At 69.3% G+C, this 54543-nt stretch carries 59 protein-coding genes; 32 read left to right on the top strand and 27 right to left on the bottom strand.

Features of this window, described 5'->3' with window-relative positions; all coding sequences use genetic code 11:
* Window positions 1-55: 55 nt before the first annotated feature.
* The 3 genes from IEZ09_RS37315 to IEZ09_RS37305 all read left to right on the top strand — a co-directional run bounded on the left by IEZ09_RS37315 (window position 56) and on the right by IEZ09_RS37305 (window position 1968).
* On the top strand, window positions 56-931 hold the full coding sequence (locus tag IEZ09_RS37315) for an SDR family oxidoreductase (RefSeq protein ID WP_189258548.1): 876 nt from the start codon (window positions 56-58) through the stop codon (window positions 929-931).
* A 72-nt stretch (window positions 932-1003) separates the two neighbouring features.
* Window positions 1004-1525 carry a hypothetical protein gene (locus IEZ09_RS37310; RefSeq protein ID WP_189258547.1) on the top strand — a complete coding sequence of 174 codons (522 nt, stop codon included), beginning with the start codon at window positions 1004-1006 and terminating at the stop codon, window positions 1523-1525.
* Complete coding sequence (locus IEZ09_RS37305) at window positions 1507-1968, top strand: DUF2147 domain-containing protein (protein WP_189258546.1); 462 nt, start codon at window positions 1507-1509, stop codon at window positions 1966-1968. Before IEZ09_RS37310 ends, IEZ09_RS37305 begins: the two co-directional genes overlap by 19 nt.
* Before the next feature lie 54 nt (window positions 1969-2022).
* Here IEZ09_RS37305 and IEZ09_RS37300 read toward each other — a convergent pair whose 3' ends face one another.
* The 3 genes from IEZ09_RS37300 to IEZ09_RS37290 are packed head-to-tail and all read right to left on the bottom strand — an operon-like array spanning window position 2023 to window position 4323.
* Entirely contained in the window at window positions 2023-2586 is a 564-nt protein-coding gene (locus IEZ09_RS37300; protein WP_189258545.1) for a dTDP-4-dehydrorhamnose 3,5-epimerase family protein, read from the bottom strand.
* Window positions 2586-3803 (bottom strand): cytochrome P450, encoded by a 1218-nt coding sequence (locus IEZ09_RS37295; RefSeq protein ID WP_189258544.1) that lies wholly within the window; start codon window positions 3801-3803, stop codon window positions 2586-2588. Before IEZ09_RS37295 ends, IEZ09_RS37300 begins: the two co-directional genes overlap by 1 nt.
* Before the next feature lie 13 nt (window positions 3804-3816).
* Window positions 3817-4323 carry a nuclear transport factor 2 family protein gene (locus tag IEZ09_RS37290; RefSeq protein WP_189258543.1) on the bottom strand — a complete coding sequence of 169 codons (507 nt, stop codon included), beginning with the start codon at window positions 4321-4323 and terminating at the stop codon, window positions 3817-3819.
* A gap of 144 nt (window positions 4324-4467) precedes the next feature.
* Between IEZ09_RS37290 and IEZ09_RS37285 the strand changes: the two genes are divergently transcribed.
* Entirely contained in the window at window positions 4468-5883 is a 1416-nt protein-coding gene (locus tag IEZ09_RS37285; protein WP_189258542.1) for an NDP-hexose 2,3-dehydratase family protein, read from the top strand.
* On the opposite strand, the gene IEZ09_RS37280 is transcribed toward IEZ09_RS37285, so the two are convergent.
* Window positions 5867-6832, bottom strand: a complete 966-nt coding sequence (locus tag IEZ09_RS37280) for a helix-turn-helix transcriptional regulator (RefSeq protein WP_189258541.1) — start codon at window positions 6830-6832, stop codon at window positions 5867-5869. The two genes, IEZ09_RS37285 and IEZ09_RS37280, sit on opposite strands and share 17 nt — an antisense overlap.
* 74 nt (window positions 6833-6906) lie before the next feature.
* Here IEZ09_RS37280 and IEZ09_RS37275 point away from each other — a divergent pair, with 74 nt between their 5' ends.
* The 6 genes from IEZ09_RS37275 to IEZ09_RS37250 all read left to right on the top strand — a co-directional run bounded on the left by IEZ09_RS37275 (window position 6907) and on the right by IEZ09_RS37250 (window position 12094).
* Window positions 6907-7854, top strand: a complete 948-nt coding sequence (locus IEZ09_RS37275; RefSeq protein ID WP_189258560.1) for an ATP-binding cassette domain-containing protein — start codon at window positions 6907-6909, stop codon at window positions 7852-7854.
* Window positions 7851-8579 (top strand): ABC transporter permease, encoded by a 729-nt coding sequence (locus IEZ09_RS37270; RefSeq protein WP_189258540.1) that lies wholly within the window; start codon window positions 7851-7853, stop codon window positions 8577-8579. The genes IEZ09_RS37275 and IEZ09_RS37270 overlap by 4 nt, the downstream gene beginning before the upstream one ends.
* 79 nt (window positions 8580-8658) lie before the next feature.
* Window positions 8659-9885 carry a cytochrome P450 gene (locus IEZ09_RS37265; protein ID WP_189258539.1) on the top strand — a complete coding sequence of 409 codons (1227 nt, stop codon included), beginning with the start codon at window positions 8659-8661 and terminating at the stop codon, window positions 9883-9885.
* A gap of 1 nt (window position 9886) precedes the next feature.
* A complete protein-coding gene (locus IEZ09_RS37260) occupies window positions 9887-10210 on the top strand; it encodes a 2Fe-2S iron-sulfur cluster-binding protein (RefSeq protein WP_189258538.1) in 324 nt (107 codons plus the stop codon).
* Window positions 10211-10220: 10 nt separating this feature from the next.
* Window positions 10221-10988, top strand: coding sequence for an SDR family NAD(P)-dependent oxidoreductase (locus IEZ09_RS37255; RefSeq protein ID WP_189258537.1), 768 nt, complete (start codon window positions 10221-10223; stop codon window positions 10986-10988).
* Window positions 10988-12094 (top strand): NAD(P)/FAD-dependent oxidoreductase, encoded by a 1107-nt coding sequence (locus IEZ09_RS37250; protein ID WP_189258536.1) that lies wholly within the window; start codon window positions 10988-10990, stop codon window positions 12092-12094. The genes IEZ09_RS37255 and IEZ09_RS37250 overlap by 1 nt, the downstream gene beginning before the upstream one ends.
* A gap of 40 nt (window positions 12095-12134) precedes the next feature.
* On the opposite strand, the gene IEZ09_RS37245 is transcribed toward IEZ09_RS37250, so the two are convergent.
* A complete protein-coding gene (locus IEZ09_RS37245) occupies window positions 12135-13169 on the bottom strand; it encodes a ketoacyl-ACP synthase III family protein (protein WP_189258535.1) in 1035 nt (344 codons plus the stop codon).
* Between the two features lie 105 nt (window positions 13170-13274).
* Here IEZ09_RS37245 and IEZ09_RS37240 point away from each other — a divergent pair, with 105 nt between their 5' ends.
* Window positions 13275-13880, top strand: a complete 606-nt coding sequence (locus IEZ09_RS37240) for a response regulator transcription factor (protein ID WP_189258534.1) — start codon at window positions 13275-13277, stop codon at window positions 13878-13880.
* Window positions 13881-14315: 435 nt separating this feature from the next.
* Here IEZ09_RS37240 and IEZ09_RS37235 read toward each other — a convergent pair whose 3' ends face one another.
* The 4 genes from IEZ09_RS37235 to IEZ09_RS37220 form a co-directional block, all read right to left on the bottom strand.
* Window positions 14316-16568 carry a sensor histidine kinase gene (locus IEZ09_RS37235; RefSeq protein ID WP_189258533.1) on the bottom strand — a complete coding sequence of 751 codons (2253 nt, stop codon included), beginning with the start codon at window positions 16566-16568 and terminating at the stop codon, window positions 14316-14318.
* Between the two features lie 84 nt (window positions 16569-16652).
* Window positions 16653-17327, bottom strand: a complete 675-nt coding sequence (locus IEZ09_RS37230; protein WP_189258532.1) for a hypothetical protein — start codon at window positions 17325-17327, stop codon at window positions 16653-16655.
* A 14-nt stretch (window positions 17328-17341) separates the two neighbouring features.
* The gene (locus tag IEZ09_RS37225) at window positions 17342-19600 is read right to left on the bottom strand and encodes a TOMM precursor leader peptide-binding protein (RefSeq protein ID WP_189258531.1); all 2259 of its coding nucleotides are present in this window, start codon (window positions 19598-19600) and stop codon (window positions 17342-17344) included.
* Window positions 19597-19779: a hypothetical protein gene (locus IEZ09_RS37220; RefSeq protein ID WP_189258530.1), complete on the bottom strand. Its 183-nt coding sequence runs from the start codon at window positions 19777-19779 to the stop codon at window positions 19597-19599. The genes IEZ09_RS37225 and IEZ09_RS37220 overlap by 4 nt, the downstream gene beginning before the upstream one ends.
* 204 nt (window positions 19780-19983) lie before the next feature.
* Here IEZ09_RS37220 and IEZ09_RS37215 point away from each other — a divergent pair, with 204 nt between their 5' ends.
* The 8 genes from IEZ09_RS37215 (at window position 19984) to IEZ09_RS37180 (ending at window position 27573) form a co-directional block, all read left to right on the top strand.
* Window positions 19984-20781 carry an AfsR/SARP family transcriptional regulator gene (locus IEZ09_RS37215; RefSeq protein WP_189258529.1) on the top strand — a complete coding sequence of 266 codons (798 nt, stop codon included), beginning with the start codon at window positions 19984-19986 and terminating at the stop codon, window positions 20779-20781.
* 149 nt (window positions 20782-20930) lie between these two features.
* Entirely contained in the window at window positions 20931-21203 is a 273-nt protein-coding gene (locus IEZ09_RS37210; RefSeq protein WP_229813296.1) for an acyl carrier protein, read from the top strand.
* Window positions 21204-21215: 12 nt separating this feature from the next.
* Window positions 21216-22139 (top strand): aromatase/cyclase, encoded by a 924-nt coding sequence (locus IEZ09_RS37205; protein WP_189258528.1) that lies wholly within the window; start codon window positions 21216-21218, stop codon window positions 22137-22139.
* 76 nt (window positions 22140-22215) lie between these two features.
* Window positions 22216-22407 carry a hypothetical protein gene (locus IEZ09_RS37200; protein ID WP_189258527.1) on the top strand — a complete coding sequence of 64 codons (192 nt, stop codon included), beginning with the start codon at window positions 22216-22218 and terminating at the stop codon, window positions 22405-22407.
* A gap of 24 nt (window positions 22408-22431) precedes the next feature.
* Complete coding sequence (gene cimA / locus IEZ09_RS37195) at window positions 22432-24066, top strand: citramalate synthase (protein WP_189258526.1); 1635 nt, start codon at window positions 22432-22434, stop codon at window positions 24064-24066.
* Window positions 24067-24084: 18 nt separating this feature from the next.
* Entirely contained in the window at window positions 24085-25353 is a 1269-nt protein-coding gene (locus IEZ09_RS37190) for a beta-ketoacyl-[acyl-carrier-protein] synthase family protein (protein ID WP_189258525.1), read from the top strand.
* Window positions 25350-26564 (top strand): ketosynthase chain-length factor, encoded by a 1215-nt coding sequence (locus IEZ09_RS37185; RefSeq protein ID WP_189258524.1) that lies wholly within the window; start codon window positions 25350-25352, stop codon window positions 26562-26564. The genes IEZ09_RS37190 and IEZ09_RS37185 overlap by 4 nt, the downstream gene beginning before the upstream one ends.
* Window positions 26565-26634: 70 nt before the next feature.
* The gene (locus IEZ09_RS37180; RefSeq protein ID WP_229813295.1) at window positions 26635-27573 is read left to right on the top strand and encodes an acyltransferase domain-containing protein; all 939 of its coding nucleotides are present in this window, start codon (window positions 26635-26637) and stop codon (window positions 27571-27573) included.
* Between the two features lie 175 nt (window positions 27574-27748).
* Here IEZ09_RS37180 and IEZ09_RS37175 read toward each other — a convergent pair whose 3' ends face one another.
* Window positions 27749-28519 carry a cyclase family protein gene (locus tag IEZ09_RS37175; RefSeq protein ID WP_189258523.1) on the bottom strand — a complete coding sequence of 257 codons (771 nt, stop codon included), beginning with the start codon at window positions 28517-28519 and terminating at the stop codon, window positions 27749-27751.
* A 62-nt stretch (window positions 28520-28581) separates the two neighbouring features.
* Here IEZ09_RS37175 and IEZ09_RS37170 point away from each other — a divergent pair, with 62 nt between their 5' ends.
* Genes IEZ09_RS37170 through IEZ09_RS37160 form a run of 3 tightly spaced genes read left to right on the top strand, consistent with a single transcriptional unit; the run spans window position 28582 to window position 30818 of the window.
* Complete coding sequence (locus IEZ09_RS37170; protein WP_189258522.1) at window positions 28582-28878, top strand: antibiotic biosynthesis monooxygenase family protein; 297 nt, start codon at window positions 28582-28584, stop codon at window positions 28876-28878.
* Complete coding sequence (locus tag IEZ09_RS37165; RefSeq protein ID WP_189258521.1) at window positions 28878-29879, top strand: CaiB/BaiF CoA transferase family protein; 1002 nt, start codon at window positions 28878-28880, stop codon at window positions 29877-29879. The genes IEZ09_RS37170 and IEZ09_RS37165 overlap by 1 nt, the downstream gene beginning before the upstream one ends.
* A gap of 6 nt (window positions 29880-29885) precedes the next feature.
* The gene (locus IEZ09_RS37160; RefSeq protein WP_189258520.1) at window positions 29886-30818 is read left to right on the top strand and encodes an LLM class F420-dependent oxidoreductase; all 933 of its coding nucleotides are present in this window, start codon (window positions 29886-29888) and stop codon (window positions 30816-30818) included.
* Here the strand turns inward: IEZ09_RS37160 and IEZ09_RS37155 are convergent.
* The 6 genes from IEZ09_RS37155 to lpdA form a co-directional block, all read right to left on the bottom strand.
* Window positions 30802-31278: a hypothetical protein gene (locus tag IEZ09_RS37155; protein ID WP_189258519.1), complete on the bottom strand. Its 477-nt coding sequence runs from the start codon at window positions 31276-31278 to the stop codon at window positions 30802-30804. The genes IEZ09_RS37160 and IEZ09_RS37155 overlap by 17 nt on opposite strands.
* A complete protein-coding gene (gene lipB / locus IEZ09_RS37150; RefSeq protein WP_189258518.1) occupies window positions 31278-32006 on the bottom strand; it encodes a lipoyl(octanoyl) transferase LipB in 729 nt (242 codons plus the stop codon). The genes IEZ09_RS37155 and lipB overlap by 1 nt, the downstream gene beginning before the upstream one ends.
* Entirely contained in the window at window positions 31963-32541 is a 579-nt protein-coding gene (locus IEZ09_RS37145; protein ID WP_189258517.1) for a phosphatase PAP2 family protein, read from the bottom strand. The genes lipB and IEZ09_RS37145 overlap by 44 nt, the downstream gene beginning before the upstream one ends.
* Window positions 32538-33428 carry a TIGR01777 family oxidoreductase gene (locus IEZ09_RS37140; RefSeq protein WP_189258516.1) on the bottom strand — a complete coding sequence of 297 codons (891 nt, stop codon included), beginning with the start codon at window positions 33426-33428 and terminating at the stop codon, window positions 32538-32540. The genes IEZ09_RS37145 and IEZ09_RS37140 overlap by 4 nt, the downstream gene beginning before the upstream one ends.
* A gap of 109 nt (window positions 33429-33537) precedes the next feature.
* Window positions 33538-35292 carry a 2-oxoglutarate dehydrogenase, E2 component, dihydrolipoamide succinyltransferase gene (sucB, locus tag IEZ09_RS37135; RefSeq protein WP_189258515.1) on the bottom strand — a complete coding sequence of 585 codons (1755 nt, stop codon included), beginning with the start codon at window positions 35290-35292 and terminating at the stop codon, window positions 33538-33540.
* 50 nt (window positions 35293-35342) lie between these two features.
* The gene (lpdA, locus tag IEZ09_RS37130) at window positions 35343-36731 is read right to left on the bottom strand and encodes a dihydrolipoyl dehydrogenase (RefSeq protein ID WP_229813294.1); all 1389 of its coding nucleotides are present in this window, start codon (window positions 36729-36731) and stop codon (window positions 35343-35345) included.
* A 180-nt stretch (window positions 36732-36911) separates the two neighbouring features.
* Between lpdA and IEZ09_RS37125 the strand changes: the two genes are divergently transcribed.
* A complete protein-coding gene (locus IEZ09_RS37125) occupies window positions 36912-37238 on the top strand; it encodes an oxidoreductase (protein ID WP_189258514.1) in 327 nt (108 codons plus the stop codon).
* Here IEZ09_RS37125 and IEZ09_RS37120 read toward each other — a convergent pair.
* On the bottom strand, window positions 37235-37699 hold the full coding sequence (locus IEZ09_RS37120) for an OsmC family protein (protein ID WP_189258513.1): 465 nt from the start codon (window positions 37697-37699) through the stop codon (window positions 37235-37237). The genes IEZ09_RS37125 and IEZ09_RS37120 overlap by 4 nt on opposite strands.
* A gap of 339 nt (window positions 37700-38038) precedes the next feature.
* Window positions 38039-39511 carry a leucyl aminopeptidase gene (locus IEZ09_RS37115; RefSeq protein WP_189258512.1) on the bottom strand — a complete coding sequence of 491 codons (1473 nt, stop codon included), beginning with the start codon at window positions 39509-39511 and terminating at the stop codon, window positions 38039-38041.
* Window positions 39512-39714: 203 nt separating this feature from the next.
* On the opposite strand from IEZ09_RS37115, the gene IEZ09_RS37110 reads away from it, so the two are divergent.
* A complete protein-coding gene (locus IEZ09_RS37110) occupies window positions 39715-40947 on the top strand; it encodes an APC family permease (protein WP_189258511.1) in 1233 nt (410 codons plus the stop codon).
* On the opposite strand, the gene IEZ09_RS37105 is transcribed toward IEZ09_RS37110, so the two are convergent.
* A complete protein-coding gene (locus IEZ09_RS37105; RefSeq protein ID WP_189258510.1) occupies window positions 40877-41155 on the bottom strand; it encodes a hypothetical protein in 279 nt (92 codons plus the stop codon). The genes IEZ09_RS37110 and IEZ09_RS37105 overlap by 71 nt on opposite strands.
* 92 nt (window positions 41156-41247) lie before the next feature.
* Here IEZ09_RS37105 and IEZ09_RS37100 point away from each other — a divergent pair, with 92 nt between their 5' ends.
* Window positions 41248-42339, top strand: a complete 1092-nt coding sequence (locus IEZ09_RS37100; protein ID WP_189258509.1) for a branched-chain amino acid aminotransferase — start codon at window positions 41248-41250, stop codon at window positions 42337-42339.
* Between the two features lie 10 nt (window positions 42340-42349).
* Here IEZ09_RS37100 and cobS read toward each other — a convergent pair whose 3' ends face one another.
* From cobS to cobU, 3 genes are read right to left on the bottom strand one after another with little or no spacing between them, the layout of a single operon-like run.
* Complete coding sequence (gene cobS / locus IEZ09_RS37095; protein WP_189258508.1) at window positions 42350-43051, bottom strand: adenosylcobinamide-GDP ribazoletransferase; 702 nt, start codon at window positions 43049-43051, stop codon at window positions 42350-42352.
* Window positions 43048-44091, bottom strand: coding sequence for a nicotinate-nucleotide--dimethylbenzimidazole phosphoribosyltransferase (cobT, locus tag IEZ09_RS37090; RefSeq protein WP_189258507.1), 1044 nt, complete (start codon window positions 44089-44091; stop codon window positions 43048-43050). The genes cobS and cobT overlap by 4 nt, the downstream gene beginning before the upstream one ends.
* A gap of 11 nt (window positions 44092-44102) precedes the next feature.
* Window positions 44103-44642: a bifunctional adenosylcobinamide kinase/adenosylcobinamide-phosphate guanylyltransferase gene (cobU, locus tag IEZ09_RS37085; RefSeq protein ID WP_189258506.1), complete on the bottom strand. Its 540-nt coding sequence runs from the start codon at window positions 44640-44642 to the stop codon at window positions 44103-44105.
* Window positions 44643-44658: 16 nt separating this feature from the next.
* On the opposite strand from cobU, the gene IEZ09_RS37080 reads away from it, so the two are divergent.
* On the top strand, window positions 44659-44859 hold the full coding sequence (locus tag IEZ09_RS37080) for a hypothetical protein (RefSeq protein WP_167979274.1): 201 nt from the start codon (window positions 44659-44661) through the stop codon (window positions 44857-44859).
* Between the two features lies 1 nt (window position 44860).
* On the opposite strand, the gene IEZ09_RS37075 is transcribed toward IEZ09_RS37080, so the two are convergent.
* The 3 genes from IEZ09_RS37075 to IEZ09_RS37065 are packed head-to-tail and all read right to left on the bottom strand — an operon-like array spanning window position 44861 to window position 47158.
* Window positions 44861-45847 (bottom strand): aldo/keto reductase family protein, encoded by a 987-nt coding sequence (locus IEZ09_RS37075; RefSeq protein ID WP_189258505.1) that lies wholly within the window; start codon window positions 45845-45847, stop codon window positions 44861-44863.
* Between the two features lie 33 nt (window positions 45848-45880).
* Window positions 45881-46513, bottom strand: a complete 633-nt coding sequence (locus IEZ09_RS37070) for a class I SAM-dependent methyltransferase (protein WP_189258504.1) — start codon at window positions 46511-46513, stop codon at window positions 45881-45883.
* Between the two features lie 12 nt (window positions 46514-46525).
* A complete protein-coding gene (locus IEZ09_RS37065; RefSeq protein ID WP_189258503.1) occupies window positions 46526-47158 on the bottom strand; it encodes a DUF3043 domain-containing protein in 633 nt (210 codons plus the stop codon).
* Window positions 47159-47200: 42 nt separating this feature from the next.
* On the opposite strand from IEZ09_RS37065, the gene IEZ09_RS37060 reads away from it, so the two are divergent.
* Both IEZ09_RS37060 and IEZ09_RS37055 read left to right on the top strand, forming a co-directional pair.
* Window positions 47201-48235, top strand: a complete 1035-nt coding sequence (locus tag IEZ09_RS37060; RefSeq protein ID WP_189258502.1) for a glycerate kinase family protein — start codon at window positions 47201-47203, stop codon at window positions 48233-48235.
* A gap of 171 nt (window positions 48236-48406) precedes the next feature.
* Window positions 48407-48775: a HesB/IscA family protein gene (locus IEZ09_RS37055; protein ID WP_189258501.1), complete on the top strand. Its 369-nt coding sequence runs from the start codon at window positions 48407-48409 to the stop codon at window positions 48773-48775.
* A gap of 119 nt (window positions 48776-48894) precedes the next feature.
* Here IEZ09_RS37055 and IEZ09_RS37050 read toward each other — a convergent pair whose 3' ends face one another.
* Window positions 48895-49068, bottom strand: coding sequence for a hypothetical protein (locus IEZ09_RS37050; RefSeq protein ID WP_189258561.1), 174 nt, complete (start codon window positions 49066-49068; stop codon window positions 48895-48897).
* Between the two features lie 158 nt (window positions 49069-49226).
* Here IEZ09_RS37050 and IEZ09_RS37045 point away from each other — a divergent pair, with 158 nt between their 5' ends.
* Together IEZ09_RS37045 and IEZ09_RS37040 are read left to right on the top strand one after the other, a co-directional pair.
* On the top strand, window positions 49227-50159 hold the full coding sequence (locus IEZ09_RS37045) for a carbohydrate kinase family protein (protein ID WP_189258556.1): 933 nt from the start codon (window positions 49227-49229) through the stop codon (window positions 50157-50159).
* A 7-nt stretch (window positions 50160-50166) separates the two neighbouring features.
* Window positions 50167-50931 (top strand): class I SAM-dependent methyltransferase, encoded by a 765-nt coding sequence (locus tag IEZ09_RS37040; RefSeq protein WP_189258500.1) that lies wholly within the window; start codon window positions 50167-50169, stop codon window positions 50929-50931.
* A gap of 34 nt (window positions 50932-50965) precedes the next feature.
* Here the strand turns inward: IEZ09_RS37040 and asnB are convergent, their stop codons facing one another.
* On the bottom strand, window positions 50966-52894 hold the full coding sequence (gene asnB, locus IEZ09_RS37035; RefSeq protein ID WP_189258499.1) for an asparagine synthase (glutamine-hydrolyzing): 1929 nt from the start codon (window positions 52892-52894) through the stop codon (window positions 50966-50968).
* A gap of 180 nt (window positions 52895-53074) precedes the next feature.
* Between asnB and ctaC the strand changes: the two genes are divergently transcribed.
* Together ctaC and IEZ09_RS37025 are read left to right on the top strand one after the other, a co-directional pair.
* The gene (ctaC, locus tag IEZ09_RS37030; protein WP_189258498.1) at window positions 53075-54007 is read left to right on the top strand and encodes an aa3-type cytochrome oxidase subunit II; all 933 of its coding nucleotides are present in this window, start codon (window positions 53075-53077) and stop codon (window positions 54005-54007) included.
* A 14-nt stretch (window positions 54008-54021) separates the two neighbouring features.
* Entirely contained in the window at window positions 54022-54438 is a 417-nt protein-coding gene (locus IEZ09_RS37025; protein ID WP_189258497.1) for a cytochrome c oxidase subunit 4, read from the top strand.
* The last annotated feature ends 105 nt before the right edge of the window (window positions 54439-54543 follow it).

The following is a 54543-nucleotide window of genomic DNA, read 5'->3' as shown; positions in this document are numbered from 1 at the left end:
CCTAAATACGGTCTACGTTGAGTTGACCAGCACAAAAAGGCGAGGAGCATCAGTCATGACGATCTTGGTAACCGGTGCGACGGGTCTGGTCGGACGGCACGTCGTCGACCAGCTCGTGCAGGCGGGCGAGTCGGTCCGGGCGCTGACCCGCAACCCGGCCAAGGCCGGATTGCCCGAGGGCGTCGAGGTCGTCCAGGGTGACCTCCTGCAGCCCGCGTCGCTCGGGCCCGCCCTCGACGGCGTGGAGAAGCTCTTCCTGTTCCCGCAGCCGGAAACGGCGGCCGAGGTCGTCGACCTCGCGAAGCAGGCGGGCGTGCGGCGCATCGTCGTGCTGTCCGGCGCGGCCGTGACGCTCGGCTTCGACACCGACTACCACGCCCGCGTCGAGCGCGCGGTCGAGGAGTCCGGGCTCGAGTGGACCCACGTGCGGCCCGGCGAGTTCATGACGAACATGCTGCCGATCTGGGGTCCGATGATCAAGGAGTCGCGGACCGTGCGGTACCCGTTCGGCGACGACCTCGGTGGCGCCCCGATCCACGAGGCGGACATCGCAGAGGTCGCCGTGGTGGCGCTGCTGGAGGACAAGCACGTCGGCCAGGCGTACACGCTGAGCGGCCCCGAGCAGCTGACCGTGCGCGGTCAGGTCGAGGCGATCGCGGACGCACTCGGCGAAGAGGTGCGCTACGAGGAGGTCTCGCGCGAGGAGGCGCGGGAGATCCTCAAGGGGATGGGCGGTTTCGCCGCCGAGAGCGCGGACCTGTTGCTCGGGTTCGTCGACTACGACGGTGGCGCCGGCTCCGGCGACGAGGGTTACTCCGACCAGGACTACTCGGAACTCATGAAGCCGCTGCCCGGTTTCGGCCTGGCGACCGGGAAGCCCGGCCGCACCTACGCTGAGTGGGCGCGCGATCACGTGGAGGACTTCCGCTGACGTTCGACCTGCTGTCGAGGTCGCCGGGCGACCCTCTCACCGAATCCTGTTTGGCCACAGAGGACGGTGAGCATGTCGAGAAACTGGCGTACCAAGACAGCGGCGCTCTTATCCGCGGTCGGGCTCGTGTTCGTGCCGGTCGGCGTCGCGTCGGCGGGCATGAGCACGAACCCGGTGGGAGGAGCGCAGGAAACCACTGTTCGCAACACACTTCCGGTCGGCGTGTGGAAGACCACGATCGACTTCGGTGGCGGGCAGATGGTCAACGTGACGCACTCCTACACGTCGAAGCACGAGCTCTGCCACCGTGCGAAGTCCGACAACGGCTACCTGGGCTACGGCAAGGGTTCGTGGAAGCCCGCCGGCACCAACAAGTTCTCCTACGCGGTGGTCGAGATCTTCTACGACCTCGACGGGAACTTCAACGGGCATGCCGAGATGCGCGGCGACGCGACCATCACGGGGACCACGTTCAAGTCGCTGCACTACTCGAAGGCGTTCGACAAGAACGGCAACGTCCTCGGCGAGGGGACGGACTACCTGACCTTCACCCTGGTCTCCCGGCAGGACCCGCCGTGCCCGGCCAAGCCGTGAAGCGGGTCGCGGCGCTGCTCGCGGGCGTCCTGCTCGTGGCGCCGGTGGGCACGGCATCCGCCGCGCCGTGCCCACCGGTGGGCGTGTGGCTCACCGAGATCGACTTCGGCGGGGGACAGGTCGAGAAGGTCTGGCAGACCTACCGGTCCCGCGGGTTCTGCCACGAAGGGCAGCTCGAGGGTGCGCGGGCGTTCGGCCGCGGCGACTGGCGGCGCACCGGCAACCGGACCTGGACCTACGAGGTGACCGTCGAGTTCTTCGACGGCGCGGGAACCCCTGCAGGGCACGCCGACATGACCGGCAAGGCGGAGCTGAAATCCCTGCGAGCAAAGAGTTTCGAGACAGCGCACCACGTCCGCTTCTTCGACGCCGGCGGCACGCTGGTCGGCGAGGGCGAGGGACCGCTCACCTTCACGAAGGTCACCTCCGGCCCATCTTGTTGACTCGATGAACGGCGCTTTTGTCCGCCCCAGGTGGACAAAAGCGCCGTTCATCGTTCACCAGCGGGTGAGCAGGCCCAGCTCGGCGGCCTGGGCGGCCGTCGGAGCGTTGGCGTCCTTGGGAGACATCAACGGCGGCTCGGTGAAACCCCACGGCAGAGCCAGATCCGGGTCGAGCGGGTTGATGTCCACCTGTGTTCCCGGCACGTGCTCCGAGGACAACACGTAGCAGATGGTCGCGTCGTCGGTCAGCGTGAGGAACCCGTGGCCGACGCCCTCCGGCACGTAGACCTGCGTCCCCGACTCGGCGTCGAGGACGTTGGTCTCGTACTTGCCGTAGGTGGGGGATCCGATGCGCAGGTCGACAACGATGTCGCGAAGCACACCGCGAACGCACGACACGTACTTCGCCTGTCCCGGCGGAACCGTCACGGAGTGGATGCCCCGCAACGTGTTCCGCTTCGACACCGAGTAGTTGATCTGCTTGGGCACGAAGGGGTGCCCGAGCAGATCTTCGAGCTGGCTCGCCCGCATCGACTCGTAGAAGTCGCCGCGTTCGTCGTGCAGATGCCTGGGGGACAGGACGTACGCCCCCGGCACCGCGGTTTCCCTGACCAGCATCAGTCTCCCCAGGTGACCGGCAGCGAGGTCAGGGTGTGGTTGATCTCCCCGGTGTGCCAGGGGAGTTCGCTCTCGTCGATGGCCAGGCGCAGGTCGGGGAAGCGGCGCACCAGGCCCTCGATCGCGACCACCAGCTCCATCCGGCCGAGGTGCTTGCCGAGGCAGTGGTGCAGCCCGTGCCCGAACGAGATGTGCGGGTTCGGCGAGCGTTCCAGGTCCATCCGGTCGGGGTCGGGGAACACCGCGGCGTCGCGGTTGGCCGACGCGAGCGACAGCAGCACCGGCGCACCCGCGGGGATCGTCGTGCCGCCGACCTCGATGTCCTCGGTGGCGATGCGCGGGAAGCCGGACGTGTCCGTGGCGAACAGGTTCACGTGCCGCAGCAGCTCCTCGACGGCGGCGGGGATGCGCGACGGGTCCTCCGCGAGCCGCTTCCACTCGGCCCCGCCGCCGGTGACGAGCGCGAGGACCGAGTTCGCCAGCTGGTTCGCCGTCGTGTCGAAGCCGGCGCCGATCAGCGTGAAGCCGAACGTCACCAGCTCCTGCTCGCTCAGCCGGTCGCCCTCGTCGCGCGCGGCGACCAGTTCGGACAGCATGTCGTCGGTCGGGTTGGCGCGCTTGTCCGCCACCAGGCCGACGATGTACTCGTTGAGCTTCGCCAGTCCTTCCAGCGACGCCTCGCCGCCGGCCCTGTCGTCGACCGTGGCGAACGCCCGCGCCCACTTCTCGAACGTGCGCAGGTCCTGCGAGGGCACGCCGAGCAGCTCGCCGATCACGGTGAGCGGCAACGGAACTGCGAGCTGCTCGACGAGGTCGATCGGCCCGCCCTTGGCGGCCATCTCGTCCAGCAGCTCGTCGCACACCTGCTGCACGCGGTCGCGCATCAGCTCGACCTTGCGCAGGGTGAACGCGCCCGCGACCAGCTTGCGCAGCCGCGAGTGCTCACCGGCGTCCAGCGAAATGATCATCTCCGGGGTGGTGTGCATGGTGCCGCCGACGCGCGGGGCGCCCTCACCGCACGCGCGGGCCCGGCTGAGCCGCGGGTCGGCGGACAGCGAGCGGACGTCCTCGTACCGCGTCACCAGCCAGGCGTCCACACCGCCCGCGGTGGGCACCCGCACCACGGGCTCGTCCTCGCGCAGCTGCGCGTACTGCGGCGCGGGACCTCGGTAGCTGGAGCCGGCGAACGGGAACGTACCGGGGAAAGTGTCGGACACGGTCAGCTACCTCTCAGGACGGGTTGTGGATCTTGTCGGCCCAGTTGGCCGAGTCGTGGGTGACGACGCGCGCCTTCGTGAACAGCTCGCCGTTGCGGCGCACCAGCTGGTCCTCGACGGTGGTGGTCGGCTCGAAGCTGACCTTGCCGTCGGCGTCGGTGAGGCTGACGATCGCCTGGTAACGCACCCGCAGCTGGTCCGGGCCGGTCTCCTCGATGAGCATGCGGTCGAACCAGTAGCGGTAGACGAGACCGTCGTAGTAGGAGATGTTCTCCTCGCGCGCCCGCCGTGCGGACGTCTCCTCCGTCTTGGGCTTGGAGGGGTCGCCGCGCCGCGCCGACATCTCCTTGAACAGCTGCTCGCGTCCCTCGAACCGCCACCCGAACGGCACGTGCTCGAGCGTGCAGTCCTCGGTGAAGGTCTCCAGGAACGTCTTGAGCTCCCGCGCCTCGAGCAGCGGCATCTGCCGCGCGTAGAACTGCTGCACCTCGACGTAGGTGTCCGCGCTGATGTGGGACACATCGGCTCCTTTCGACTGTTCTGCGAGGGTGCTGCCCGCCGGTGGACGCGGTCTTGAGCGCCGGTCGTGCGTGTTCTAGCTCGGCTGTCCCGCCGTTCGAGCGCCCGTGACGACCCTGAGGCGCGAACACAGGAGGTGTTTCCAGTGACGTCGACCCAGGCGCGGACCGCTTCGCTGCGGCCGCGAGAAGATCCCGACATTCCGGCGAGGCTCGCGGTGTCCGCCGACACGCTGCACGGCACCCACCTGCCGACAGAGCAGTTCAGCGTGTGGATGAAGGAACGCGAGGCGGCGCACGCCTTCGAGGTCGTGCCCATTCCGTTCGACCAGCTGAACGGGTGGTCGTTCCACCCGCAGACCGGCAACCTCGGCCACGTCAGCGGGAAGTTCTTCACCGTCGAGGGACTGCGGGTGCGCCAGCCGAAGCAGGTGTGGCACCAGCCGATCATCAACCAGGCCGAGGTCGGCATCCTCGGCATCCTGGTCAAGGAGTTCGACGGCGTCCTGCACTTCCTGATGCAGGCCAAGATGGAGCCGGGCAACCCGAACCTGCTCCAGCTCTCGCCGACGGTGCAGGCGACCCGCAGCAACTACATGCGGGTGCACCAGGGCAGCTCGGTGCGTTACCTGGAGTACTTCGCGGGCGCCGAGCGCGGCCGGGTCGTCGCGGACGTGCTGCAGTCCGAGCACGGGGCGTGGTTCTACCGCAAGCGCAACAGGAACATGGTCGTCGAGGTGACCGGCGACGTGCCGCTGCACGACGACTTCTGCTGGCTGACCCTCGGCCAGATCAACGAGCTCATGGCGCGCGACAACGTGGTGAACATGGACGCGCGCACGGTCCTCGCCTGCCTGCCGCAGGTGCCGTCATCGTCCTCAAAGGACGGTTTCCGGTCGGCGCTCGCGTTGTCGCGCGACCAGGACGCGGGCGCGTTGCACACGACGGCCGAGGTGCTGAGCTGGTTCAGCTGGCAGCGTTCGGAGACCGAGCTCGACATCCAGCGCATCGCGCTGTACGACCTGCCGGGCTGGTACCGCACGGACACCGAGATCGCGCGCGAGGACGGGCGGTTCTTCAAGGTGGTCGCCGCGGACGTGCGGGCCGACAGCCGCGAGGTGAAGGGCTGGTCGCAGCCGTTGTTCCAGCCGCACGGGCTGGGCATCGCCGCGTTCGTGGCCCGGGAGTACTGCGGGGTGCTGCACCTGCTGGTGCACGCGCGGGTCGAGGGTGGTTTCGCGGACGCCGTCGAGCTGGGTCCGACGGTGCAGTGCGTGCCGTGGAACTACCGCAGCTCCGACTCGCCGCCGTTCCTCGACCAGGTGCTCGCGGCCGGCTCGTCGCGGATCAGGTACGAGGCGATCCACTCCGAGGAGGGCGGCCGGTTCCTCGAAGCGGAGAGCCGCTACCTGATCGTCGAGGCCGACCACACGGTGCCGGACGACCCGCCGGACGGCTACGCCTGGGTGACGGTCGGGCAGCTCGCGGATCTGTTGCGGCACGGGCAGTACGTCAACGTGCAGGCGCGCACGCTGATCGCGTGCCTCAACTCGTTGCGGTAGCGCCGCGCAGCAGGAGCTCCGCGGTGTCGCGCAGGTAGTCGCGGAACTCGGCCGGCTGGTCCACGCGGAACTCGCCGCCGAGCGCGGCCAGCACCAGCACCAGCCAGTCGAACTCGTCGACCTGCATGATCAGCACGCAGGACGTCTCGTCGATCGGCTCGACCGAACCGCCCGCGTAGGCCGTCGCCTTCTCCACCTCGGCGGCGGGCAGCTGGATGGTGACCTTCACGTGGTGGCGCAACGGAATCGACTGCAGCTGCTGCTGCACGAACTCCGCCGCGTCGGCGGCGGGCAGCTCGCGTTGCCGGAACCGCGCACCCGTCGCCTGCGGCTCGGTCAGCCGGTCGACCCGGAACGTCCGCCAGTCGCCGCGCTCGACGTCGTAGGCGACGAGATACCACTTGCGGCCCAGGGGAACGAGCCGGTACGGCTCGACCAGCCTGGTCGTCCGCTCACCCCCTCTCGCCGTGTAGGAGAACCGCAGGCGCTCCTCGTCGCGGCACGCCTGCGCCAGCACGGTGAGCACCACCGCGTCCACCTTCGGGCCCTTGCCGGGTGGCGCGGGCACGGTGAACTCCCGCAGCGCGCCCACCCGCCCGCGCAGCCGGGGCGGCATCACCTGGATCACCTTCGTCAACGCGCGCAACGACGTGTCCTCGATGCCCTGCACGCTGCCGCTCGCCGCCGCCCGCAGGCCGACCGCGATCGCGACGGCCTCCTCGTCGTCCAGCAGCAGCGGCGGCATCGTCGCTCCGGACTGCAGCTGGTAGCCACCGGCGACGCCACGGCTCGCGTCGACCTGGTAGCCCAGCTCGCGCAACCGGTCGACGTCGCGGCGCAGTGTGCGCTCACTCACCTCGAGGCGTTCCGCCAGTTCGGTGCCCGGCCAGTACCGGTGGGTCTGGAGCAGGGACAGCAGCCGCAGCATTCGTGCGCTCGTGTTCGCCATGAAATCCAGATTAACCGCAATTCAGGTCAGGAAGTGGCCGGAATTAATTCTACGGTGGTGCCATGACCGACACGATGATTCGGACGAGCGCACTGACGAAGCGCTTCACGGTGAAGAAGGAGACCGTCGAGGCGGTACGCGGTCTCGACCTGCGCGTGATGCGCGGTGAGATGGTGGCTTTGCTCGGACCGAACGGCGCGGGCAAGTCGACCACGCTGCGGATGCTCACGACGCTGCTACCGCCCACCTCCGGCGAGGCGGAGGTCGCCGGGTTCGACGTGGTGACTCGGCAACGCGAGGTCCGGGCCAGGATCGGCTACATCGGTCAGGGCAACGGCGCAGGGCACAGCCAGCGCGGCCGCGACGAGCTGATCAGCCAGGGCCGCGCCTACGGGTTGTCCGTCGCGGACGCCCGCCGGCGGGCGCAGGAACTGATCGACTCGCTCGACCTCGGTGCCGTGGCGGACCGCGTCGTCTCGTCGCTGTCGGGCGGCCAGCGCCGCAGGCTCGACATCGCGATGGGCCTCATCCACGCGCCGGAGCTGCTGTTCCTCGACGAACCGTCGACCGGCCTCGACCCGCAGAACCGGGCGAACCTGCAGGAGCACGTCGTGCGGATGCACGCCGAGCACGGCACCACGATCGTCCTCACCACGCACTACCTCGACGAGGCCGACGCGCTCGCGGACCGGGTGATCGTCATCGACCACGGCAAGCTCATCGCCGACGACACCCCCGAGCGGCTCAAGGCCGACCACGCCGGCGACCGCATCACGCTCACCTTCGACAGCGAGGACGAGCTGCGGCGCGCGGAGGGCCACACGCTCGGCATCACGGCCGCCCGCACCGGACTGACGCTGACCCTGCGCGCCGACGGTGGCCGCCACCTGGTGCAGAAACTGATGCGCGGGTTCGACGAAGCCGGTGTGCACGTGTCCGCGGTCGAGGTCGCCCGGCCGACGCTCGACGACGTCTTCCTCGCCCTGACCGGGCGTTCGCTGCGTGAGGAGAACCAGGCATGATCCACGACACCACGATCGTCTTCAGCCGCGAGCTGAGGCCGGTGCTGCGCGACCCGTTCTCGGTGATCTTCACGATGGTGCAGCCGCTGTTCTTCCTCGTGCTGTTCTCCCCGCTGCTGCCGGAGGAGACGGGGCTGCAGTGGTTCGTGCCGGGCATGATCGTGATGTCGTGCCTGTTCGGTGCCGGCTCGACCGGCGGCAACCTGCTCTTCGAGATGCAGACCGGATCGCACGAGCGGATGCTCGTCTCGCCGTTGCGCCGCTCCGCGCTCATCGTCGGGCGCGCGCTCAAGGAGATCGTGCCGACGATGGTGCACTCCGTGCTCATCATCGCGATCACGATCCCGTTCGGGTTCCGCCCGCACGCCGGCGCGGTGTTCGGACTGCTGCTGCTCGCGATCATGTGCGTCGGCCTCGGCGCGTTGTCCTACTCGCTCGCGCTCGCGTCCAAGAACAAGGAATGGATCTTCTGGGCCGTGCAGCAGACCATCAGCTTCCCCCTGCTGCTGCTCGCCGGGATGCTGCTGCCGATCGAGGGCGGTCCCGCGTGGCTGCAGTTCCTGTCGAAGCTGAACCCCTTGTCCTACCTCGTGAACGCCGAACGCGAGCTGTTCAACGGTGAGGTCTTCACGGCGAACGTCGGGCTGGGACTGCTCGCCGCGGTCGGTGTCGCCGCGCTCGGACTGTGGGTGGGTACCAGGCAGATGCGGCACGCGGTCGCCTGAAACCTCCGCTTGAGCGGGCTTCCGGCTCATCTCCAGGCACGGGTGGAAATCTCGCTCCATCCGACTGGGAGGACTCGTGATGACCGAAGCCGCCATGACCGATGCCGAGGAGACGTTTCCCTATCAGCGGCAGTGTCCGTTCACGCCGCCGAAACAGTACGCCGAGATGATGGCGGAGGACGTCTCCCAGGTCACGCTGACGGGGTCGGGGCTGAGGATCTGGACGATCACCGGCTACCACACGATCCGCCAGATCCTCACCGACCCGCGGATCAGCGCCTCGCGCAAGCACGACAACTTTCCGTTCTACTTCATCGCCCCGCCGGAGTTCCGCACCGAGACGTCGTTCATCGGCTACGACAACCCGGAGCACACGCGGACCCGGCGCAAGGCCGCCGTCACCTTCACCACCCGCCAGGTGAAGCGGATGCGGGGCCGCATCGAGGAGATCGTCCACGAGTACATCGACAAGCTGCTGACGATGACGCCGCCGGTGGACTTCCACCGCGAGTTCTCGCTGGCCGTGCCGATGACCGTGATCTGCGAGCTGCTCGGCATCCCGCAGGACGAGCACGACTTCTTCATCAAGCACGGCACGTGTCTGCTCGGCGGGCACAGCACGCCGGAGCAGCGGCAGGCCGCGATCGTCGAGGTGAACGCCTACGTCGACGAGCTGATCACCATCAAGGAGCGCGAGCCCGGTGACGACCTGCTCAGCAGGGCGATGGCCGAGTACGCCGCGTCCGGCGAGGAGTACACGCGCCGCGACCTGTTCAACATGATCCGCCTGTTGATGAACGGCGGCCACGAGACCACGGCCAGCATGCTGTCGCTCGGCACGGCCGCGTTGCTGGAGAACCCCGACGAGCTCGCGAAGCTGCTCGCCGACCCGGAGGGCATGATCGAACCCGCGGTCGAGGAGCTGGTGCGGATCGCCACGATCGGCGACACCGCGATCCCACGCGTGGCACTGGAGGACATCGAGATCGCGGGCAAGACCATCAAGGCGGGCGACGGCATCCTGTGCCTCGGCCTCGCCGGCAACCGCGACCCGGAGATGTTCCCCGAACCGGAGAAGCTGATCCTCGAACGCGGCACGCGCAAGCACCTCGGCTTCGGTTACGGCCTGCACCACTGCATCGGTGCCGACCTCGCCCGGCTGGAGATGCAGATCGTGTGGACGACGTTGTTCCAGCGCATCCCGTCGTTGCGGCTCGCGAAGCCGTTCCTCGAAATCCCGCGCAAGGAAGGCGCCGTGATCTACGGCCTGTGGGAGCTCCCGGTCATGTGGGACGAGGTGAACTGACATGCCCAAGATCACCTACACGCAGCCGGACGGCGTTCAGTCCGTTGTGGACGTCAACGAGGGCGACTCGGTGATGCGCGGCGCCGTGCTGAACGGCGTGCCGGGCATCGTCGCGCAGTGCGGTGGCGGCGCTTCCTGCGGCACCTGCCACGTCTACGTCGACAAGGACAACACCAAGCCGTTGCCCGAGATGCATCCCGTGGAGGACGAGCTCCTCCACTGCACCTCCAGCCCCAGGCAGGACAACAGCAGGCTCAGCTGCCAGCTGCCCGTGTCCGCTGAACTCGACGGGCTCGTGGTGCACGTGCCCGAGACACAGATCTGAGGGGAAGCAGATGACCGCCTTCGTCACGGGCGCGACCAGCGGGATCGGTCTCGCCGTCGCGCGCAGCCTCGCCGAGCAGGGCCGCGAGGTCTTCGTCGTGGCGCGCAACGCCGAGAACGTGTCGTCCACGGTGAAGCAGTTGCGCGAGGACGGGTACACAGTGGACGGTACGACGTGCGACGTCACGTCGACCGCCGACGTGCGTGCCGCCGTCGCGCTCGCCGTGGAGAAGTTCGGCCGCATCGACGTGCTGGTGAACAACGCGGGCCGCGGTGGTGGCGGCGAGACCGCCACGCTGGACGAGGACCTGTGGCTCGACGTCGTGAACACCAACCTCAACAGTGTTTTCCGCGTGACCCGTGAGGTGTTGAGCAACGGCAAGATGCTCGACGGCTCGTGGGGCCGCATCATCAACATCGCCTCCACGGGCGGCAAGCAGGGCGTGATGCTGGCCGCGCCGTACTCCGCGTCCAAGCACGGCGTCATCGGCTTCACCAAGGCGGTGGGCCTGGAGCTCGCGAAGACCGGCATCACGGTCAACGCCGTGTGCCCCGGCTACGTCGAGACGCCGATGGCCGTGCGCGTGCGCGCCGGGTACGCGAACTACTGGGGCGTCACGGAGAACGACGTCCAGGAGAAGTTCAACGCGAAGATCCCGCTGGGCAGGTACTCGACGCCGGAGGAGGTGGCGGGGCTGGTGTCGTACCTGGTCACCGACACCGCGGCGTCGATCACGGCCCAGGCGCTGAACGTCTGCGGCGGACTGGGCAACTACTGATGTCCGTCGTGGTGATCGGCGCCGGACAGGCGGGCTGTCAGGCCGCGGTGTCCCTGCGCGAGCAGGGGTACCGCGGCCCGGTCACCATCGTGGGTGACGAGAACGTGCCGCCGTACCAGCGGCCACCCCTGACCAAGGCGTACCTCGCGGGGGACGTCGACCTCGACGGGGTGCTGGTGCGGCCGGAGTCGTTCTACGCCGAGCACGGCATCGACCTGGTGCTCGGCGACCCGGCCGCGGCCGTCGTGCGGGAGGACCGCGAGGTGCATCTGCGGTCCGGCCTCGTGCTGCGCTACTCGCACCTCGTGCTCGCCACAGGTGCCCGTCCGCGCACCCTGCCGGGCGCGCTGACCCTGCGCACCGTCGCCGACGCCGAGGTGCTGCGGGAACGCCTGCACCGCCCGGCCCGCGCCGTGGTGATCGGGGCCGGGTTCGTCGGGCTGGAGTTCGCCGCCGTGGCGCGCACCAAGGGACACGAGGTGACCGTCGTCGAGGCGCTGCCGCGGGCACTCGCCAGGTCCGTGTCGCCGATCGTGGCCGACCACGTCGTGGCGCGGCACGAGGAACGCGGGGTGCGGGTGCTGCTCGGCGCCCAGCTCTCCGCGCCGGAACGCGGCAACGCGGACCTGGTCGTCGCCGGCATCGGTGTCGTGCCGAACGTGGCGCTGGCCGAGGACGCCGGGCTGACCGTCGACGACGGCGTCGTGGTCGACGCGCACCTGCGCACCGACGACCCGTTCATCTACGCCATCGGCGACTGCGCGAGCTTCTCCAGCGCGTTCGCGGGGACCAGGATCCGCCTGGAGTCCGTGCAGAACGCGATGGACCAGGCGATGTGCGTGGCGGCGGGGATCATGGGATCGGCCGAGCCCTACACGGCCGTGCCGTGGTTCTGGAGTGACCAGTACGACATGAAGCTCCAGATCGCGGGCATCACCCGCGGGCACGACCGCACCGAGATCGACGGCGACCCGTCGAGCGGCCGGTTCGCGGTCTACTGCTACCGGGGCGACCGCCTGCTCGGGGTGGAGTGCGTGAACAAGCCGGCGGCCTTCGTGCAGACGCGCCGGCGGCTGGCGGAACGGCAGGAGTTCTCTGTCGCCTGACACACCGGTACGGGCACCCCGCGGGGTGCCCGTACCGGTGTCACGGCTGGTTCGCCCAGTGCGGGGAGTCGAGGATCTCGACGACGGCGCAGCCCCAGCTGTACCCCGCGCCGACCCCGACCAGCACGATCCGCTGACCAGGCCTCGCCCTGCCGGAGTCGACCAGGTGGCCGAGGCTCGCGAACTGGTCACCCGCGCCGAGGTGCCCGACGGTCCTGCTCCACTCCCACGTCGTGCGCTCCGGCGCGATGTCGTAGGGCCGCAGGTAGTTCACGTCGAGCCGGCGCCTGCCGAAGTGGGGCAGCACCACCCACTCGGCGTCGCCGAGCTTCATGTCCGCGTCCGCCAGCGCCTCGTCGATCACGGCGGCCTGCCCGGCGTTGGCGCGGTTGATCCCGTAGGAGAGCCCGTACTGCCTGGCGAAGGCGTTCTTGGCGGCCTCGAAGTCGACCGGCATCCGGTGCGCGAAGGGCGCCAGCCCGAACGGCTCGTCGCCGCGGTGCAGCGGTTCGAGCTCGGAGTCGGCGTTGACCGAGAGCGACAGCAACTGCGCGTAGCCGCCGCGGCGCGAGAGGACCACCGCGCTGGCACCGTCCGCGTAAGGCGTGCCGGGGTCGGTCCGCCAGCGGTCGATGCCCGGCAGGCAGAAGCGGTCCGCGGTGGTCAGCAGCGCGTCGGCGGGCTCGCGCAGGGCGAGGTACGACACGGCGAGGTCCAACGCGGCCATGCCACCGTTGGACATCTGCCGGATCTCCAGCGCCAGACAGCCGTTGCGCACCGTCTCGCGCTGGATGTACGAGCCGACGGGCCACAGGTCCTGGCCCTGGTGGTAGGTGTCGGCGTGCAGGATCAGCGCCACGTCCTCTGGCGTCGAGCCGGCCCGCGCCAACGCGGTCCTGGCCGCCGCCACGGCCATCTCGGCCGCGGACTCGTCCGGCGACACGGCCACCGACACCACGTCGGTGCGCGCCACCAGACGCGGCTCGCACTCGCCGGAGGCGAGCGCGTCAGCCACCGTCAGCGTGGACGGCAGGCGGACCCCGTTGCCCCGGATGAAAACGTCGTCGATTCGCACACCGATGATCGTCGCGCCCGGCTCTGGATCTCGGCCTCAGCGTGCCTTGAGCACGGTCCGTCACGGGCGCGTTAGGGTGGGCCTGGTGGGGTGGAGGGGAAACAGATGATCCGAGTCCTGCTCGCCGAGGATATGCACATGGTGAGAGGCGCGCTCATCGCCCTGCTCAAGCTCGAGCAGGACATCGAGATCGTGGCCGAGGTGGACACCGGCGACAAGATCATCCCGATGGTGGCGAAGCACCGCCCGGACGTCGCGGTGATCGACATCGACATGCCGGTGATGGACGGCCTCACCGCGGCTGACGAGATCCGCGAGAAGATGCCGGAGATCCGCATCCTGATGCTGACGAGCCTCGCCAGGCCGGGCACCCTGCGCAGGGCGCTGTCGCTGCGGGTGGACGGCTTCCTGCTCAAGGACGCGCCCCCGGACCAGCTCGCGGACGCCATCAGGGACGTGATGGCTGGCAAGCGCGTGGTGGACAGCCAGCTGGCACTGGCTGCCTGGGACAGCGGCGCCTGCCCGCTCACCGACCGTGAGCTGGGCGTGCTCAAGCTGGCGGCGAAGGGCGCGGACGCGGCGGAGATCGCGAAGTCGCTCAGCCTGTCCGTCGGCACGGTGCGCAACTACCTCACGACGATCATCACCAAGCTGAACGCGCGCAACCGGATCGACGCGATCCGCATCGCCGACGACGCGGGCTGGCTCTGACGCTGATATATCGGATATCGGGCTGCTGTTCGCGCCGTATCCAGTACATCGGTCCGCTGGCCTTGATATATCGGATATCGCACGCCATACACAGTATCCGATATATCGGTCCCTGGAGCGTGCAGCGTTCTACCGATGGCGCAGGTCAGTTCCCGGCTGAGCGTGGCACGTTGATATATCGGATACCGGCTGTCGTTCGCAGTATCCAGTATATCGGCTTGCTGACCCTGATATATCGGATTCTGCACGACATCGCAATATCCAATATATCGGCGTCTGGTGGGTGCGGGCTCCGTGGCAGATTGATATATCGGATATGGCATGCCATCCGCAGTATCCGATATATCACCGCCCAGGCTCGGGCGTACAAAGCTCAGCCCCACGCCGCGGACTCAGGCCAGCTACAAGACCAAGGGCCCGAGCCGCCCCAGCGAGCTACCCGACGGGAATCTCGGCATGCAGCCGGTAGATGTCCGCCTCACTGCAGGCACGCAGCGTCCCCCCGACCGCACGCACCCGCGTCGTCAGGTTGTCGATGCCGCTACCGGCCAACTCGTGCCGCCCAGAAGCGGGCACGCCGTCGTTGACGATGTCCATCGTGACGGTGCCAGTGGAGTGCGTCAGCGTGATCTCGCACCGCTCAGCCTTGCTGTGCCGCAACAGGTTCGTCACGCCCTCCCGCAGCACCGTCGCGAGCGTGGTGCGGACGTCCTGCGGCAGGTCGCACTCGTCGAGCCGCATGGTCACGTCGATGTCCGCCGCCCGCAGCAGGGCCTGGGCGGACTGGGCCTCCTCGTCGAGCGACAGCTCGCGGTAGCTGCGAGCGACCGAGCGGACGTCGGTGAGCGCCTGCCGGCAGATCACCAGCACCTCGCCGAGCTCGTGCGTGGCGCGGGCGGGATCGCGCAGCACGAGCTGGCCGGCGAGCTCCGTCTTCAGCGTGATCGCGGAGAGGCTGTAGCCGAGCAGGTCGTGCAGGTCCCTCGCGAAGCGCAGCCGTTCCTGGGTGACGGCCAGTTCGGCGAGCTCGGACCTGGCGTCGTGCAGCTCCTGCACCATCGAGCGCAGCCGGGACATGCCGTAGACGACCAGCGCGCCGTTCATCGTCGCGACGATGCCGTAGCCGACGCCGAACCAGCCGCCGCCGTAGGCCCACTGCAGGCCGCACACGCCCAGCAGCACCGCGCCGGACGCCGCCCAGTTCACCGGCGGGCGCAGCACCAGCAGGGCGCTGCCCGCGACGAACCCGTAGATGCCGAGCGTCGGCCGTTCGAACGTCACGATCGGCAGGAACGTGAACGTCGCCAGCGCGGCCAGCGCCGCGTAGCCCGCCGGGGTGTGCAGCTCGAAACGCGGGTTGCTGAAACAGCCCAGCTGCAACGCGAGCGACCCGACGAGGCAGGCCACGGTCAGCGCGGTGGCGCCCGGGCCCAGGCCGGCGTCCAGGGTCCACAGCACCCCGTTGACGAAGTACACGGTGAACACCGCGCTCACGAGCAGCAGCGCGAGCCGCGGCGCCATCGACGGCATGCGGTCGTGGTGCTCCGCGTCGTCCTCGGCGATCGGTTCCGCCGTGATCGGCACCGTCGCGTGCAACCGGAACGTCTTCTCGTCGACCGGCCCCGCCTCGAGCTCACCGGCGAACGCGCCCACCCGCGTCGTCAGGTTGTCGAGGCCGCGGCCGCTGGGTTCTCCGGGGGTACGCCGTCCGTCGTTGACGATCTCGATCGACACCGAGCCGTCTTCGCGCGTGAGGGTGATCGCGCACCGCTCGGCGCGGCTGTGCCGCAGGATGTTCGTCACGCCCTCGCGCAGCACGGTGGCGAGCACGGTGCTGATCCCCGACGGCAGCTCGCCCTGCCGGGCGTCCAGCGTCACGTCGACGCCTGCCGCGCTCAGCACCGACCGCGCCGACGCGATCTCGTCGTCCAGGGAGAGCTGGCGGTAGCTGCTCGCCACCGCCCGCACGTCGGTGAGCGCCTGCCTGGCCACGGCGAGTACCTCGGTCAGCTCCTCGCGGGCGCGTTCGGCGTTGCTCGCGACGAGCCGGCAGGTGAGCTCGATCTTCAGGGTGATCGCGGAGAGGCTGAAGCCGAGCAGGTCGTGCAGGTCTCTGGCGAACCGCAGCCGTTCCTGGGTGACCGCGAGCTTCGCGAGCTCCGACCGCGCGCAGTCGAGCTCCGCCACCAGCGACCGCAGCCGGGACAGCCCGTAGACGATCAGGCCGGTGCTGGTGGTGACCATGACCATGTACAGGATGTCGATGAACGGGCCGGTGTAGTGGGCCTGCAACGCGCCAATGGCGACCGCGTTGGCCGCGAACACGAGCCAGCCCGCGAGCCGGGGGAGCACGAGCGCCGCGCTGCCCGCGAGAAAACCGGGCAGGCCTATCCAGTCCTCGCCGAAGTAGGCGACCGGCACCCAGATCAGCGCGGCCTGCGCCGCGAGCGCCGCGTACGCGACCGGGGAGTGCAACTCCGAGCGCGGGTTGCTGAACACCTTGAGCTGCAAGAACATCAGCGCGCTCAGGCAGAGGAGCGCGATGGTGATCCGCGCAGGGGTCGGGCCGTTCGTCAGCACGTACAGGAACGTGTTGATGAAGAAGCCCGCGAACACGACGGTGGCGGCGAGGAAGGCGAGTCTTGGCGCGGTGCGGGAAACCGTGCCGGGCTCCATGCGTTCAGCCATCCCCGCTCCTCCACGAAGACCGCGATCCGGCGGCGCGCCGGCCCCCCTGGCAAGCCTCGCGGTCATCGTACCCACCACAACGGATCACTCGTCCGCGTTCGGCGGTAATGAGCGGCCTGGCAGGGTGAATCCGGCTCCGGTGAGATAGGCGACCACGTCGGCCACGACCGGCCGGTCGAGCTGCAGCGAACCGGAGATCTCCGTGATCGTGGTGTCGCCCGCGAGCAACGCCTTGGCGACCGCCGTCGCCGGCTCCCGGTGCAGCACCACCTGGTAGCGCAGGCCGGGCACCACGAGCACCTGGTCGCCGTTCAACCCCTCGATGACCGCTTCCGGCCGCAGCCTCACCGGCTGGTCGTCGTCGACGTGCGGCAACGTGAAGACCGCGTCGTGGGCCACCGCGATGACCGACAGGATCGGCCCCGCACCGTCGAGATGGCCCAGTGACGGGACGACGACCCCGCCGAGCTGGTCGAGTGTGCGCTTGAGCCGCCGCCATTCCGTGCACGGCCCGGAACCCGCCTTCCACCGCGCGAAGTTCTCGTTGAGCGGCCAGATGTTCTCGAGCGCGACGGGTCCGAGCGTCATGCGGCGCAACGCCTCGCGGACGACGGGGTTCGGATCGGCGACCACGATGTCGCCCCAGCGTCCCCTGACCGTGAGTGCTTCGCCGTCGACGCCGTTGTCGACGACCGCGTCCTCCAGGAGCGACCACAGTGGCCGCCCCGAGGGAACGTGGGATGGGCGGTGTGCCGGCACGATGGCTCCTTGACTCACATGAACAGCGGAATCGGGTTCAGCTCGTCGTAGGCGGAGGGTTTGTCGAGCCTGCCCAGTGTTACCGGAACGTCGTAGAGCCTCCCTCGAGCGAGCCTGGACCAGAAGTGCCGCAGGCCCGGCACGATCACCTTGACCACCGGCAACCCGATGTCCGGCCGGGTCTGGTCGAGCACCAGGACCTCGAGTCCGAGCGCCTCCAGCCGTGCCTGGATCATCCGGACGTCCGCGTGCAGGTCCGGTTGCCAGCTGTACCGGTGCTGCACGGCGGGCGTCGTTGTGCTGGGCAGCAGGTACGGCTGGTTCGCCACGGTCGCGGTGCTCAGCCACTGCCGCAGATCCGTGTCGAGCTCCCGCCACGCCGCCGGCGTCAGGTCGACCACGGCGGGCAGCACCTGGTTCAGCTCGGTGAGACAGCGGCGCAGCGCGATGTGCGGGTCGAGGTGGGCGCCGAAGCCGAACATGACGTCCTCGCGCGGACCGTCGATCCGCCGGGACACCGCGGCCATGACCGGGATGTCGAGGTCCGCCGTCAGGTCGAGCACCCACACCTCGCGTCCCAGTCCCCGGTGCACCTCGCGCATCTCGGTGATCCACGGGTCGGCGAACGAGTCGAGGTCCACCGCGGGCATCGGCGTGCGGTTGTACCACCACAACGCGACGGCGTCGCGCTCGATCAGCTCCAGCATCCCCTGCAGCACCGCGTCCTCGATGCTGCTGCCCGCGGCGCAGCCGTTGGAGTCCGCGATCACCCCGGGGTGCGCGGGCGCGCCGAAGTAGAGCATGCCGGTGGGCAGCAGCCGGTGGTGTTCGCCGGTCAGCGACCACACCGGCGTCCAGTCCAGTTCGGCGTTCTCGTCGAACGCCTCGGTGACGTACTGGAACGCCGAGTGCCTGTCGTTCCACCGCGCCCGATCGGCGAACTGCCTCGGGTGGAAGAGCTGGCAGGTGTCCGGGTGGATCGCCTGCTCGCCGAGCGAGCGGAAGCTGGCGCGCAGCACGGCCTCGTCGCCGTGGAACGACGCGCTGTGCCGTTCCAGCGCCTCGCACAGCGCGCCCACCTTCGCGTCGAGCGGCGTGGCCCCCTTGCCGCCGCTCTCACAGCGCAGCGTCGACCACAACCCGTCCAGCCCGCGGCCGGTCGCGGCGAGGTTCCCGCCCGCCAGGTAGGAGTTCAGGAACTCCGGCCCGCGCGGGTCGCGCCGGACCTCCTTGACGATCCCGGTGATCGGGCTGATCAGGTGCTGGTACCTCGCCAGCACGTCGCGAGGTTTCGACGAACGGTGGCCGCCGCCGGCACCGGCCACTTTGGTCCGCGACTGCAGCCGGACCGGCCGGTTCGCCTGCTCGCGCAACGCCTCCGGGTCGCCGCACGCCCGGCACTGCGGCCGTGCCGTCACGGTGTGGTGCGAGACGCGCGTGGTCAGGCTGTCGTAGGCCCAGACCTCGCGCTGCCCGTCGTGCCGGTACCCGGCGAGCCACTTCGTCGTCTCCAGCGCGGCCACCTGCGCGGCCGTACCGGAGACCGACGGCAGGAACACGGCCGGACGGGCGGCCGGACCACGCTGTCCGGACGCCGCCTGCACGTGCGCCTCCGCCGGGCGGTTGGCGGACAACCGCGCCGCCAGGCAGTGCCAGCACGCGCTTTCCCCCGGAGTGAAGAACGGACCCACCCACACCTGGGTGCCCACGGGCTTCACGATGAGCCACGGCCGGTTCGCGGCACGGTGTGCCGCGTCGATCGCCGCGAGTTCCGGCGCCAGGTAGTCGGCGCAGACCACCACGGTGAGGTCGCCGGCTGCGTCGGCGACGACCTCGACCCCCGCTTCCCGCAGCGCGCCCGCCATCGGTTCGGTCAGACAGTCACCGACGCCGGTCACGCTGACCCGCGCGGTGGTGGTGCTGGTCGAAGCTGCCACCGGGTCGAGCCCGGTGGCGTCCCAGTAGGCCAGTGCGGCTTCCTCCGCGGCGAGGGACTCGTCGGACTGCCAGCCGATGAGTCCCGCGGTGTGCAGCCGCCCCAGCATCTTGCGGATCTGCTCGGACGGGACGTGTGCGGGCACGTCCCGGAGCAGTGAGTCGACATCTCTCGTTCCGTCCAGCAACGACGCCAGCAGCTCGATGTGCTGCCCCCGGATCGCCGTGACCCCGCTGTCGGAGAAGAGATAAACAGCTTCCCCCTTGACGACTTCCGGCCTCAGGTGTCGTTTGAAGCCAATTCTTTCTGTCCCGCCGTGTCCCCCCTCCACTGTCATGCCGCTTGCACCGCGCCGACCGGAGGCATGCAGCAGCGCCCCGTGCTGCAGACGAAGCTGACGCCGGACACGGTGATCGTCGGCCGGTCGAGCTCCAGGATCAGCAGGTCGGCGTCGTCCGAGGTCAGGGTGTGCTCGGCGGACGGGAACAGCAGGTCCAGCGTGTGCTTGGCAGACATCTCGGTCTCCTGGTTCTGGTGGGTGTTTCGTTGGTGGAGACCATTCTGGTTTTAGGCCGCGAGCTGCCGGTAGTGCTCGGTTAACGCCTGCGCATATGACATTTTCATGCCTCCGCACGGGCCGGACTCATCCCAAACCGGTGGCCGGTGCACTGCTGTTTTTCCTCCGGCGGGACGACACTTCTGAACAAGGAGGTGGACAGCGTGGAAATCAAGGTCCTGGGCCCGGTGGAGGCCAAGGTGAACGGTCGTTCGGTGACCCCGACGGCGGCGAAGCCGAGGCAGATGCTCGCGCTGCTCGCGCTGCACGCCGGACACGTCGTGTCCGTCTCGACGCTCATCGAGGAGCTGTGGGACGACCGTCCTCCGCGCAGTGCCCGCACCACGTTGCAGACCTACATCCTCCAGCTGCGCAAGCTGATCGGGGGCGTGTCGTCCGGTGACGCCAAGGAGGTGCTGGTGACGAGGTTCGGCGGCTATCTGCTGGACGTCGCACCGGAGTGCGTCGACGTGCACGAGTTCGAACGGCTGTCGCAGGCGGGTTATCGCGCCGCCGAGACAAGGGACTTCGCCTCCGCGTCCCGGTTGCTGCGCTCGGCGCTCGCCCTGTGGCGCGGGCCGGCGCTCGTGGACGTCCGGCCGGGCATGCCGCTGGGCGCCGAGGTGGTGCGCCTGGAGGAGAACCGGCTGAACGCGGTGGAGGCGCGCATCGAGGCGGACCTGCGGATCGGCAGGCACCACGCGTTGCTCGGCGAGCTCGCCGTTCTGGGCGCGCAGTTCCCCATGAACGAGAACCTGTGCGAGCTGCACATGGTCGCGTTGTTCCGGTCCGGCAGGCAGTGGCAGGCGCTGGACGTCTACAAGTCGTTGCGGGAGACGCTGATCCGCGAGCTGGGTGTCGGCCCGTCGGCCCGGCTGCAGCAGCTGCAGCACGCGATCCTCAACTCCGACCTGAGGCTCGACAGCTCGCGCGCACGCGAGCCGGAAACTCTGCTGGCCTGACACCAGGAGCCGGAGAAACGCTCGGCCGGGGCTTCCGGCCGAGCGTTTTTGCTCGTGGTGATGGCTGTCCGAAAAGGACTCTCAAGGCGATGTCCAGCGTCGGCCCAGCTCAGACGTGCAGGCTGGCACGTGGCGGTTGGATCGCCTTGGTGAGAAAGGACAAGACGTTGAGTGAGCTGACGATCTCAGGGCTACAGGAGATCTTGCACGAGGCGGCGGGCGGCGACGACTCCGTCCAGTTCGGACAGGACGTCCTCGACACGCCTTTTCTCGAGCTGGGCTTCGACTCCCTCGCACTGCTCGAGACGGTGGCACTGATCAAGCGCAAGTACGGCGTGGCCGTCGCCGACGACGAGCTCGCCGACCTGCAGACCCCGCGCGAGCTGTTGAACAAGGTCAACTCCGGCCTCGCGGCCGCCTAGAGAGGCAACGACATGACGGAGCGCACCACCCACACGGTGGTCATCGACGCGCCCGCGAAGGTCGTCTACGACCTGATCGCGGACGTGACCCGGTGGCCCTACACGTTCGGCCCGACCGTGCACGCCGAGGTGTTCGAGACCGACGGTTCGACCGAGCGACTGCGGTTGTGGGCGTTCGCGCACGGCGCCGTGCGGACGTGGACCTCACGCCGCCACCTCGACTCGCAGGCGCTGACCGTCCGGTTCCAGCAGGAGAAGTCGGCGGCCCCGGTGACGCACATGGGCGGTGAGTGGCTGGTCAAGCCGATCACCGACACCGTCACCGAGGTCGAGCTGCTGCACGACTTCCGCACCGCGACACCGGAGACGGTCGAGCTGGTGTGGCAGGCCGTGGAGAACAACAGCACCGCCGAGCTCGCCGCGCTCAAACGCGCGGCCGAGCTCGGCGACGACTACGACAGGCTGGTGCTGTCGTTCTCCGACAGCGTCATGATCGACGCACCGCGCCAGCGCGTGTACGAGTTCCTGCACGAGGCGGACAAGTGGCCGCAGCGGCTGCCGCACGTCGCGAGGCTCGACCTGACCGAGGCCGTCACCGGCGTGCAGTCGATGGAGATGGACACGCGCAGCACGGACGGATCGGTGCACACCACGCACTCGGTCCGGGTCTGCTTCCCGAACGACGGCATCGTCTACAAGCAGACCGCCACACCGGAGATCATGGCCGCGCACGTCGGCCGGTGGACGTTGCGCGACCTCGAAGGCGGCGGTGTGGAGGCCACGTCGCACCACACCGTCGTCATCCGGCCGGAGAAGATCGCCACCGTGCTCGGACCGGAGGGAACGGTCGAGCGCGCGCGGGAGCTGATCCGCAAGGCGCTGGGCACCAACAGTGTGACCACTCTGCGGCACGCCAAGGCGTACGCGGAGGAGTAGCGGTCGTGGGTGATGAGGAAGGCCCGCGGTCGTCCTCATCACCGACGACACCCACCAGCACGAGGAGGTGCGGGTGATGACATCCGGGCTGGCCGGGGTCGACCTGCTCACCAGAGCGGCGCGGGTCGCGAGCGGGCACGGGCTCATGACCGTGTCGATGTACCTGGAGAAGGCGGCGACGGAGCACCGCCGCAACGGCTGCCCGTCCGCGCCGGCGCCGTGCGCCTACGAGATCGAGGCGGCACGCGTCCTGATTTCCGGTTCATAGAGCCACTTCCTGGGGAGCGCCTGCATGTTCCAGCTCTACGACACGACCCTGCGCGACGGAGTGCAGGGAGAGGGGCTGGCCCTCACCGTCGCCGACAAGCTCGCGATCGCCCGCCACCTCGACGCGTTCGGCGTCACCTTCATCGAGGGCGGCTGGCCGGGCGCCATCCCGAAGGACACCGAGTTCTTCCGCCGCGCGCACACGGAGCTGACGCTGCGCAACGCCGAGCTGGCCGCGTTCGGCTCGACCCGGCGGCCGGACACCGCGGTCACGACCGACCCGCAGGTGACGGCGCTGCTGGCCGCGCAGACGCCGGTGGTGACGATCGTGGCGAAGAGCCACGTGCGGCACGTCGAGCTCGCGTTGCGCACGACGCTCGCGCAGAACGTGGCGATGATCCGCGACACCGTGCGCCACCTCGTGCGCGAGGGCAGGCGTGTCTTCCTCGACGCCGAGCACTTCTTCGAGGGCTATCTCGCAGATCCCTTCTACGCCACCGAGATCGTGCGGGCGGCGGCCGAAGCGGGCGCGGAAGCCGTGGTGCTCTGCGACACCAACGGAGGCATGCTGCCCGACCAGGTCGGCGCGATCGTCACCGCGGTCGGCGAGACCGGCGCCCGGCTGGGCGTGCACTGCCACGACGACAGCGGGTGCGCGGTCGCCAACACACTCGCCGCCGTCGATGCCGGTGTGGACCACGTCCAGGTGACCGCGCACGGCATCGGTGAGCGCTGCGGCAACGCGAACCTGTTCACGGTCGCCGCGAACCTGGTGCTGAAGAAGGGAATTCCGGTCGTCAGCGAGGACCAGCTCGCCACGATGGCCGGCACCGCACAGCGCATCACGGCCATCACCGGCGTGCCCGCGAACCGGGCCGCGCCCTACGTCGGCGCGTCCGCCTTCGCCCACAAGGCAGGCCTGCACGCGTCCGCGTTGCGCGTCGATTCCACGCTGTACCAGCACATCCAGCCGGACGCGGTCGGCAACGCGCGCCGCACCCTGGTCTCCGACATGGCCGGTCGTGCCTCGATCGAGCTGAAAGCTCATGAGCTCGGCTACGCGCTGACAGCGGGCTCCGACGTCGCCGCCCGCGTCACCGAGCGCGTCAAGACGCTGGAAAACCACGGCTACGCCTTCGAATCCGCCGACGCCTCGTTCGAGCTGCTGTTGCGTGAGGAGTTACGCGAGGGCGTCTCGGCACGCCCGTTCGACATCGACTCGTGGCACGTGACCGTGCGCCGGCCGAAACCCGGTGGCGCCGTGCTCACCGTCGCCGAGGTGACCGTGCGCGTGGGCGACGTGGTGCGCAGCGCGTCCGGCGAAGGCAACGGCGCCATCACCGCGCTCGACCGTGCGTTGCGCGCGGCACTGCTGGAGTTCTTCCCCGGCTTGCTGGGCCTCGAACTCGTCGGCCACCGGGTCCGCGTCGTGGAGGAGAGCGCGGACGGCGACCCGGTCGTCAGGGTGCTCGCCTCGTTCCACGACGGCTCGCGGCGCTGGAAAACCGTTGGTGTGGAAGCGAACGTGATCGGTGCTTCGCTGCGGGCGCTGGTGGACGCACACCAGTACGCCGTGCTTCGAGGGGGACTCGATCCCGCCGACTCAGTATCAGGCAGAACACGTAGGTCCCAGATTGGAGCAGACCATGTCCGCACTTAGCGCGATTGGAGGTGTCCGATGAGTCGTCGCGCCGTCATCACCGGGCTGGGCACGGTCGCCCCAGGTGGAATCGGAACAAAGGCGTACTGGAATCTCCTGTCCGAAGGGCGGTCGGCGACTCGGATCATCACGCACTTCGACGCCTCGCCGTACCGGTCGAGGATGGCGGGTGAGGTCGATTTCGACCCGGTGCGTGAGGGCCTGAGTCCGCAGGAGATCCGCAGGCTCGACCGCGCGGCGCAGTTCGCGCTGGTCGCGGGGCGGGAGGCGATGCACGACTCCGGCATCGAGTTCGACCACCTCGACCCCAGCCGCATCGGCGTGGCACTGGGCACCGCGGTCGGGTGCACCACGAGCCTGGAGCGCGAGTTCGTCGTCGGCAGCGACCGGGGCAAGTACTGGGAGATCGACCAGAACTACACCGTGCCGCACCTGTACGACTACTTCACGCCCAGCTCGATGGCCGCCGAGGTGGCCTGGCTGGTGGGCGCGGAAGGGCCGGCCACGGTGGTCTCCACCGGCTGCACCTCCGGTCTCGACTCGGTCGGCTACGCGGCCGAGCTGATCGCAGAGGGCAGCGCGGACGTGGTGATCACGGGTGGCACCGAGGCACCGCTGTCGCCGATCACGGTGGTGTGCTTCGACGTCATCCGGGCGAGCAGCACCCGCAACGACGACCCCGAGCACGCGTGCCGCCCGTTCGACAGGACGCGCGACGGCCTGGTGCTCGCCGAAGGTGCCGCGATCCTCGTGCTGGAGGAGCTCGAGCACGCCCGTGCCCGCGGCGCGCACATCTACGGTGAGGTCGCTGGGTTCGCGTCGAGGTGCAACGCCTACCACATGACCGGGCTGCACCCCGAGGGCAAGGAGATGTCGGACGCCATCAACGCCGCGATGGACATGGCACGGGTCGACCCGACCGCCATCGGCTACATCAACGCGCACGGTTCCGGCACCAAGCAGAACGACCTGCACGAGACCGCCGCGTTCAAGCGCAGCCTCGGCGATCACGCCTACCGGACACCGGTGAGCGGCTTCAAGTCGATGATCGGGCACTCGCTCGGCGCGATCGGCTCGCTGGAGATCGTCGGGTCCCTGCTCGCGTTCGAGGAGGGGGTCATCCCTCCGACGGCGAACCTGCACGACCCCGACCCGGAGTGCGACCTCGACTACGTGCCGCTGGTCGCCCGCGAGGCGAACGTGAACGCGGTGCTGACGGTCGGCAGCGGTTTCGGTGGATTCCAGAGCGCCATGGTGCTCCGCAAGGTGGAAGAGGTGCGTCGATGACCCGCGCGGTGGTGACCGGTATCGGTATCGCCTCGCCCAACGGACTGGGGCCGACCGCCTACTGGCGTTCGACCGTGCACGGTGAGGCCGCGATCAAGACCATCACCCGGTTCGACCCGTCCGGGTACTGGGCCAAGATCGCGGGCGAGGTGCCCGGTTTCGAGGCGGGCAGGCACCTGCAGGGCAGGCTGCTGCCGCAGACCGACCACATGACCAGGCTGACGCTCGTCGGCACGGACTGGGCGCTGCGCGGTGCCGGCGTGCAGGAGAACGACATCCCGGACACGGACGTCGCGGTGATCACCGCGGCGACCGCGGGCGGGTACGAGTTCGGCCAGCGCGAGCTGCAGAAGCTGTGGCACCAGGGCCCGGACTACGTGAGCGCGTACCAGTCGTTCGCGTGGTTCTACGCGGTGAACACCGGGCAGATCTCGATCCGCCACGGCACCCGCGGGCCCGGCGCGGTCGTGGTGAGCGAGCAGGCGGGCGGCATCGACTCGATCGGGCACGCCCGCAGGCAGCTGCGCAAGGGCGTGCGGCTCGCCCTCACCGGCGGCATGGACAGCTCGCTGTGCCCGTGGGCGTGGGTGGCGCACCAGGCCTCGGGATCGTTGAGCCGCAGCAACGACCCGCGCCGCGCGTACCTGCCGTTCGACCGGGACGCGAGCGGGTACGTCGCCGGTGAGGGCGGCGCGATCATGGTGCTGGAGACCCCCGAGTCGGCGGCGGAGCGGCCGGGAACCCGGATCTACGGCGAGATCGCGGGGTACGCCTCCACGTTCGACTCGCGAATGCCCAGCAGGGAACCGGGGTTGCGGCGCTGCGCCGAGCTCGCCCTGCGGGACGCGGGCATGGACGCCTCGGAGATCGACGTCGTGTTCGCCGACGCGGCGGGCATTCCCGAGCTGGACAAGGCCGAGGCGAACGCGATCAGCGCGATCTTCGGCCCGTACGGGGTGCCGGTGACGGCGCCGAAGACCATGACCGGGCGGCTGTTCGCGGGCGGCGGGTCGCTCGACGTGGCCACGGCGATCCTGTCCATCTACTGGAGCACGATCCCGCCGACCGTCAACGTCGAGAACGTCGTCCCCGAGTACGAGCTCGACCTCGTGCTGAACGAGCCGAGGCACGGCCGGGTGCGGGCGGCGCTCGTGCTGGCCCGCGGCCGTGGCGGCTTCAACTCGGCCATGGTGGTCCGCGAGTACAGGTGACCGACAGGCCGTGAGGGTTCTGGAGTTTTCCAGAACCCTCACGGCCTTTTCTTGCCAGAGGAGGCTCGTGGTGAGCGTGGCGTTGATGTTCCCGGGACAGGGTTCGCAGCACGTGCGGATGGCCGCCGGTCTGCACGGCCGTGAACCGGTGTTCACGTCGGTGATGGACGAGGTTCTCGCACTGTTCGGCGACGACGGCGAGGCCGTGCGCGAGGACTGGTTGGCAGGCAACGACATCGACCACGTGTCGCGCGCGCAACCGTTGCTGTTCGCCGTCGACTACGCCCTCGGCCGGACCGTGCTCGGCTGGGGTGTCACGCCGGTGGCGATGGTCGGGCACAGCGCGGGCGAGGTCGTCGCGGCCACGCTCGCCGGGGTGTTCACCCTGGAGGAAGCCGTGTCGCTGGTGCACGGACGGGTGCGCTCGGCCGCGCCGATCCCGTCCGGCGGCATGCTGGCCGTGGCGGCGTCGGAGGCGGACATGGTGCCGTACCTGGTCGACGACGTCGCGATCGCGGCGGTGAACGCGCCCAAGCAGACGATGCTGGCCGGGTCGGACGCACCGCTCGCCGCCGTGCGGGCCCGGCTGGAGGCCGACGAGTTCACCGTCCGCACCGTGCCCGCCACGACACCGTTCCACTGTCCCGCGATGGCACCCGCCGTCGAGGAGGCGTTGCGGGAGTTCAGCGCCACGCCGAGACCGCCGCGGATCACCGTGTACTCCGGCTACACCGCCAAGGAGCTGACCGAGGCTGACGCGACCTCCCCGGTGTTCTGGGCGCGGCAGCTCGCGGACACCGTCTACTTCGGACCGGCGCTCACCGAGCTGCTGGCCGCGCACGACGTGACGCTGGTGGAGGCGGGGCCCGGCCAGACGCTGACCGCGTTCGCCCGGCGCACCAAGGCCGTCCGCACCGGCGCGAGCTCCGTGCTGCCGCTGCTGCCACCAGGTCCTGGCGGCGACGACTGGGAGAGCCTGCAGGCCGCCCGCCTCCGTCTCGTCCCTTGACGACAAGGGGACCCTTCGGCGTGAAGGGTCCCCTTTGTCGTTACTCGAGACCGCGCAGGATGTGACTGTCGTCGTGGTCGGGCGCCGGCAGCTTCGCCGTTCTCGACCAGGCGGTGAGTGATTCGTTCATGACCACACCGTAAAAATGGTGACTCCGGTCTCACTCGATCACCGGTCAGTCGTCCAGCAGCGCCACCGCCCGCGTCCAGCCCGCGCCAGCGCCGCCGATCTTCACCGGGAAGCACACGACGGTGAACCCGAAGGGCGGCAACAGCTCCAGGTTGGCGAGCCGCTCCACCTGGCAGTACTCGCGTTCCCTGCCCGCGAAGTGCGCGGGCCACAGCACCGAGCGGTCCCCGGTCTCGTGGTAGCGCTTGATGATGTCGCCGAACGGCGCGTCGAGGCTGAACGCGTCCGTGCCGATCACCTTGACCCCCAGGTCCAGCAACAGGTTCGTGGCGTCGCCGTCGAGCCCGGTGAAGTCGGTGAAGTACCGCTGGGTGCCGGCGTGCTCGGCGGCGCCCGTGTTGAGCAGCACGATGTCCATCGGCTGTGGTGTGTAACCGATGCGGGCGAACTCCTTCTCCAGGTACGCCGCGCCGACGACGCCGGTGCCCTGCCCGGTCAGGTCGAGCACCACACCGGGGTTGTGAAACCACTCGAGCGGCATCGCGTCGATGTGCTTCGGCGTGCCGTAGGCGGCACGGGTTCCGTAGTGCGACGGCGCGTCGACGTGCGTGCCGGTGTGCGAGGTCAGTGAAATCCGGTCCAGGGAAAGGAATTCCGAGTCGGGCAGCACGGACGGGTCGAAGTCGATCCCCAGCCGCAACCGCACCTGTTCGCTCATGTGTTGCGCGCCCTGTGCGGGGGTGAGCACCTCGTGCGTCACCGGATCCGCCTCGTAGGCGGACGCGTCGATCGTGGAGGAGAGGTCGAGTATGCGCATGCCCCCATGCTCGAAGCCGAGCCTCGAGCACAGGTCGAGATCGCCGGGGCACAGTGGTCGGCATGGCGATCACCTTCATCAACCGCTTCACGGTCAACGGCAAGCCGGAAGACTTCGAGAGCGCGTTCACCGAGACCGCGGAGTTCATCCGCAAGCAGCCGGGTCTGGTGCGCTACACGCTGTCCCGCGACCTCGAGGACGAGACCAGGTACGTCAACGTCGCGCTGTGGGAGAGCGCGCAGGCGTTGCGCGACGCCGTGGCGCATCCCGACTTCAAGCAGCACGCCGCGGCCATGCGCGCACTCGCCACCAGCGAGGGCACGGTGTACGCCGAGCGGCTCACGTTCGCGGGTGAGTGATGACCAGAGGTCCGCTGGACGGGCTGAAAGTCCTCGAGGTCGGTGGCATCGGGCCGGGCCCGCACGCGGGGATGCTGCTGGCCGACCTGGGCGCTTCGGTGCTGCGGGTCGAACGGCCGCACGGCGGGCTGCAGGTCGTGCCCGACCGCGACAAGGACTTCCTGTTGCGCGGCAGGGACTTCCTCGACGCCGACCTCAAGGGCCGCTACGGCCGTGAGCTGGTGCTTTCGCTCGCGGGCCGCGCGGACGTGCTCATCGAGGGCTTCCGTCCCGGTGTCATGGAACGGCTCGGAGTCGGCCCGTCCGCCTGCCTCGCCCGCAACCCGCGGCTGGTCTTCGCGCGGATGACCGGCTGGGGCCAGAACGGTCCGCTGGCCGAACGCGCCGGGCACGACATCAACTACCTCGCGCTCACCGGCGTGCTGCACGCCGTGGGCACCCCGCCGCTGAACCTGCTCGGCGACTTCGGCGGCGGATCCCTCTACCTCGTGGTGGGCATCCTCGCGGCGCTGATCGAGCGGGAACGCTCCGGCTGCGGCCAGGTCGTCGACGCCGCGATCGTCGACGGGGTCAGCTCGCTGGCCCAGATGATCTGGTCCATGCGCGCCCAGGACCAGTGGAGCGACCAACCGGGCACGAACCTCCTCGACGGCGGCGCGCCCTTCTACTCGATCTACACCTGCGCGGACGGCCGCGACGTCGCCGTCGGGGCGCTCGAACCCCAGTTCTACGCCCAGCTGATCGCGGGACTGGGCCTCGACGACCTGCCGGACCATCACGACCGGGACAGCTGGCCGTTGCTGCGCAAGATGTTCGAGGAGGCCTTCCTCCGCCGCAGCCGCGACGAGTGGGCGGAGGTGTTCGAGGGCACCGACGCCTGCGTGACCCCCGTCCTGAGCTTCGGTGAGGCCGCCGAGCACCCCCACCTGAAGGCGCGCGGCACGATCACCGCCGACGGGGCCGCCGCCGCACCCCGGCTCATGCCGCCTTCAGTACATTGACGATTCGTGGAGCTACGAATTTTCACCGAGCCCCAGCAGGGTGCCGGCTACGACGACCTGCTGCGCGTCGCGCGGACCGCGGAGGACGCGGGCTACGGCGCGTTCTTCCGTTCCGACCACTACCTCAAGATGGGATCGGTGTCGGGTCTGCCGGGCCCGACCGACCCGTGGATCACCTTCGCGGGCCTCGCCCGTGACACCTCCACGATCCGCCTCGGCACGCTGATGACCGCGGCGACGTTCCGCTACCCCGGTCCGCTCGCGATCAGCGTGGCCCAGGTCGACCAGATGTCGGGCGGCCGCGTGGAGTTCGGCCTCGGCGCGGGCTGGTACGCCGAGGAGCACACCGCGTACGGCATCCCGTTCCCGGCGCTGGCGGAGCGGTTCGAGCGGTACGAGGAGCAGCTCGCGATCATCACCGGCCTGTGGGAGACCCCTGTCGGTGAGACGTTCTCCTTCGACGGCAAGCACTACACGCTCACCGACTCGCCCGCGCTGCCCAAGCCGAAGCAGTCACCGCGCCCGCCGGTGCTGATCGGCGGCAAGGGGGCGAAGCGCACACCCGCGCTGGCCGCGAGGTACGCCGACGAGTTCAACCTGCCGTTCGTGAGCATCGCCGACGCGGAGACGCAGTTCGCCAGGGTCGACGCGGCCTGCGAGGAGATCGGCCGCGACCCGAAGGAGATCATCCGGTCGGCCGCGCTCGTCGCGTGCGTGGGCAGGACGGACGCCGACGTCGCCCGGCGGGCAGAGGCGATCGGCCGTGAGGTGGCGGAGCTGAAGCAGAACGGTCTCGCGGGCACTCCCGGCGAGGTCGTGGAGCGGATCTCGCAGTGGCGGGAGCGCACCGGAATCCAGCGCGTCTACCTGCAGATCCTCGACCTGGCTGACCTCGGCCACATCACCGAGATCGCCGAAGAGGTCATGCCGCGGCTCTGATGGCCTTCCGCACGGACTCGGGGAGCGCGAACGACCTGCCCCGGTGCCGCGGCAGGTGTCCGATCACCCGCAGCTGCAGCGCCGGATCGTCCAGGTAGCGCTCCTCGAGCCCGTCCTGTCCGAAGATCAGCTTCAGACCACGCCCGAGCATGGACGGCGTGTCCAGCGACAGCCGCTCGCGCAGCAGGTCGGCCGCCGCGTGGTCGCCGTGGTCCACCGCCGCACGAACGACGTCCCGCAGCGGCACGAGGCGATAGGGCTCGTCGGCGCGGACGCCGTCACGGTGCTCGATGCCGAGCGCGGTCAACGCGCGCTGGTGAGCGCCTCCGTCGAGGCCGAGGTAGTAGCGCTCCCAGTCCCCGAGCTGCACCTCGCCCTGCACAGCGGCGTGCGCGATCGAGGGTGGGACTACGAGCGTGATGCCGATGGCGGCGAGCAGGGTACGCCGGGAGAGAAGCACTACGGAATGCTAGCGAAGGTGATCCCGGGTGCGACGGGGCCAGAGCGGGCCAAAGTGCGGTCCGTCAGGGGGAGCGTTCCCTCCAACGCCGCGAGCACGGCGTCACGGGCCATCGGCAGCACCTCGGCCACGGTGACGTCCCGGCCCAGCTCGTGCGAGAGCGAGGCGACGCCCGCGTCCTTGATGCCGCACGGGATGATGTCGCCGAACGCGTCGAGGCTCGCGTTGCAGTTGATCTCGAAGCCGTGCATCGTCACGCCCCGCTGCACGCGGATGCCGATCGCGGCGACCTTGCGCTCCGGGCCCCGGTCGTCGGCGGGAATCCACACGCCGCTGCGGCCCTCGACCCGGCCGGTGTGCACGCCGAGCTGGTCGCACACGTCGATCAGGCCCTGCTCGATGCGCCGCACGTACTCCACGACGTCGATCGGGTCGGTCAGCTTGACGATCGGGTAGCCGACGAGCTGGCCGGGCCCGTGCCAGGTGATCTTGCCGCCGCGGTCGACGTCGATGACCGGGGTGTCGCCTCCGCGCGGGCGCTCCTCGTCCAGGGTGCGCCGCCCGCACGTGTAGACGGGCGGGTGTTCGAGCAGGAGCATCGTGTCCGGCCCGGTGCCGCTCGCTCGCTGCTCCGCGATCTCCTTCTGGAGGTCCCACGCCGCCATGTAGTCGATGAGGCCCAGCTCACGGACGACGACGGGGTCTGACGAGGTGCGGCACGAGTTCACGACCCGACGTTACCAACCCCAGAGCGAGCGCTGCCACGAGTCCCACACCCGTCACACCCAGCACCGCGCCGATGACGTCGGTGACCCAGTGCATCTCCAGCACGACCCTCGCGAACCCGGCCACGAGCACCGCCAGCACGCCCCACAGGACACCGCGTTTCAGCAGGACGACCATCGTGAACGCCACCGAGGCGACCGCCACCGTGTGCCCGCTCGGATAGCTCGGCAGGTGGTACTCCACGGGCCGCACGCGGTCGAACAGCCAGCGCACCAGCAACGTCGCGCAGCACAGCCCGTGCAACGCCAGCGCCTTCCACAACCGCAGGTCACGCCGTCGCCAGGCGAGCACGAACAGCACCGCCGCGAACGCCCAGCCGATCGTCGGCCCGAGCAGCAGGCCCACGACGTACGCCGTCATCCGCAGCCACTCGGGGCGCGGCATCCCGTCGTGCACCCACACGTCGAGCCACGTGACCTCGGGCATTCCCAGCAGGATCCACGAGATCACCAGCACGGCGGCGACAACACGGGTCATGCGACCGCCGCGGTCAAAGCAGACGGCAACGCCGGATGCATGAAGTGGAACCCGTGGCTCTCCAGCACCTTCGGTGTCAGCCCTGGCCCGGTCAGCAGCAGCTCCTGCGCCATCTCGGCACCGAGCAACGTCTTCAACGCGAACGCCGGCACGACCCACGGCGTCGGCCGGTGCAGTGCCGTGCCGACCGCCTTGGTGAACTCGGCGTTCGTCACCGGCGTCGGCCCGGCGACGTTGACCGGCCCGCGGATGTCGTCGTGCTCGACGACGAACCGGTAGGCGGACACGACGTCGTCCAGCGACACCCACGGGAAGAACTGCTCGCCGGTCCCGAGCTTGCCGCCGAGGAACAGCTGGAACACCGGCTTCAGCCGGCCGAACACACCACCGGACGGCGAGATGACGACGGCGGTGCGCATGAGCACGACGCGCACGCCACCTTCCTGCGCCACCGAGGTCGCCGCCTCCCAGTCCTGGGTCAGCCGCGACATGAACGTGTGCCCGCCCGGCGCGTCCTCGTCCGCGAGCCGCGTGCCCGTGTCGCCGTAGAAGTGGGCGCCCGACGAGTTCACGAGCGTCGGCACTCCGTGCTCGACGACGGCGGCCGACAACACCTCGGCCGGCACGATGCGGCTGTCGTGCAGGACCTGCTTGCGCGCGTCGTCCCACCGCTTGTCGCCGATGCCGGCGCCGCACAGGTTGATCACGGCGTCGACGCCGTCGAACGTGTGGGAGTCGATGCGCCCGGCGTACGGGTCCCACCCGCGTTCGTCGGGGGCGGCGGCTTTGCGGCGCACCAGCCGCAGCACCTCGTGTCCCGCGGCGCGCATCGACGCCACCAGGCTCGTGCCGATCAGGCCCGACGATCCCGCGATGACAACTCGCATGAGTAGATCGTTCCGCACTCAACCATCTCGTGCACAGCGGTACGGATGTGCTGAAGGCCACCCCGGCGAACCGGGGTGGCCTTCAGGCGGTATCCGATATATCAGTCGCTCAGAGGCCCAGGTCGGCCTCGAACGCACCTTCCTCCAGACGGTTCTTGACCGTCGTGAGGAAGCGGCCCGCGTCGGCACCGTCGACCAGGCGGTGGTCGTAGGTGAGGGCGAGGTACATCATCGAGCGGATCGCGATGGTGTCGTCGCCGTTCTCGTCGGTGATGACGACCGGACGCTTCTTGACGACGCCGACGCCCAGGATGCCGACCTGCGGCTGCTGGATGATCGGGGTGTCGAAGAGCGCGCCGTTGCTGCCCAGGTTGGTCAGCGAGAACGTGCCACCGGTGAGCTCGTCCGGCGTGAGCTTGTTCGAACGGGCGCGCGCGGCCAGGTCGCCGATCTTGTGCGCGAGACCGGCGAGGTTCAGGTCACCGGCGTTGTGGATCACGGCGTTGAGCAGGCCGCGCTCCGTGTCGATCGCCAGGCCGAGGTGCTCGGCACCGTGGTAGGTGACCTCCTTGCGCTCCTCGTCGATCGACGCGTTGAGCACCGGGTGGGCCTTGAGGGCCTCGATGGCGGCCTTCGCGAAGAACGGCAGGAACGTGAGCTTCGCGCCCTCACGCGCCTCGAATGCCTTCTTCGCCTGGTTGCGCAGGCGGGCGATCTTGGTGACGTCGACCTCGAACACCTGGGTGAGCTGGGCCGACATCTGCAGCGACTCACGCGTGCGCTGCGCGACGATCTGGCGCAGCCGCGGGAGCTTCTGCACGGTGCCGCGCTTGCCCGAGTTGTCGACCGCGACCGGGGCGGCGGTGCGGGCGGCGGGGGCAGTGGCAGCCGGAGCAGCGGCGGCGGGCGCGGGAGCCGGGGCCTTCTTGGCCTCGACGGCGGCCAGCACGTCCTGCTTGCGGATGCGGCCACCGACACCGGTGCCCTTGAGCGTGCTCAGGTCGATGCCGTTCTCCGACGCGAGCTTGCGCACCAGCGGCGTGACGTACGGCGTGCCGTTCGCGTCGTCGCTGGACGCGGCGGCGGGAGCGGCCTGCGGAGCCGGAGCGGCCGGGGCGGGGGCAGGCGCCGGAGCGGCCTGCGGAGCCGGGGCGGGCGCCGGAGCCGGAGCCGGAGCCGCCTGCTGGGGAGCGGGCGCCGGGGCCGGAGCGGGAGCGGCGGCGGGAGCCGGGCTGCCCGAACCGATGACGGCGAGCTTGCCGCCGACCTCGACGGTCTCGTCCTCACCGGCGGTGATCTCGAGCAGCGTGCCCGCGACCGGCGACGGGATCTCGGTGTCGACCTTGTCGGTCGAGACCTCGAGCAGCGGCTCGTCGACCTCGACGCTGTCGCCGACCTGCTTCAGCCACCGGGTGACGGTGCCCTCGGTGACGGACTCGCCGAGCGCGGGCATCGTGACGTCGGTGCCCTGGGCCGGACCGGAGGACTGTGCCGCACCGGAGGACTGGGCCGGAGCCGGGGCGGCTTCCTGAGCGGCCTCGGCGGGCGCCGCGGACGGCTGCGTCTGCTGCGGTTCAGGCGCGGACTCCTGGGCCGGAGCCGGTGCCGGGGCAGCGGAACCGCCGTCGCCGTCACCGATGACGGCGAGCTCGCCGCCGACCTCGACGGTGTCGTCCTCCTGCGCGACGATCTTCTGCAGGATGCCCGCCGCCGGGGACGGGATCTCGGTGTCGACCTTGTCGGTGGACACCTCGAGCAACGGCTCGTCCACCTCCACCCGGTCGCCTTCCTGCTTCAACCACCGGGTGACCGTGCCCTCGGTGACGCTCTCACCGAGTGCGGGCATCTGGACGGAGAAGGCCATTGTTCGCTGACTCCTCGTGCTCTCGTGTGGCTGACTTGGATGGGGAACGGTCAGCCGTGCACGTGCAGCGGCTTGCCGGCCAGGGCGAGGAAGGCCTCGCCGAGGGCTTCAGTCTGGGTCGGGTGGGCGTGGATCAGCGGAGCCACGTCCTCCGGGTAAGCCTCCCAGCTGTAGATCAGCTGGGCCTCACCGATGAGCTCGCCGACGCGCTCGCCGACCATGGTGACGCCGACAACGGGACCGTCCGGAGCCTTGATCAGCTTCACGCCACCGGCGGTCTTGAGGATCTGGCTCTTGCCGTTGCCCGCGAGGTCGTAGATGAACACCTCGGCGGAGCCGTACTTCTCCTTCGCGGCGGCCTCGGAGAGACCGACGGAGGCGACCTCGGGCTTGCAGTAGGTGACGCGCGGGATGCCCGCCTCGTCGATCACCTTCGGGTTCTGGCCCGCGATCTCCTCGGCCACGAAGATGCCCTGCTGGAAACCGCGGTGCGCGAGCTGCAGGCCCGGCACGATGTCGCCGACCGCGTAGACGTTCGGCAGGTTCGTGCGCAGGCGCTCGTCGGTGACGACGAACCCGCGGTCGATCTTGATGCCGGCCTCCTCGTAGCCGTGACCCGCGCTGTTCGGGCCGCGGCCGACCGCGACGAGCAGCAGGTCGGCGTCGAGGACGTCGCCGTTCTCCAGCGTGATCGACACACCGGTGTCGGACTGGGTGGCACCGGTGAACTTCACGCCGGTCTTGAACTTGATCCCGCGCTTGCGGAACGCGCGCTCGAGCTGCTTGGACGCGTACTCGTCCTCGGCGGGCACCAGCCGGGGCAGGGCCTCGACGATCGTCACGTCCGCGCCGAACGACCGCCACACGCTCGCGAACTCCACGCCGATGACGCCGCCGCCGAGGACGACGACCTTCTCCGGGATGAAGTCCAGGTTGAGCGCCTGGTCGCTGGTGATGACGCGGCCGCCGATCTCCAGACCGGGCAGGCTGCGGGCGTACGAACCGGTCGCGAGCACCACGTTCTTGCCGACGTAGCGCTGACCGTTCACGACGACGGTGTTCGGGCCGGCGAACGTGCCCGCGCCCTCGACCAGGGTGACCTTGTTGGCCTTCGCGAGACCCTGCAGGCCCTTGTAGAGCCGCGAGATCACGCCGTCCTTGTACGAGTTGACGCCGGCGATGTCGATGCCCTCGAGCGAGCTCTTCACGCCGAACTGGTCGCCTTCACGCGCGTTGTCCGCCACCTCGGCCGCGTGCAGCAGCGCCTTGGTCGGGATGCAGCCGCGGTGCAGGCACGTGCCACCGAGCTTGTCCTTCTCGACCAGGACGACGGACAGGCCGAGCTCGGCCGCGCGGAACGCGCAGGCATAGCCGCCCGAACCACCGCCGAGGATCACGAGATCGGCGTTGGTGGCCGAATCCAGTTCCGGCGAAGTCACTTCGGATCTCCTCGGGATTACTTACTACGCGCGGGTGCGCGCGAGGTACGCGGCCATCTTGTCACTAGTTGCCGGAGCGTGGTGATCCGGCATGGGACACCACGCCCTGTTCTGATCATTCACCTACTCATCACACCCTCACCTGGCACCATTGGTGCAGGGAATCGCAGGAGGTGCTCGATGGGGCTGTTCGATCGTTTTCGCAGGAAGCCGCGCCCAGGCGTGCTGCGGACCGCCTCCAACCAGGACACGAGCCACCTCGAACAGTGGGCCGCGAGCCGCCACGGCGTCGAGGCCTATGTGGAGCCGAAGACCACGGTGACCGAAACCACTGTGGTTCTCGTCGCTCACGACGGCGAGTGGACCCGCCGCCGCGTCTCGTCCCCGGACGCCGCCCGCGCCTTCGCCCGCAAACTCGGCATGCCGATCTACGACGCCGGCATCGTCGGCTACCCGAAGCGCATGCGCGACTACACCGCGCGCAAAAAGGCCGCAGGCGAGCTTTAGACCTTCACCGTCGGCTCGTGCCGCACGGGAAAATTCACGCTCGCCGCGATGAAGCACAACGAGTGCGCCTTCTCGTGCAACGCCTGCGCGGTCTCCCGCTTCTCCGGATCCGCGATCGTCACCACGGGGTTGAGCGTCACCTCGGTGAACCGCCCCGACCCGTCCGGGTGCTCGGCCATCGTGCCGGTGGCGTGGTCGCGGTAGTCGGTGACGATCACTCCGTTGGTCGACGCCAGGTGCAGGTACCAGAGCATGTGGCACTGCGACAGCGACGCGACGAGCAGCTCCTCGGGGTTGTACCGGCCGCGGTCACCGCGAAACGACGGATCCGACGACCCGAGAATCGTCTCTTTCCCCTCGACGCGAACCTCGTGCGCCCGCTCGTAGTTCTTGTACCCGGAAGTCCCGCTCCCGGTGTTTCCCGTCCAAACAACGTCGACCTCGTACCGATGCGTCCCCATGTGGAAATCCTCCTCTCGCGGCCCGCACCGACCTAGCCCCGTGAGGCGCACGTCTCCATCCAGCCGCCCACCGTTCGAGCCCTCCGGCCCCCGCCCAACCGATATATCAGTCCCCGCCACCCCGCTCCACCTGCTGCTTAGCAACGGTTCGTTGGACTTCGACCGCAAACGAGCCATTGCAAAGGCGGTTGGCGACGACGCCGACCGGCCCCGGTGCCCACGGCGGCGAGTCCTACATGGACACCGCACGGATTTCGTTCGAGGAAATGCGTCCGTCGCGCAAAACAAAACGGGCGGAGTCCCCGGTGAGGGAACTCCGCCCGTGCGGAACGAACGAACTCAGCCGTTGGCGGCGATGTCCGCGAGCACGGCCGCGATGGTCCGCACCGGAACACCGGTGCCGCCCTTCGAGGTGTACCCGTACGGGCCACCCGTGTGGTACGCCGGGCCCGCGATGTCGATGTGCGCCCACTGCACGCCCTCGGCCACGAACTCGCGCAGGAACAGACCGGCCGCGAGCATGCCGCCCCACCGGTGCCCGGTGACGTTGGCGAGGTCCGCCAGGCGCGAGTCGAGGTCCGCGCGGAGCTCCTCTGGCAGCGGCATCGGCCACGCCGACTCGCCGACCGCGGTGCCGATGGCCGCCACGCGGTCGCGGAACTCGTCGGAGCCCATGACACCCGAGGTGCGCTTGCCCAGCGCCACGACCTGCGCGCCGGTCAGGGTCGCGGTCTCGATCAGGTAGTCCGGGCCGTCCTCGCACGCGCGCACGATGGCGTCGGACAGGATCAGGCGGCCCTCGGCGTCGGTGTTGAGCACCTCGACGGTCTTGCCGCCGTACATGGTCAGCACGTCGCCGGGGCGGTACGCGTCACCGGACGGCATGTTCTCCGCCATCGGGATCGACGCGATGATCTCCAGCGGGTACTTGAGCTTCGCGGCGAGCACCATGGTGGCGACGATCGCGGCGGCACCGGACATGTCCGAGGTCATCTCGTCCATGTTCGCGGCCGGCTTGATCGAGATGCCGCCGGTGTCGAACGTGATGCCCTTGCCGACCAGCGCGACCTTCTTGGTGGCCTTGGCGCCCTTGTACGAGATGCGCACGAGCCTCGGCTGGCGCGACGAACCGCCGCCGACGCCCAGGATGCCGCCGAAGCCCTGCTTCTTCAGCGCCTTCTCGTCGAGCACCTCGACGTCGAGACCGGCGGCGGTGGCCAGCTTGGCGGCGCGGTCGGCGAACGAGGCCGGGTAGAGGTCGTTCGGCGGCGTGTTCACGAAGTCGCGCGCGATGGCGACGGCCTCGGCGATCGCGACGGCGGCCTTCAGCGCGGCCTTGTTCTCCTTGGAGCCCGCGGCGACCAGGTCGACCTTCGCGACCGGGGCCTCACCCTTCTCCGACTTGTACTCGGTGAACGTGTAGGCACCGAGCAGCGTGCCCTCGGCGGCCGCGGCGAGGTGCAGCGACGCCAGCGTGTTGATCGCGCGCTTCTTGCCGGCCAGCGCGCGGGCGGCGACACCGGACGCGCGGCGCACCTGCTCCTCGCCCGTCGTCTTGCCGAGGCCGACGGCCAGCACGAGCGGGGCGGCGAGCTTGCCGAACGTCGGCACCTTCACGAGCTCGTCGGCCTTGCCGGAGGCGCGCAGGGTGCCGAGCACGTCGAGCAGCGCGCCGTCGAACGCGGCGCTGACAGCTTCGGCACCGGGGGCCAGCTCCAGACCGTCCGCACCCTGCAGGGTGCCCACGACGACTGCGTCCGCGGCGGTGGTGCTCAGGTCACCTTCGGTGAGGGCCAGCTTCGGGGCTGTCACGTGCTGCTCCAGGGTTGTGCGGTGGTAGGGGTGGTCGGAATCGTGACCAATGCTAAAGGTCCATTGGTCCACCACCGTCGTGCCCCGCCACGTTCGGAGGCAATCAGTGACGTTGACAGTTGCTCTGGGTGGCGATTCGCCCATTCCGCGCATCAGTCGACCGGGTGGTTACGGCCGGATGCCGCATCTGCGAATGTGTACCGGTGACCCACACGCCTCGCGAGATCGTTGTCACGGTCGCGCTCGGTCTTCCCGCGGTGCTCGGTGCGGGGGTCTTCGCCGGATTCGCCCCAGCCGCAGGCCTTGCGGGCTGGTGGACGCTCCCGGCGCTGGCCATCTCCGCGTTCGCCGCCCTGTGCTCGGCTTTCTCGACCGCTGACCAGTCACGGGCCTACCCGGACGTCGGCGGCGGTTACGGATACGTGCGCGCCCAGCTCGGTGTGTGGCCCGCACGGATGACGGCGAGCGCCCACCTGCTCGGCCGGTGCGCGATGGCGGCGGCGGTGGCGCTGATGTTCGGCGCGTACGTGGTGCCGGACCGGCCGTTGATCGGCGCGCTCGCCCTCCTCGTGGCCACGGCGCTGCTCGGCGCCGCCGGCTTCCGCTTCACCGCCGGCGTCAGCGTGCTGGTGTCGTTGGTGGTGCTCGGTGTGCTCGCACTCGTGGTCGCGTCGAGCTTCTCGATCGCACCGGTGCCGTCGGCGGGGGAGACGGGCACGGCCAACGAACTCGTCGGCGTCGCGGGCCTGATGTTCATGGCGTTCGCGGGTTTCGAACGCATCACCGCGCCCCATCGCGGCGAGCGGCCGCATTCGGCGTCCGTGCTGAGGATCGCGATTCCCGTCCTCATCGGACTGTCGCTCGTGGTCTACCTGGCGGTGGGCGCCGGTGTGCTCCGTCAGCTCGGCAGCGCGCGCCTCGCGTTGTCACCCGCGCCGTTGCGAGACGCGCTCGTCGCGGCGGACGCCTCCGCGTTGGTGCCGCTCGTGCAGATCGCCGCGGCGGTGGCGGGTGTGGCAGCGCTGCACTTCGTTCTCCTGTCCGCGCACCGCACGCTCACCGGACTGGTCGAGGACGGCGACCTGCCGACCCGCCTCAAGCCGGGCGTGCTCATGCTCGTGGTGGTCGCCGGTTCCGCGCTCGCCACGCTCCTGCCGATGTCGCTCGCACTGGGCGTGGCCGCGTGCGCGACGCTCTTCTACTACGCCTTCACGAACGCGTCGGCGCGCGTGCTGCTGCAGAACGACCGCACGTGGCCGATGCGCACGGCGTGTCTCGGACTGGGTCTCTCGGTGCTGCTCGCGATGAGCACGCCGGTGCCCGCGCTGCTCGTCTCCCTCGCGGGGCTGGGCGCGGGCACCGGACTCATCGGGCTGATAGCGACACTGAGAGGAAAACGAGCAGCGTCACGCCAACACACACCGCAAGCCCGATGACGCGACCGTTGGTGGCGGGGCTTTCCTTCGCGCGGGTCCAGTAGGCGCCGAGGAAGACGGCAGCGGCGAACGCCGCCACGAGCACGCCGCCGACACCGCTGAGCACCCAGCCGTCCAGGAGCGTCAACCCGGTGCCCAGAACGAGCAGCGCAGCCTGTAAGACGGTGCGGACGTCCGCACCCTTCGAAGATCGTTCCTGTTCGCTCATGGCCGGGCACTTTAGCCAGGCCGAGTTAGTAGGACGTCCGAGTTTTGAGAAGACGATTTTCCGTATCCCGACCAGCGGGTTACCGTGCTCACATGACGAGCGAGTTGCCTTTCACCCGGACTCCCCACCCGCACCCGGCGACCCCGGAGCGCGTAGCGGAGGTACTTGCCAAGCCGGGCTTCGGGCAGCACTTCACCGACCACATGGTGACGATCCGCTGGAACCGCGAGAAGGGCTGGCACGACGCTGAAGTCGGCCCCTACAGCTCCCTCTCACTCGACCCCGCGGCAATGGTGCTGCACTACGGCCAAGCGATCTTCGAAGGGCTCAAGGCCTACCGCCAGCCCGACGGTTCGATCGCGTCCTTCCGCCCTGAGGCCAACGCCGAGCGCTTCCGCGCCTCGGCCCGCCGCATGGCGATGCCCGAACTTCCCGACGAGCTCTTCCTGGAGTCCGTCCGGCAGATCCTCGCGGTCGACAGCCGCTGGGTGCCGACGGCCGAGGAGGAGTCGCTCTACCTGCGGCCGTTCATGTTCTCCACGGAAGCCGGCCTCGGCGTGCGACCCGCGTCCGAGTACCTCTACGTGTTGATCGCTTCCCCCGCGGGCTCTTACTTCTCGGGTGGAATCCGCCCGGTGAGCGTGTGGCTCTCGACCGAGTACGTCCGCGCCGCTCCCGGTGGTACCGGCGCCGCCAAGTTCGCCGGCAACTACGCCGCGTCCCTCGTGGCGCAGGCGCAGGCCGCCGAGAAGGGCTGCGACCAGGTCGTCTGGCTCGACGCGGTGGAACGCCGCTGGGTCGAGGAGATGGGCGGCATGAACCTGTTCTTCGTCTTCGGCGACAAGGTCGTCACCCCGGAGCTGACCGGCACGCTGCTGCCGGGCATCACCCGCAGTTCGTTGCTGCAGCTCGCCTCCGACCTCGGACTGTCCGTTGAGGAGCGTCGCATCTCGACGGACGAGTGGGAGAAGGCCAACGCCTCCGGTGAGCTCACCGAGGTGTTCGCCTGCGGCACCGCCGCGGTCATCACGCCGGTCGGCCACGTCAAGCACGCGGGCGGCGAGTTCACCATCGGCGACGGTGGCTCCGGCGAGGTGACGATGAAGCTGCGCGAGCGCCTGACCGGCCTCCAGCACGGCCACGTCGCCGACACCCACGGCTGGATGACCAAGCTCCTGGACTAGATCATCGGGGCTAAGCGATCACCAGGACGGCCAGAAGCGCGATTTCGGCGGCAGCACCGAGCACATCACCGGTGATGCCGCCGAAACGCTTTCCGGTGTGCTTCACCAGCAACCACACGAGCGCGCCCGCGACGACGACGGCGACGACCGCGCGCCACCCGAGCGGAACGGCCGCTGCGGCGAGCACCACCCACGTGCCGACGACCAGCATCGGATGTTGTGTGCCCGCGACAAGCGCACCGAGCCCCTCAGGTCGTGCGGCGGGCACGCCACGCATGCAACAGATCCCGAACGCGGCCCGGCTCGCCGCGAACGCCAGCACGACGACGCCCCAGTGAGCGTGGGGGAGCTCTGCGGCCTGCGCCCCCAGCACCACGATCAGCGTGACGACGCCGAACGGCCCGGCGCCGCCGTCCTTCATGACCTTCAGCGCGCGTTCCGGCGGCCCGTAGCAACCGAGTCCGTCGGCGGTGTCGGCGAGCCCGTCGAGGTGCATGCCCCGCGTTGCGAGCGCGACGACGCCGACGACCAAAAACCCCGCCACGAGCGCCGATATATTGGATATCGCCAGCAGCTCGAGCACGCCGACGGCGAACGCGCCGAGCAGAACGCCGACAACCGGCGTGCACGCAATGGCCCGTCCTGCCGCTTTGCGGTCGACGTCGTCGACGCGCAGCGGCAGGACCGTCAGCCAGGAGAGCGCGAGCTTCATTCCTTGTTCGTGACGCCGGCGCTCTCGAACGTCGCCATCTCCGCGAGCACCTTCACCGCCGAGATCAGCAACGGCAGCGCCGCCACGGCACCGGATCCCTCGCCGAGCCGCATCTCGAACTCCAGCAGCGGCTTCACGTTGAGGTGCCCGAGCGCGATCGCGTGCGCGGGCTCGGCCGACTGGTGCCCGGCCACCCACCACTCGCGCGCACCCGGCGCCATCTCCTCGGCGACCACCGCCGCCGCGCCGACGACGACGCCGTCGAGCACGACCGGAGTCCGTCGCACCGCGGCCTGCGCCAGGAACCCGGCCATCGCGGCGAGGTCGGCACCACCGGCCGTGGCGAGCAACGCGATCGGGTCGCTGATCACCAGGCGGGCCCGGCGCAGCGCGTCCCGGATCGCCGCCGTCTTGCGCATCCACGCCTGGTCGTCGATGCCCGTGCCGCGGCCGACGACCGCGACCGGCTCCGACCCGGTCAGCGACGCGATCAGCACGGCGGACGGCGTCGTGTTGCCGATGCCCATGTCGCCGGCGACGAGCACGTCGGCGCCCGAGTCGACCTCCTCGTCGGCGATGGCGCGCCCGGCCGCGATCGCGCGCTCGCACTCCTCGCGGGTGAGCGCGTCCTCCCGGTCGATCGACCCGGACGAGCGCCGCACCTTGTGCGTGCTGACCGCCTCCGGGGTGTCGGCGTCGACGGCCATGTCGACCACGCGCACCGTGGCACCCGCGACCTGAGCGAGCACGTTCACCGCGGCACCGCCCGTGAGGAAGTTCGCGACCATCTGGCCGGTCACCTCGCTCGGGTACGCCGACACGCCCTGAGCCGTGACGCCGTGGTCGCCCGCGAACACGACGACGCGAGGCCGCACGAACGGCTTCGGCGGCACGACGCCCTGGCACGCCGCGATCCAGTTGCCCAGCTCCTCGAGCCTGCCGAGCGAGCCGACCGGCTTGGTCAGCACCGCGTGCCGGGCCTCGGCCTCGCGCAGAACTGTCTCGTCCGGCGGTTCAACCGGCGGGAACTCGGTGCTCACCAGGTCGCTCCTTAACGCAGTCTCAACGGGATGCCCGCGACGAGCAGCATGACTTCGTCGCACACCTCGGCGATGCGCGCGTTGAGCGCACCGAGGTGATCGCGGAAGAGTCTGCCTGAGCGCGTCGACGGAACAACGCCGAGGCCGACCTCCGCCGTCACCAGCACGAGCCGCGTCCGGCACATGGCCACCGAACGCACCAGCTCGTCCACGTTGTGTTCGATCATGTCCGCGCCGTGGCCTTCCCACGCGTCGGCGTCGTCCAGCACGCCGACCAGCCACGTGGACAGGTCGTCGACCAGGATCGGCGGGTCGTCGTGCTGCGTCGCGGTGAGCAGCGCGGGCAGGTCGGCCGGTGCCGGGGCCTCGACCGTGTGCCAGGTGGACGGACGGCGTGCGACGTGCAGGGCGATGCGCGCGTCCCAGTCCGGGTCACCGGGGTATCTGCGGGCGGTTGCGACGTAAGTCACGGCCGCGTCGGTGAGCAGGCCTTCCGCGTGCGCTGACTTGCCTGAACGCGCTCCGCCGAGCACGAGCGTGCGAGATGACAAGAGTTAGCCTTCGTCCATGGAGTTCCGCTGGCGCTACCAGGATGCACAAGGCCGCGACGTCGCGGGCCCGGACGTGGCGTTCGCCGACCAGACGGAGGCGGAGGAGTGGTTCAGCGCCGAGTGGCGTGACCTGCTCGACGCCGGGGTCGAACAGGTCACGCTGCTGCGCTCGGAATCCGAGGTGTACGGCCCGATGAGCCTCCACCCGGTCCAGTAGTTCAGCCCTGGGCCGTGAGCCGCGGGTCGTCGGTGATGACGCCCTCCAGGACGGTGTCGATCTGCTTGAGCACGTCGTCGTCGAGCGTGATGTCGATGGCCTTGACGTTCTCGTAGACCTGCTCCGGACGCGACGCGCCGATGATCGCGGACGCGACGTTCGGGTTCTTCAGCACCCACGCGACCGCGAGCTGCGCCATCGTGACGCCGGCTTCCTCGGCGATCGGCTTGAGCTGCTGCACAGCGTTCAGCACGTCGTCACGCATCCAGCGCGCGATCATCTGCGAACCGCGCGCGTCGGCGAGCCGCGAGCCCTCCGGCACCTCGGCGCCCGGCAGGTACTTGCCGGTCAGGATGCCCTGCGCGACGGGGGAGAAGACGATCTGGCTCAGGCCCTCGCGCTCACAGGCCGGGATGACCTGCGGTTCGATGACGCGCCACAGCATCGAGTACTGCGGCTGGTGCGACACGAACGGGATCTGCAGCTCGCGAGCCAGCGCGGCTCCGCGGGTGATCTGCTCGGCGGTCCACTCGGAGACACCGACGTAGAGCACCTTGCCCTGGCGGACGAGGTCGGCGAACGCCAGCATCGTCTCTTCCAGCGGCACGCTGTAGTCGAACCGGTGGGCCTGGTAGAGGTCGACGTAGTCGGTCTGCAGGCGCTTCAGCGACGCGTTGGCCGACTCCATGATGTGCTTGCGGCCGAGCCCGCGGTCGTTGGGGCCGCCGGGACCGGTCGGCCAGTAGACCTTCGTCAGGATCTCCAGCGACTCGCGCCGCTCACCCTTGAGCGCCCGGCCGAGCACCGACTCCGCGGCCGTGTTGGCGTAGACATCGGCGGTGTCGAAGGTCGTGATGCCCGACTCGAGCGCCGCCTTCACGCAGGCGTGCGCCTGCTCTTCCTCAACCTGCGAGCCGTGCGTGAGCCAGTTGCCGTACGAGATCTCACTGATGGACAGGCCGCTGCGGCCGAGTCGACGGAACTTCATACATCGGAGCTTAAACCGAAATCGTTCGTCCTGCTAATGAACTTCGGGTGCGTGCCAGACCAGCGAATACCGCCAGAACACGTGCCTGCGGATGCGCGCGCCGGGCGTGATCTCCGCTGCCACCGCGCGGATCTCCGGCAACGTCGGCGCCGTCATCACCACCGGCATCTCCGCGTCGTGCGGCTTGCCTCCGGTGCCGTTGAGGGCCTTCACCAGGCCCACGATCGCGTTCGCGGGCAACGTCACGAGCTCCATCGCCCGGTCAGCGGGCGTCGCCGTCATGTACAGCCCGATGACGATCAGCAGCCCGCCCGGCTTGGTCAGCTCGGCGAGCCGGGCGAGGCCCTCGCGCAACGGCACGTGGTGCAGGCTCGCCTCGGCCGTGACGACGTCGTAGCGGCCCAGGTCGTGCGTGAGCACGTCACCGTGAATCCATCGGACCTCGTCGCTGGTCGCGCTCGCCCGCTCGATCATGCGAGCGCTGGCGTCGATCGCGGTGACCTCGTCAGCGTCGATCGACCGCGCTAGGTCGCCCAGCCCGCAACCCACGTCGAGCGCGGAACCGACCCGTGACGGCAACTGCCGGAGCAGCCAGCGGCGGTACCACTCGTTGTGGTTCCACCGCAGCTGCTCCGGCAGCTGAAGCCTGCGCTGCTTCTGGCGCACTCCCGCTTGCTTCTACTTGACGGCCTCGCCGGGCTTCACCCGCGGCTTCGGGACCCGCAGGCGGCGCAGCTGGCTCGCGCGGATGAACGAGTACCAGCCGATCGAGATGCCCTTGATCGGCTCGTTCGGGAACTTCGCCCGAACCCTCCTCGTGACGATCCGGCCGAGCACGAGGCCCTCGATGACCATCGCGATCAGCATGAACGTCGTCGCGAGCGTCGCGTACCGCTGCACCGCGAGCGACGGCGTCAGCAGTGCCACGAACACCAGGATCGCGAGCGGCATGAACAGGCCCATGAGGTTGCGGCGCGAGTCGACCAGGTCGCGGATGTACGCCTTGACCGGACCGCGGTCGCGCGGCAGCAGGTACTTGTCGTCACCCGCCATCATGCGCTGACGACGCTCGGCGGCCGCGGCACGGCGCTCTTCCTTGCTCACCTTGTTGCCGCGCATGCGCTTGAACGCCTCGCGCTGCGTGCGCGGAGGCGGCGGAACCGGACCACTACGCCGGCCCTGCGCCTCACGCCGCTTCGGCGTCGGCCTGCCCTTGCCCGCGCTGCGTGCCTTCTCGAGCGGCTCGGCGAGCTCGGCTCCGGACTCGGGAGCTTCGGCAGTGGTGTCGGAGTTGCGACGCAGGAACCTCACGGCACAAGGGTAGGACAGTGGCTCTTCTGTACCTTTCGCGAGGTGCGCGTACTCATCGCTCCGGACTGCTTCGGCGGCACCCTGACCGCCCGCGAGGCCGCCGACGCCATCGCCACCGGCTGGCGCGAGGCCAAGCCCGACGACGCCATCACCCAGCGCCCACTGGCCGACGGAGGCCCCGGCTTCGTGGACGTCCTGCACGCCGCACTGGGCGGCGACATCCGATATATCACCGTCACGGGCCCGCTCGGCAAGCCCGTCGAAGCCCGCTGGCTCAGCGTGACCACCAACGGCGTGCGAACCGCATACATCGAGTCCGCCGAGGCGTGCGGCCTCCACCTCATCCCGGCGGAACTCCGCCCCGAAACCTGCGAGACGGCGACAACGCGCGGCGTGGGCGAGCTCATCGCGGCAGCGGCGGATGACAACGATGTCATCACGGTCGGCCTGGGCGGTTCCGGCACGACCGATGGCGGCGCCGGAATGCTCGCCGCGCTGTCCGACGCCGGAGTCGCTCTGACTGATATATCGCTCGTTGCGGCCTCCGACGTCGAAAACCCGCTCCTGGGCCCGCACGGCGCCGCACGCACCTTCGGTCCCCAAAAAGGCGCCTCCCCAGAAGCCGTGGAGCGCCTCGAAGCCAAGCTCGCTGCGATGGACGCCCTCAAACCAGTGGCCGACATACCGGGCGCCGGAGCGGCAGGCGGCCTCGGCGCCGCCCTCCTGTCCCTCGGCGCCACGGTGAAGTCCGGCGCCGGCCTCGTCCGCGAACTGACCGGCCTCGACGCCGCACTCGACGACGCCGACGTCGTCGTCACCGGCGAAGGCAGCTTCGACTGGCAGTCACTGCGCGGCAAGCTCATCACCGCCGTCGCCGGCGGCGCCGCCGAACGAGGCATCCCGTGCATCGCCATCGCCGGCCAGGTGACCGTCGGCCGCCGCGAGATGGGCGCCGCCGGCGTCCAGGAGGCCTACTCGGTCTCCGACCACGTCGGCTCTGTGCAAAAGTCGATTGCGGACGCCCGCAAAAGTCTCGTTGCAACGGCCCAGCACGTGGCCCGGCAGTGGTCGCGGTAGCGCGCGCTCGAGGCTTGCTCGGCCCTGGCTGATATATCGGTTGGGTCCGGCGGGGTGGTCCACGTGACGTTCGACATGGGTGCGCGCTGTGGGACCATGGCAGTGGAACAAAGCGGGAAACGCCCGTGTTGTTGTTGGGCGAACCGCCCGCAAGGACCTCTTAGGAGTGCCATGACGACCGCTCAGGATGCCGCTTCGACCTCCGAGGCGCCTACTCACGGCGTGACGCTGACCGACGCGGCCGCCGTCAAGGCCAAGGCGCTGCTCGACCAGGAGGGCCGCGACGACATGCACCTGCGCATCGCCGTCCAGCCCGGTGGTTGCGCGGGTCTGCGGTACCAGCTGTTCTTCGACGAGCGCACGCTCGACGGCGACGCGTTCCGCGACTTCAACGGCATGAAGGTCGCCGTTGACCGGATGAGCGCCCCGTACGTCGAAGGCGCTGTCATCGACTTCGTGGACACGATCGAGAAGCAGGGTTTCACGATCGACAACCCGAACGCCGGCGGGTCCTGCGCCTGCGGCGACTCGTTCCACTAAGGCGAACAACGCGCGAGGCCGCGTTCCCGCACCGACGGGAACGCGGCCTCGTGCTGTGCCGGACGGAAGTTTCCGGGCCGGACGGAAGTTTCGCTCAGGAGTCCGTCAAGTGCTGGATGTCAGGCTCCGTACTCGGTCAGGCCTTCGACCTGACGGGTGCACCGTTCGTCGACCAGCCAGGGCGCAGCCGCTCGCGGGGCCGGAAGGGGGTGCTCGGGGTGTGTCAGAGCGAAGGGGAGCTGCGCGCAGTCGTCGATCAGCTCACTCATCGTGGTCGCCTCGGGGATCGTCACGTCCCGACGGTATGACGGCAGTCTGACCTGCGATAGCCCTACCAAACGGTAGTCTTCACAGCTGCACTCATCCGGGTGAGTTGTCACGTAGCGCAACAAGGAATGGGAGAGCCGACGTGCCGGTAGCCGTGTGCGGCAGCATCGCGACCGACCATCTGATGCACTTTCCGGGTCGTTTCGCGGACCAGCTGGTCGCGGAGCGTCTCGACCGTGTGTCACTGAGCTTCCTGGTCGACGACCTCGTAGTCCGCCGCGGTGGCATCGGCGCGAACATCGCGTTCGGCCTCGGTGTCCTCGGGGTCCGCCCGGTGCTCGTGGGTGCCGTCGGCAAGGACTTCGACGACTACCGCTCGTGGCTCGAGCGGCACGGCGTCGACACGTCCGGCGTGTACGTGTCCGAGGTCGCGCACACCGCGCGGTTCGTCTGCACGACGGACGACGACATGTGCCAGATCGCCTCCTTCTACGCCGGCGCCATGGCCGAGGCGCGCAACATCGAGCTGGAGCCGATCGCGAACCGCGTCGACGACCTCGAGCTCGTCGTCATCAGCCCCGACGACCCCGCCGCCATGCTCCGGCACGCCGAGGAGTGCCGTCAGCGCGGCTACCGGTTCGCCGTCGACCCGTCGCAGCAGCTCGCCCGCATGGACGGCGACCAGGCGCGCGCGTTCATCGAGGGCGCCGAGTACCTCTTCAGCAACGACTACGAGTGGGAACTGCTGCTGCAGAAGACCGGCTTCAGCGAGGCCGACGTCCTCGCCCGTGTCGGCAAGCGCATCACCACGCTCGGCGCCAAGGGCGTCGAGATCGTCGACAAGGACGGCTTCTCGCTGCACGTCCCCGCGGTCGCCGAGGTCGCGAAGACCGACCCGACCGGTGTCGGCGACGGCTTCCGCGCGGGCTTCCTCGCCGGCACGACCTCGGGCCTGAGCATCGAGCGCGCTGCTCAGCTCGGTTCGTTGATCGCCGTCGAGGTGCTCGAGACCGTCGGCACGCAGGAGTGGGTGCTGGAGCGGGAGTCGGCGCTCGCCCGCATCCGTGGCGCCTTTGGTGACGAAGCCGCTGAGGAGATCGCCCCGGTCCTGCCATGATCGGACAATGGGGACGTACCTGTTCGGCAACACCGGTGAGTTGCTCGATCCGCAGTTCGACGCGCTGAGCTCCCTGCTCGACGCGGGCACGTTCGCCCGCGTCGAGCGGCTCGGCATCACAGACGGCTGGCGCTGCCTGGAGGTCGGGGGCGGCGGGGGCTCGGTGGCGAACTGGCTCGCCGACGTCGTCGCGCCGTCCGGCCATGTGACCGTCACCGATCTGGACGTCTCGCGGCTCGAGGAACGCGACAACGTCACCGTCCTGGAGCACGACGTAGTATCCAATATATTGCCCGGAAACGCGTTCGACCTGGTCCACGCCCGCCTGGTGCTGTTCCACCTCCCCGCCCGCGACGCCGTCCTGCGCAAGCTGCGCGACTCGCTGCGCCCCGGCGGCTGGCTCGTGCTCGACGAGTTCGACTGCCTCCCGCTCGAAGTGCTGAAGGCCGCCCCCGACGACGCGAAGCTGATCATGCGGGTCAAGAACGCCCTGCTGACGCTGCTCGAACAGGCCGGAGCGGAGCTGGCCTGGGGAGCGCGCATCGAGAAGGCGCTGCTCGACACCGGCCTGCACGACGTCAGCGGCTCCCGCGAGGTGCAGGAGTGGGCGGGCGGCTCACCTGGCTGCCGTCTGCTCGCCACCAGCGCCCGCCAGGTGCGCGCGAAGCTGCCGTTGTCCGACGACGAGTTCGACCGCTACCTGGAACTGATGGCGTCGCCCGAGACCGTCGTCAGCTCGTACGCGATGTGCAGTGCACAAGGCCGCCGGTGAATGAGAAGGGCCCCTCCGCCGAGGGGCCCTGTCACTAGAGCTTGACCGGGTAGTGCGGCTCCGGCACTTCCGGCTTGATGCGGCCCTCGACGAAGATGCCGTGCCAGATCATGAACACCAGCAGCGCCCAGATGCGGCGGCTGTGGTCGATGATCCCCGAGCGGTGCTCCTCGATCAGGCGCAGCACCGCGTGCTTGTCGAGGTACTGGTCGGTCTGCGAGGCGCGCACGACGTCGACGGCCCAGTCGTGCATCTCGTCCTTGAGCCAGTGCCGGATCGGCACCGGGAAGCCGAGCTTGCGGCGGTTGAGCACGTGCGCCGGCACGATGTCGCGGATCGCCTTGCGCAGGGCGAACTTCGTGGTGTCCTTCGTGATCTTCAGCTCGCTCGGGATCTGCGAGGCGATCTTGAAGACCTCGGGGTCGAGGAACGGGACGCGCAGCTCCAGCGAGTTCGCCATGGTCATCTTGTCGGCCTTGACCAGGATGTCGCCGCGCAGCCACGTGAACAGGTCGACGTGCTGCATGCGCGTGACCGGGTCCCAGTTGGCCGACTCGCGGTACGGCTGGGCCGTGACGTTCATGTGCGAGACGTTCGGGTCGTACGTGCGCAGCACCTCGCGCAGCTGCGGGTCGAGGAAGATGCGCGCGTTGCCGTAGTAGCGCTCCTCCAGCGTGAGCGCGCCGCGACGCAGCAGGTCCTTGCCCCGCACGCCCTGCGGAATCTTCGTGGAGACCTTGCCCATCGCCTTGCGCAGCGCGCCGGGCACCTTCTCGAACGCCGCCAGCGACAGCGGTTCGCGGTAGATCGTGTACCCGCCGAACAGCTCGTCCGCGCCCTCACCGGACAGGACGACCTTCACGTGCTGACGCGCCTCACGCGCGATGAACCACAACGGCACCAGGGCCGGGTCGGCCACCGGGTCGTCCAGATACCAGGTGATCAGCGGCAGGGAGTCCATCATCTCCTGCGCGCTGACCGTGCGGACGACGTGCTTCACGCCGATCAGCGCCGCCGACTCCGCCGCGACGTCGACCTCCGAGAAGCCCTGGCGCTCGAAGCCCGTCGTGAACGTGATCAGGTCCGGGTTGTGCTCCTTGGCGAGCGCCGCGACCACCGTCGAGTCGATGCCGCCGGACAGGAACGATCCGACCGTCACGTCCGCGCGCATGTGCTTGGCGACCGAGTCGCGCAGCGCCGCCGTGATCTCGTCGTACAGCGCGTCCGCCTCCGCCTCGCTGCGGACCGTGCGCACCTTGAAGTTCGCGGGGAAGTAGCGCTCGAACACCGGCGCCTCGCCCGGCACCAGCGTGAACGAGTGGCCGGACTCGACGCGGGAGATCGACTCGTGCAGCGAGGAGGGCTCGGGCACGTACTGCAGCGTGAGATAGTGCTGCAGGCCCCTGACGTTCATCTTCGGCTCGATGCCGAGCGTGGGGGCGATCTCCAGCAGGATCTTCTTCTCACTGGAGAACGCGACGCCGGCGCTGCCCTGCGCGTAGTACAGCGGCTTGATGCCGAACGGGTCGCGGCCGCCGAACAGGACTCGGCGCTCGGCGTCCCAGATGATGAAGGCGAACATGCCGCGCAGCTTCGTGATCGCCGCGGGGCCGAAGTAGTGGTACGCGGCGACGATCGTCTCGGTGTCGCCGTCGGTGTGGAAGACCGCGCCGTGCTTCTCGGTGAGCTCGGCGCGCAGCTCCAGGTAGTTGTAGATCTCGCCGTTGAAGTTGATCGTGTAACGGCTCGGCGACTCCGGCGGCCCCCACGTCAGGGGCTGGTGGGAGTGCTCGATGTCGATGATGGCGAGGCGGTTGAAGCCGAACACGACCTCGTCGACCCGCCGGGTGCCGCTCTCGTCCGGCCCGCGGTGGCGCATGCAGCGCAGCGCGGCCTCCACAGCCGGGCGGGCGGATTCGGCCTCGTTCTCGCTAGGGCATACCAGTCCTGCCAGGCCGCACAAGGCTCTCGCACCTCTCAGAAAAGCGAAGGGGAAGTCCCCAGTATGCCGAAGCGGCTCTGTGTGACCGAAACTGCACCGCAAGGGCGGTGCCCCCAAGGGGTGAGTCCCGTTGCGCTGGGCTACGCTCCCGCTTGATCCGTTGGCATGGCCAGTTGTTGTGAACGAGGAGGCGGGCGAGCAGTGGGCCTGAAGGAGGGCACCAGGGCATCCCGGCTGGCGAAGACCGCCGGGCTGGTCGGCCTGGTCGGTATCGGGGCCACCGGTTGCTCCACGGACGAGGTGCTGCGCTTCGGCTGGCCGGTGGCCGTCACGCCGCAGGCCGAGAAGATGCGCGAGCTCTGGACCTGGTCCGTGATCGCCGCGCTCGTCGTCGGCGTCATCGTGTGGGGTCTGATCCTGTGGTCGGTGGTGTTCCACCGCAAGAAGTCGGAGGAGCTGCCGCGTCAGACGGCGTACAACCTCCCGCTGGAGATCGTGCTCATCGTCGTGCCGACGGTGATCGTGGCGGTGCTGTTCTACTTCACCGCCATCACGCAGAACTACGTCACGGACAAGTCGGGCAAGCCCGACGTGAACGTCGACGTGATCGCGTTCCAGTGGAACTGGGAGTTCCAGTACCCCGACCACAAGACCGAAGACGGCAAGGTCGTCAGCACGGTCGGCACCTCGGGTGAGATCCCGATCATGGTGCTTCCGGCGCACAAGCGCATCCAGTTCAAGCTGCGCTCGACCGACGTCATCCACTCGTTCTTCGTGCCGGAGTTCCACTTCAAGCGCGACGTCTTCCCGATGCCGGAGAAGAACAACCAGGACAACGTCTTCCAGATCGACCAGATCGACCGTCCCGGTGCGTTCGTCGGCCGCTGCGCCGAACTGTGCGGCTCCTACCACGCGGTGATGAACTTCGAGGTCCGCGCCCTGAACGAGGCCGACTTCGACAAGTACATCGAGCTCCGCAAGGAGATCAACACCAAGACGGGCAAGCCGTACACCACGGCCGAGGCGCTCGCGCAGGTGAACTGCGGTGAGCTGTGCGCGCCGCTGGCCACCACGACCACCCCGTTCAACACCGACCGGACGGCCCGTGAGGCTTCCGGCGCGGGTCAGAAGTAGGGACACGCCCCGCGATGAAGATCGAAGCTCGCGTATTCGACCTGGTGATGGCCTTCTCGTTCCTGATGGCCGTCGTCTACGGCTACTGGACGCACGCGGCGACCGGCCACGTCGAGCCCACCGGCACGGTGGCGCTCGCCCTGACCGGTGGCCTGGCCCTCATCTCCGGCACCTACTTCCGGTTCGTGGCCCGTCGCATCGAGGTGCGGCCGGAGGACAACCCCGAGGCCGAGGTCTCCGACGGCGCCGGTGAGCTGGGCTTCTTCAGCCCCGGCTCGTACTGGCCGGTCGGCCTCGCGGCCGCGGCGGCGACCGCCGGTGTCGCGGTGGCGTTCTGGCACGTGTGGCTGCTCGTGATCGCCATCGTCCTGGTGCTGATCATGGTCGGCGGCCTGGTGTTCGAGTACCACACCGGACCCAACCACGACTGATATCCGGTATATCGGATATAGCTCGCGCTGAGGCCCTCTCCGTCACGGGCGAGTTCTAGGGGTCGTCGCAACACAACTGATCAACTGGCTTGGGCCAGGAGCTTA

Origin of the sequence: Lentzea flava, from assembly GCF_014648475.1 — a bacterium.
GTDB classification, from domain to species: domain Bacteria; phylum Actinomycetota; class Actinomycetes; order Mycobacteriales; family Pseudonocardiaceae; genus Lentzea; species Lentzea flava.
This window is presented reverse-complemented; position numbering and strand designations above follow the sequence as displayed.

What these genes read in the sequence shown, in the direction of transcription:
- IEZ09_RS37315 (WP_189258548.1), top strand. Translation starts at nt 56, where the DNA reads ATGACGATCTTGGTAACCGGTGCGACGGGTCTGGTCGGACGGCACGTC.
- IEZ09_RS37310 (WP_189258547.1), top strand. Translation starts at nt 1,004, where the DNA reads ATGTCGAGAAACTGGCGTACCAAGACAGCGGCGCTCTTATCCGCGGTC.
- IEZ09_RS37300 (WP_189258545.1), bottom strand. Translation starts at nt 2,586, where the DNA reads ATGCTGGTCAGGGAAACCGCGGTGCCGGGGGCGTACGTCCTGTCCCCC.
- IEZ09_RS37280 (WP_189258541.1), bottom strand. Translation starts at nt 6,832, where the DNA reads ATGGCGAACACGAGCGCACGAATGCTGCGGCTGCTGTCCCTGCTCCAG.
- IEZ09_RS37275 (WP_189258560.1), top strand. Translation starts at nt 6,907, where the DNA reads ATGATTCGGACGAGCGCACTGACGAAGCGCTTCACGGTGAAGAAGGAG.
- IEZ09_RS37270 (WP_189258540.1), top strand. Translation starts at nt 7,851, where the DNA reads ATGATCCACGACACCACGATCGTCTTCAGCCGCGAGCTGAGGCCGGTG.
- IEZ09_RS37265 (WP_189258539.1), top strand. Translation starts at nt 8,659, where the DNA reads ATGACCGAAGCCGCCATGACCGATGCCGAGGAGACGTTTCCCTATCAG.
- IEZ09_RS37260 (WP_189258538.1), top strand. Translation starts at nt 9,887, where the DNA reads ATGCCCAAGATCACCTACACGCAGCCGGACGGCGTTCAGTCCGTTGTG.
- IEZ09_RS37255 (WP_189258537.1), top strand. Translation starts at nt 10,221, where the DNA reads ATGACCGCCTTCGTCACGGGCGCGACCAGCGGGATCGGTCTCGCCGTC.
- IEZ09_RS37250 (WP_189258536.1), top strand. Translation starts at nt 10,988, where the DNA reads ATGTCCGTCGTGGTGATCGGCGCCGGACAGGCGGGCTGTCAGGCCGCG.
- IEZ09_RS37240 (WP_189258534.1), top strand. Translation starts at nt 13,275, where the DNA reads ATGATCCGAGTCCTGCTCGCCGAGGATATGCACATGGTGAGAGGCGCG.
- IEZ09_RS37235 (WP_189258533.1), bottom strand. Translation starts at nt 16,568, where the DNA reads ATGGCTGAACGCATGGAGCCCGGCACGGTTTCCCGCACCGCGCCAAGA.
- IEZ09_RS37225 (WP_189258531.1), bottom strand. Translation starts at nt 19,600, where the DNA reads ATGACAGTGGAGGGGGGACACGGCGGGACAGAAAGAATTGGCTTCAAA.
- IEZ09_RS37220 (WP_189258530.1), bottom strand. Translation starts at nt 19,779, where the DNA reads ATGTCTGCCAAGCACACGCTGGACCTGCTGTTCCCGTCCGCCGAGCAC.
- IEZ09_RS37205 (WP_189258528.1), top strand. Translation starts at nt 21,216, where the DNA reads ATGACGGAGCGCACCACCCACACGGTGGTCATCGACGCGCCCGCGAAG.
- IEZ09_RS37200 (WP_189258527.1), top strand. Translation starts at nt 22,216, where the DNA reads ATGACATCCGGGCTGGCCGGGGTCGACCTGCTCACCAGAGCGGCGCGG.
- cimA (WP_189258526.1), top strand. Translation starts at nt 22,432, where the DNA reads ATGTTCCAGCTCTACGACACGACCCTGCGCGACGGAGTGCAGGGAGAG.
- IEZ09_RS37190 (WP_189258525.1), top strand. Translation starts at nt 24,085, where the DNA reads ATGAGTCGTCGCGCCGTCATCACCGGGCTGGGCACGGTCGCCCCAGGT.
- IEZ09_RS37185 (WP_189258524.1), top strand. Translation starts at nt 25,350, where the DNA reads ATGACCCGCGCGGTGGTGACCGGTATCGGTATCGCCTCGCCCAACGGA.
- IEZ09_RS37175 (WP_189258523.1), bottom strand. Translation starts at nt 28,519, where the DNA reads ATGCGCATACTCGACCTCTCCTCCACGATCGACGCGTCCGCCTACGAG.
- IEZ09_RS37170 (WP_189258522.1), top strand. Translation starts at nt 28,582, where the DNA reads ATGGCGATCACCTTCATCAACCGCTTCACGGTCAACGGCAAGCCGGAA.
- IEZ09_RS37165 (WP_189258521.1), top strand. Translation starts at nt 28,878, where the DNA reads ATGACCAGAGGTCCGCTGGACGGGCTGAAAGTCCTCGAGGTCGGTGGC.
- IEZ09_RS37145 (WP_189258517.1), bottom strand. Translation starts at nt 32,541, where the DNA reads ATGACCCGTGTTGTCGCCGCCGTGCTGGTGATCTCGTGGATCCTGCTG.
- IEZ09_RS37140 (WP_189258516.1), bottom strand. Translation starts at nt 33,428, where the DNA reads ATGCGAGTTGTCATCGCGGGATCGTCGGGCCTGATCGGCACGAGCCTG.
- sucB (WP_189258515.1), bottom strand. Translation starts at nt 35,292, where the DNA reads ATGGCCTTCTCCGTCCAGATGCCCGCACTCGGTGAGAGCGTCACCGAG.
- IEZ09_RS37125 (WP_189258514.1), top strand. Translation starts at nt 36,912, where the DNA reads ATGGGGCTGTTCGATCGTTTTCGCAGGAAGCCGCGCCCAGGCGTGCTG.
- IEZ09_RS37120 (WP_189258513.1), bottom strand. Translation starts at nt 37,699, where the DNA reads ATGGGGACGCATCGGTACGAGGTCGACGTTGTTTGGACGGGAAACACC.
- IEZ09_RS37105 (WP_189258510.1), bottom strand. Translation starts at nt 41,155, where the DNA reads ATGAGCGAACAGGAACGATCTTCGAAGGGTGCGGACGTCCGCACCGTC.
- IEZ09_RS37100 (WP_189258509.1), top strand. Translation starts at nt 41,248, where the DNA reads ATGACGAGCGAGTTGCCTTTCACCCGGACTCCCCACCCGCACCCGGCG.
- cobS (WP_189258508.1), bottom strand. Translation starts at nt 43,051, where the DNA reads ATGAAGCTCGCGCTCTCCTGGCTGACGGTCCTGCCGCTGCGCGTCGAC.
- IEZ09_RS37080 (WP_167979274.1), top strand. Translation starts at nt 44,659, where the DNA reads ATGGAGTTCCGCTGGCGCTACCAGGATGCACAAGGCCGCGACGTCGCG.
- IEZ09_RS37075 (WP_189258505.1), bottom strand. Translation starts at nt 45,847, where the DNA reads ATGAAGTTCCGTCGACTCGGCCGCAGCGGCCTGTCCATCAGTGAGATC.
- IEZ09_RS37055 (WP_189258501.1), top strand. Translation starts at nt 48,407, where the DNA reads ATGACGACCGCTCAGGATGCCGCTTCGACCTCCGAGGCGCCTACTCAC.
- IEZ09_RS37045 (WP_189258556.1), top strand. Translation starts at nt 49,227, where the DNA reads ATGCACTTTCCGGGTCGTTTCGCGGACCAGCTGGTCGCGGAGCGTCTC.
- IEZ09_RS37040 (WP_189258500.1), top strand. Translation starts at nt 50,167, where the DNA reads ATGGGGACGTACCTGTTCGGCAACACCGGTGAGTTGCTCGATCCGCAG.
- IEZ09_RS37025 (WP_189258497.1), top strand. Translation starts at nt 54,022, where the DNA reads ATGAAGATCGAAGCTCGCGTATTCGACCTGGTGATGGCCTTCTCGTTC.